This is a genomic window from Streptomyces viridochromogenes (assembly GCF_001270495.1).
Taxonomy (GTDB): domain Bacteria; phylum Actinomycetota; class Actinomycetes; order Streptomycetales; family Streptomycetaceae; genus Streptomyces; species Streptomyces viridochromogenes_A.
On record NZ_LGUR01000232.1, the window covers coordinates 1 to 56,145 of the forward strand.

Sequence of the window (56,145 nt, forward strand, 5' to 3'; positions counted from 1 at the left end):
TCCACGGACCCCAGGAGCCCGCTGCTCACCCACCGCCACCGCGGGGCGGCGGAACCGGTTCACAACGTCGGCCACGTCGACCTCGTCGACACCCCCGCCTGCCTCGGAGTGCGCCCGTGCCGACCTTCGCCAACCCCGTTCTCGCCGGCAGTCACCCGGATCCGTCGATCTGCCGGGTCGGCGAGGACTTCTACCTGGTCACGTCATCGTTCGCGTACTACCCCGGGCTCCCGGTCTTCCACAGCCGCGATCTGGTGAGCTGGAGAGCAGTGGGGCATGTGGTGCACCGGCCATCCCAGGTGTCGTTGACCGGGCTGGACGTCTCGGACGGCCTCTGGGCCGCCACCATCCGCCATCACGCGGGAACCTTCTACGTGGTCGTGACCCTGGCGCGAGGCCGTCGGGGCAGCACCACGCTCCTGTACACCGCGGCCGACCCCGCCGGCGCCTGGTCGGACCCGATCACGCTGGACGCGGAGGGCATCGACCCGTCGCTCTTCTTCGACGACGACGGCCGCTGCTGGTTCACCGCCTGCCGCGACGCCGCCCACCCGGAGGTCACCGGCCCAGGCGAGCTGTGGATGCGCGAACTCGACCTCCAAACCCTGGCGTTGACCGGGCCGACCCACAGCCTGTGGTACGGCGCGATGCGCGGCGCCTGGGTGGAGGCACCGCACCTGTACAAGCGTGACGGCGTGTACTACCTGATCGCCGCGGAAGGCGGCACCGAGCACCATCACGCCGTGACCGCGGCCCGTTCCGACACCGTCACCGGCCCCTACTCCACGGACCCCAGGAGCCCGCTGCTCACCCACCGCCACCGCGGGGCGGCGGAACCGGTTCACAACGTCGGCCACGTCGACCTCGTCGACACCCCCGCCCGACACCCCCGCCGGGGAGACCTGGGCCGTCGCCCTCGGGGTACGGCCGCTGGAAGGTACCCACACGCTGGGCCGCGAGGTGTTCCTGGTCCCCGTCGAATGGACGCCCCGGGGCCCGGTCTTCGCACCGGACACCGGACGCGTGAACCTCTCGGAACGGCGGCCCGTGGGAACGACGGCGGTGGGAGGGGGACCGGCCCAGGACGGACCGGTGCGGTACGAGTTCCGCGGCGGCGCGCTCGGCCCGGAATGGAACAGCTTGCGCGGGCCGGTCGACGACGTGGTCTCCCCCGGCGCCGGAGAGGGCGGCCTGACCATCCGCCTCTCCCCCGAGCCTCTGACCTCGACGGGCACCCCCGCGTTCATCGCGCGCCGCCAGCAGCATGTGCACCTGTGCGCGAGCACCCGTATCCGCTTCTCCGCCACCGCGCCGGCCCAGCAAGCGGGCCTGGCCGTCTTCCAGAACCACGCCCGGTACGCCACGCTGGGTCTCACCGTCGACGCCGCCGGCACCCCGCAGGTCGTGCTCACCGCCCGCGAGGCGGCCGCCGCCACCCGCCTCGCGGCGGTCGCCGTGGCGGACCGCGAGGTCGTCCTCGCCGTCGACAGCGACGAGTCCGGCTACACCTTCCGCGTCGACGACGGCACCTGGACGACCTTGGGCAGCATCGAGCGGTCCTTCTTCAGCACGGAACGAGCCGGAGGGTTCGTCGGCGTCTACCTCGGTCTGTACGGCACCCGCGACGCCGAGGCCGACCCGGCGGAGGCACACGTGGACTGGTTCGAGTACGCCCCGGGGCGCGTCGGCCCGGGACAGGATCAGCTGTAGAAGTTCTTCGCCCAGCGGTGCTCGGCCAGCTGCGCGAGTCGCCGCGGGGTGAGCGGCGGTGCGTCGGCGATCGCCGCGTTGCGTTCCACGTTCCGCAGGGAGCGCATTCCGACGATGACGGTGGAGACCGCCTGCCCGGCGAGGGCGAAGCGCAGGGCGGTGGACGGGAGTTCCTCGACGCCGATCCCCAGGTCGGCGCAGATCGCGTCGACGCGCTTCCCGACCTGGGCGGGCCGGTCGTCCCTGAAGTACCAGTTGCGCCAGTCGCCCTCCGGGAAGGTGACGCCCGTCCGGATCGAACCGGTGAGGGCACCTTCGTCGAGTGCGACCCGGACGATCACACCGACTCCGTACTCCTCGCAGGCCGGCAGCAGGGCGTCGGCCGGGGCCTGCTCGAAGACGTTGTAGATGACCTGGACCGTGTCGACGACTCCGGTACGCAGCACCGTGAGCACGTTCTCGGGCTGGTGGTCCTTGACGGAGATCCCGAAGGACCTGATCCTGCCCTCCTGCTTGAGGGCGTCCACCGTCTCCAGCCAGTCGCCGCGGCCGGTCCACTCGTCCTCCCAGGTGTGCAGCTGAAGGAGGTCGACGTGATCGCGGCCCAGTTCGCGCAGGCTGGTCTGCAGGCTCTCGCGCAGGTGCGACCCGGGGAACGCCTCCATGGGGTCGAGTCCGCTGGGCGAGAGGGAGACGGGCACCTTCGGCCCGACCTTCGTCGCCACGTGCACGCCGTCCCCGCCGCCCGGGAGCTCCCTGAGCGCACGGCCGACGACGCTCTCACTGCGGTCGTACGCCCGGGCGGTGTCGATGAAGGTGACACCCAGGTCGAGGGCGCGGTGCAGGGCGCGTACGCCGGAGTCGTCGTCGGCGCCGACCCAGGCCCCCTGGCCCAGTCCCCAGGCGCCGTAGCCGATCTCGGACACGGTCAGTCCGGTGCGGCCGAGTTCCCGATAACGCATGTGCTGTTCGTACTCCTCGGGTGATGCCACGCCCCTGGTGAGGGCCGCTGTGCCCGCTCGACGCTACTGACGGCGGATCTCCTGCGACAGCAACGGCGGAGCAGCGAAACTTTCGAAATCGGCGACGCGCTTCAGGACTTCGCCCGGGAATGCGCTCAGGACTCCCCGTGGGAATGCGGTCGGGAATCCGCGACGGGGGCGGCGGTACTGCGCCGTACGACGAGTTCCGGCGTGATCTTCAGTCGTTGCGCCTTCTCCCCGCCCAGCATCCGTACCAGCAGCTCGATGGCGCTCCTGCCCAGGTGGACGAAGTCCTGTCGGACCGTGGTCAGGGCGGGCACCAGATAGCCCGAGCCCTTCATGTCGTCGAACCCGACGAGTGACACGTCCTGCGGCACCTTCACGCCGCGCTCCGCGAACGCCGCCAGGACTCCCATCGCCATCTGGTCGTTCCCCGCGAAGACCGCGGTCGGCAGGCCGGTGTCGTCCGTGCAGAGCTGGTGGGCGAGGCGGAATCCGCTCTCCGCGCTGAAGTCCCCTTCGAGCATGGTCCCCTCCGCTCCCGCGCCGGCGAGTTCGGTCTGCCAGCCCTCGACACGGGCGCGCGCGTCGAAGGTGCGCAGGGCGCCGGTGAGATGGGCGATGCGCCGGTGCCCCAGGCCGAGAAGGTGCCGGACCGCCAGCCGGGCGCCGAGTTCCTGGTCGACCTCGACGAAGCTCAGGTCGAGGTCGGGCACGCTGCCGGACATCACCACCGCCACCGGCACCCCGAAGACGAGGCCGGACAGCGCCTCCACGGCGACGGGCCGGTCGGCGACGACCGCGATCGCCTCCACGGACTGATCGGTGAGCCGCTGCAGCGTCTCCACCAGGTCGCCGGTGGTGCTCTCGCCCTGTCGGCTCGCCAGGCTCACCCAGTACCCGGCCTGCTTGGCGGCCGTCTCCACACCCAGCAGGATGCGGGGCAGCTCGAACAGGTCCGACCCGACGATCACCACACCGATCGTCGAGGAACGGCGGCTCTTGAGGGCCCTGGCCACACTGTTGCGGCGGTAGCCGAGCTTCTGGATCGCGGCCTCGACCTTGGCCCGGGTCTCCGGCCGTACCGACGGATGGCCGTTGATCACGCGGGAGACGGTGATGTGCGAGACGCCGGCCTCCCGGGCCACGTCCATCATCCCTGGCGGCCGGTCCATGTCACCCGTCCCTCTGCCTTCAACCCCAGCAGGCGGCCCTGCGTACACCGCCGATACTGTCACAGGCCTCGGGCCGCATCCCCGCAGCGACTGGACAAGATCCGGACGGGCATTGCCGCCGTCTCGTGCATCTCGGCGCACTGTCCGTCGGGCGCATCCGACCCGGCGGAGATCGTCACGCGCACCTCCCGGCCCGCCGAGGTCAAGGCCGCCGCGTCCGCGGTGTACGGCGCTGCCCGCGTCGAGGACGACACCGAGCGCACGCTGGACGGTGAACTCAGCAAGCCGGCCGTGGTGTTGAAGGACGCCCCCGACAGCCGGGCGGCGAAGGACACGATCGACGACCTGCGCACGGCCGTCCACCGGGTCCTGGGCGTCCTGATCCTCGTGGCCCTCGGTATCGACCACAACATCTTCCTCATGCACCGGGTGCAGGAGGAAACCGGGAGGCTGGGCTGCATCGGCGTCCTCCTGGACACCTTCCTCGTCCACACGGTCCTGGTGCCCGTCTTCGCCCTGCCCGGTACCGGACGGGACACGTCGCCGGGTTCGGTCACGGGGTGTGACCCGTATGGGACCGACACCTTTCAACCGGCCCTGACACCTTGTTTGTTGACCCTGTGGAGACGCCAACGGCGGCCTCAGAACGTTTGTTTGTGAGTGATAGCATTCCGCCGTCTGCGACCTTGATCCACTTCGCTCCGGCACAACCGGCCTGAGGTGGTCTGCTCTTCGCACCAACAGTCATGCGGTCCCTGTGACGGGTTGCGGATCCTCGCGAGCTGTGTCCGTCGACGCCTGCATGCCACGCGCCGGGAAAGGTTTCCATGAGTCAAGACGCGCTTATCTGGTGTCTGGTTGCGATAGCGGTGATTGCCATTGCCGCAGTCGTGGCCCTCACACTCCGTAACTCCGCCCTGGGGGCGAAGAAGCGGGAAGCCGAGGCCGCGCTGGCACAGCGGCTCAGATACACCGAGGGCGAGCTCGGCCGTATGCAGGCAGAACTGCAGCGAGTCCGGGACGAGCAGGACGGTGTCATCGGGGAGGCCGAGCAGGCGGCGGAGGAGAGCACCAAGGCAGTCCTCAAGGGCGCCGCCCGCTTCCTCCAGAGCCTCGCGGCCGAACAGACGGCTCTGCTGGACGAGGTCCAGCGCAAGTACGGCGGGCACAGCGTCCTCTCCGACCTGATGGACGTGAACCACGCCAACGCGCAGATGGCCCGTAAGGCCCAGGGCATCGCGGTCATGTGCGGAGCCCCCCTCGGCCGGCGCAACCAGCCCGCCAGCGTCTACGACGTGGTGCGCAGCGCCCAGAGCCAGATCCGCAACTTCCACCGCGTCGAGATCATGCAGCCGAGCGGCATCGCGCTGAAGGCGTCCGCCGTGGCGCCGGTGGCTCTGGCCGTCGCCGAACTGCTCGACAACGCTGCCAGCTTCTCGCAGGCGGAAGCACCGATCGAGGTAACGTTCCAGCGCGTCCAGAAGAACCTCTGCATCATCATCGACGACGCCGGCGTCAGCATGAGCGACGAGGACCGGCAGGCGGCGACCGCGCTGCTGTCGGGCGATGAGGTGCCCCGGCTGTCCCAGCTGGGCACCCAGCCCAAGTTCGGCTTCCCCGTCGTCGGTCTGATCGCCCGTCAGTACGGCTTCAAGGTGGACGTCACCGGAGTCTCCCGCTACGGCGGCGTACGCGCTGTCGTCCTGCTGCCCGAGGAGCTGTGGACCATGGAGGAGACCCCGCCGCCGGCCAGTGAGGTGCCGGTGAGCAGCATCCGCCGCGTCGAAGGCCGTGAGCAGGCCGGCGCGCGCACGATGCACGGCCTGCCGAAGCGCGGGGCGCGCAAGTCGCCCATCGCCAGTGTCCCCTCCGACGGAAGCGCTTCCGGCGGGCAGGCGGCCGGCCCCAGAAGGGCGGGCGGGGGCCTGGGGGCGTTCCAGCGCGGCACGCTGACCGGCCGTGATCTGGACGCCCCGACACCCGAAGGGTCCGAAGGCGCATGACTACTACGGACATGTCATGGATGGTCCAGGACATCGTGGACAACGTCCCTCGCGCCCGGCACGCCGTGGTGCTGTCGGCGGACGGGCTTCCGCGCGGGGTGACGGACGGACTGGTCGACGGGGACGTGCGGACCATCTCCGCCGCCATGGCGGGGATGCAGTCACTCAGCCGCGCCACCGCCCACTTCGCCGGGCCGACCGAGGACCGGCAGTGGAGTCAGACGGTCATCGAGTTCACGCACGGCTGGGTGTTCCTGATCGGGGCCGGACAGGGCACCTATCTGGCCGCCGCCGCGGAGCCCGATGTCGACATGCAGCAGATCTCCTTCCGTATGAACCGGCTGGTCGCCCGGCTGGGCAACAACCTCACCTCGGCACCCCGGGTGAACGGCGCCGAGTCGGCCCATGCCCAGGCCGACTCCGCGACACACAGGGAAGGGACGACCGGGACGGGGTTCGTTCTCGCCGAGCTGGACCAGCTGATCGCTTCCGTGCGCGGCGCGCGGCACGCCCTCCTGCTCGGGGCGGACGGGCTGCCCCGTGGGGCGAGCTCCGGGATCGGCCGGGACCTGGCGGACACCATCTCCGCGGCCATGACGGGCATTCACGCCTACAGCCGGGCGACCGCGTCGTTCGCGGGCGGGCTGCGCGACGACGGGTGGCGGCAGACGGTCATCGAGTTCCAGCACGGCTGGATCTTCCTCGTCGCGGCCGGTGAGGGAGCCTTCCTCGCGGCGGCCGCCGCACACGACTGTGACATCGAGGAGTTCACCACGCGGCTGAGCGATGTGGCGCCCACGCTCACCGCACGGCAGGTGCCGCAGGGAGGGAAGGCCGGCGATGCATGACGAACCGGACAGCGAGCTGGAACTGACAACCGCATTAGTCCCTCTGTTCGTCATCGCGAAGGGACGTGCGCTGCCCGCGGACCACGAGTACGAGCACACCACGCTCGTCACCGCCCAGGAGGGCACCGAGGCCGCTTCCCGCACGCTGACTCCGGAAGCCCGAGCGGTCATGGACCTGATCGCCGACGGTTTCCTGTCCGTGGCCGAGATCTCCGGCTACACACGGCTGCCACTGGGCATCGTGCGCATCCTGCTGGCGCAGATGGCCGAGGACGGCCTGCTCTATGTGAGGAATCCGGCGCCACGTGCCGAACGTGTCGACCGCGAACTGCTCACCGCCGTACTCGATGGCCTGAAGACCCGATTCGGAGCGTAATTCGTGTATCTGGATCCAGCCGTCTCCCGTTCCGTGAAGATCCTCGTCGTGGGCCACTTCGGAGTCGGGAAGACCACCTGCATCGGCAGCATCTCCGAGATCGAGCCGTTGCAGACCGAGGAGGAGATCACCGAGGCGAGCGAGGGCTTCGACGACCTGTCGGGCACCCCGGACAAGACCACCACGACGGTGGCGATGGACTTCGGGCGCCTGTCCCTGAGCGACACCCTGGTCCTCTACCTCTTCGGGACCCCGGGTCAGGAACGCTTCAAGGAGATGTGGGAGGGGCTGTCCCGGGGTGCGCTGGGCGCGCTGGTCCTGGTGGACCCCGAGCGGCTGCACGAGAGCTTCCCCATTTTGGACCTGGTCGAGCAGTTCGGCCTGACCTACGCCATCGGTGTCAACCACTTCGACAGCACCCCCGACTATCCGCTCGACGAGGTACGGGAGGCGCTCAACCTCTCCGAGGACACCCCGGTCGTCCCCTGCGACGTACGCGACCAGGGCTCCTCGGCCCATGCGCTGATCACCCTCGTGAAGCACCTCATGTCCACCCTCGGCTAGGAGCCACGGCATGCAACAGCACTTCGACCCGTCCGGGATCCCGGCCGGCTGCCCCGCTCACGGCAACACACGGCTCTACGGGCCCGAGTTCGGCTCCGACCCCGAGCGGCACTACGCCCAGTTGCGCTCGATGGGGCCGAGCGCCCCGGTCGACATCGCGCCGGACGTCGAGGTCGAGCTGGTGACCAGCTACGACGCGGCCCTCTACATACTCCAGAACCCCGGCTCGTTCGTGCGGGACTCGCGCCGCTGGAACGCGCTCAACGAGGGGCGGGTGCCCGCCGACAGCCCGGCGCTGCCCATGATGGCGTACCGTCCCAACGCGCTGTTCAGCGACGGCGCGGCGCACGCCCGGCTGCGGCAGGCGGTGACGGACAGTCTCGCCACCGTCAACCAGGTGCAGCTCGTCCGCCAGACGCAGCAGTCGGCCGACTATCTGATCAGCCGGTTCAGCTCCGAGGCCCTCGGCCAGGCCGAGCTGATGGCCGCTTACGCCCAGCCGCTTCCGCTGCTGGTCTTCAGCGACCTGTTCGGGTGCCCGCCGGAGATCGGCGACCGGGTGATCGTCGGCATCAGCGGCATCTTCGAGGGCACGCCCGGCGCCGACGAGACACTGGGCGCGGCGCTCGGCGAACTCATCGCCCTCAAGCGCAGTCAGCCCGGCGAGGACCTCACCACCCGGCTGATGGTGCACTCCGCCCGGCTGACCGACGAGGAGGTGCTGCACCAGCTGGTGACCCTGCTCTCCGGTGGCACCATGCCCCTGACCGCCGCCATCGGCAGCAGCAGCGCGCTGTATCTGAGCGACCAGTGGCCGAACGGCCTGCCCGTCGAGGACGCCGTCGTGCAGACCCTGTGGAACTACGCGCCGATCGCCAACTACGCGGGCCACTACCCCGTCCACGATGTCGAGCTCGGCGGCCGGACCCTCAAGGCGGGCGACCCGATCCTGATCTCGTTCGCGGCGGCCAACACCGACCCCAAGCTGACCGCCCACCGCGAGCAGCTCAGCGCCAAGGCGCATCTGGCCTTCGGCGCCGGTCCCCACGCCTGCCCGGCCAAGGACCCCGCCTTCCTGATCGCGTCCACGGCCGTCGAGTCCCTGCTCAACCGGCTGCCGGACGTCGAACTGCGCATCCCCTTCAAGGATCTCGCCTGGGCGCCGACGCCGTGGAGCCGTGCCCTGGTGACCGTGCCCATCCGGTTCACCCCGCGCACCGTACCGTCGGCCGCCCGGGCCACGCCGGCTCGCCCCGCCCAGACGGCGCAGCCGTCCTCCGCGCCGCAGCCGTCCCCCGCGCCTCGGCCGGCTCACGCCGCTCCGCACCAGAAGGGCGGTCTCTTCAGCCGATTCCTGGCATGGACGAGGGGCGCGTGACGCAGGTAACTCTATGAGGCCGGTGCGTTACTGAATCTTTCAAAGATCTCTCGGGTACGTATGGCGGCTGACTCGCAGAAAGGAGCCGCCATCGTGGGGAGTACCACCTCTCCGATATCCGACCGTCGTGCGACCGTCGCCCTGTTCTCCCGTCTCCGGACAGCCCAGGGGCAGGCCGACCCCTTCCCCGTCTACTCCGAACTCCGGTCACGAGGAGATGTCACCCCCGCCCCCTGGGGTGGTTTCCTCGTGACCGGATTCAGCGCCTGCGACCAGGTCCTGCGCAGCGGCGCCTGGCACGAGCCGGACACGGGCTGGAGGGAACGGCAGGGGGAGCGCACCCGCTGGAGCGCCCCTTCCTCCCGGGAGATCAGCCGCACCCTGCCCGCACTCAACCCTCCCGAGCACACCCGGGTGCGCCGGGCGGCCGGCACCTTCGACCGCGGCACCATAGAGCAGATCGGCTCGAGAGTGAGCCGGGTGGTCGACGGCCTCCTCGACTCCCTGATGGAACAGCTGCACACCGGGGAGGCGGACTTCGCCGCCCTGGTCAGCGAGGAACTTCCCGTCGCCACGATCGGGGACTGGCTGGGGCTGCCCAGCGCGGACTGGCCCCGTCTGCGGGAACTGACCCACGACCAGGTCTTCACCCAGGAACTGCTGCCCTCCGCCAGCCAGTTGGCCCGGTCCGACGTGGCCATGGCCGAACTGCGCGCCTACTTCCTCAACCTGGTGAGTGAGCGGCGCACACGCCTCGGCGACGATCCCGTGTCCCGCTGGATCCGCACCTGGGACGCGCTGGAACCCGACCGGGCCAAGGCCGACGAAGCGGTCTACTTCCTCGCCCTGTTCGTCCTGCTGGCGGCCCTGGAGACGACGTCCACCCTCCTGTCGACCATGGCCTTACTGCTGGTCGAACGCCCCGACCGGTGGACTCTTCTCGCCGAACGGCCGGACCTCGTGCCCGCGTTCGTGGAGGAGTCACTGCGCTACGACCCTCCCACCCATGTGATCAGCCGGGTGGCCGCCCAGGACTGCGTACTGGAGGGCGTCGAGGTCCAGGCGGACGAGATGGTCCACCTCATGGTGGGAGCCGCACACCGGGACCCCGCCCGGTACAGCGCTCCCGACCGGTTCGAACTGAACCGGGGGCCCGGGCACCTCGCCTTCAGCGGCGGCATTCACTACTGCCTCGGCGCGCCCCTGGCCCGGCTGGAGGCCCAGACCCTCCTCAGCCGTATGGTCACACTCCTCCCCCGCCTGACCCTGGTCCGCCGCCCCTCCTGGGCCCCCAGGGTGGCGTTCCGGCGTCTGCTGAATCTGGATGTCGCCCTCGCATGAACCCGCTGCCCACCCCCGCCTCCGCCACCACGCCGGTCCCCATACCCGTGCCGGTGCCCGCACCCGCACCGGCTTTCGCACCCGTGCACGTGGACATCGCGCAGTCCGGCCCCGTCCTCCACGTCCGGCTCAACCCGTCCGTCCAGGACGACACGCTGAGCGCCGCCGTCCTGGACGAGCTCACCGCCGTACTCGACGGCCTCCATGAACGGCCCGACATCCGCATCCTCGTCCTGTCCTCCCTGGGCGACGACTTCTCCCTGGGAGCGGATCGCCAGGAGTACCAGGACGCCCTCACCACGGACCCGACCGGAGCCGCGCTGCGCCGCATCGCGGACAAGGCCCACCGGCTGTGCCAGGGCCTGGAGAACACCCACGCCATCACCATCGCCCGGCTCCACGGCAAGGTCGTCGGCGCCGGCCTCGCCCTCGCCGCCTACTGCGATCTGCGCGCCGGCGCGGACAGCTGCCGGTTCCGCATGCCGGAGGTCGGCGTCGGTCTCGCGCCCACCTGGGGCGGCGCCATGGGCCGGCTGATCTCGGAGGCCGGCGCCGCGCGGATCCGCGAACTCATGCTCACCTGCGACGTCTTCGACGCCGACACCGCCCAGCGGATCGGGCTCCTGCACAAGGTCGCCCCCCTCGACCGGTTGGACGACACCGTCGCCGCCTGGACAAGACCCCTGGCCCGCCGCTCCCCCGAGGCGCTCGTCCTGACCAAACGCATGCTCACCGGCTACGCGAAGGCCACCCGCACAGCCGACATCGCCCTGCTCGACGCCCACCTCCTGACCGCCCAACTGACGGCACCCCGAACCCCGATGTGACATCCCGCCGCCTCCGCAGCATGGTGATCCATACCGGCCGACGCCCCCGAAACCGGCCGGCCCGCACACTGCCGGCGCCCGGTGATACCTCATCACCGGGCGCCGAGAACGTCACACCCCCACTGACGTCACTCCATGACGACGGTTACCTCACGCCCGAGGGAGCGCTGGTCGGCCGGTGGGCGCACGGCGTGTGGTGAAGTAGGGATCATGACGACGAGTGACGCGATCGTGGTGCCAGAGCTGTACGCCGGCTACCCCGGGGTGGCCTTCGGCGGCTACGTGGCCGGCGTGTTGGCGCGGAGGTCCGGGGCGCGGACGGTACGGGTGGACTTCCGTGGGCCGGTGCCGGTCGAGGTGCCCGTGCGGATCGCCGAAACGGCGGACGGGGGCGTGGAATTGGGCGAGGCCGAGCGTCCCCTGGCAGCGGCGCGCCCCGCCGAGTTGTCCCTCGACGCCCCGGCCGCGCCCTCCTGGGACGAGGCGGCCGCCGCGGCTGAGCGATTCCGGGCGGCGCCACCGTCGGGCGTGGTCGACTGCTTCGGCTGCGGCCTGCGCTCCGCCGACCGCGGGCTACGGGTGTACTGCGCCCCGGTGCCGGACCTCGGCCTGGTGGCCTCCGCCTGGACCCCGTCCCAAGCTTTCGCCGACCCGGACGGCCTTCTCCCGCCCCATCTTGTCTGGGGCGCCCTGGACTGCCCGGGACACTGGGCGGGCCGTTTCCTCGGCACCCAGCGCCCGGGCGCGGTCACCGCCAGCCTCACGGGCAGCGTTCTCCGGCCGGTCGCCACGGGCGAGCCGCACATCTCCTACGCGTGGCTGCTGTCGGAGTCCGGGCGCAAGCACACGATGGGCGTGGCGCTGGCCACCGCCGAGGGCGAACTGTGCGCCGTCTCCGAGGCGTTGTGGATCGATCCCAGACCGGCCTCCTGACTCCGTGGCTGGCTCACGTGGCTGGCGTACGGGGCCGAGGCTAGCTCCAGTCGATGTCGGACTGACGCTCCAGCGGGGTCCGCTCCTCCAGGGACTCCGGGACGACCAGCGTGTCCGCCGTGGTCATCGCGGTGGGGAAGCGCAGGTGGGTTCGCGTCCGGATCTCGGACAGCTTGACCTGGAACACCCGGAACTCGTCCAGTTCGAGGGCTTCGGGCACATCCAGGTTCTGCGTCAGCAGGAACGCCTTGCACTTGAGTTTGCCGTCCTCGGAGTAGACGAGCACCTTCCAGAACTCGCGCGGGAGCTTGACCCCCCGGAAGACACGGTCGTCCTCGTGGAAGATCGGGCCGCCGAACACGCTGACCTTGAGTTCGTCGACACGGACGTCTTCGAAGACCGCGTCCTCGAGGTGGCCCCAGATGCCGTTGCGCCCACTCTGGTTGAAGTCGTCCATCTGCGGAGTGATGTTGGTGTAGAAGAACGAGTCCTTGTTGGCCTTCTTCGCCTCGGGCAGCGAACCCCACACCACGTCGGCGCGGCGCGCGATATGGCCGCGGTCGAGCCGGTTGTTGCGGCCCTTGTACAGCTCGTTGCTGACCTGGGCGGCGGCCGGCAGGCGCGGGTCCTTGGCGAAGTCGATGCCCTTTCGGTCGAGCTTCTTGAGGGTGCCCCCGTCGATGTTCCAGGCCACCCAGATGGCGAAGCGCCGTGAACTGCTGAGCGCCAGGGAGAAGTGCGTGTAGGGGACGACCTCGGACCCTTCGAGCCGGACGGCGTCCTCCTTGATCGAGGGGTTGAGCTGCGGGGTGCCGATCGGTACCGCGAGGAACCCGGGGTCGTACCCGGTCACGGTCTCCAGCGATTCGGGGTCCGGCGGAGCGAGGGTGATCTTCAGTTCGTCGAAGACCGCCTGGGGGAAGCAGGCCAGAGCGCGCTCATCGGGGTCCTCGTCGCCCTCGCCACCGAAGTGCAGACCGGCCATGACGTCCGTGGGCTTGCCGGAGCGGTTCGTGAACATCCAGACCGATCCGGAGTCGCCGGGCAGGCTGATCTCGTTGCCGTCCGCCGGATGCCTGGGGTCGGGACCTATCTCGAAGCATTCGATCTCGCGGACGCCGACCAAAGCGCCGTAGTTGATGCTGACGACGGCGAAGGGCCTGCTCACCACACCGTGCGTCACCCCGGTGGTGCGGCCGCACTTGACGACCTTGTCATCGATCTGCGGTTCGCCCAGCTTCGTCGGTGTGACATCGAGATCAAGGATGTCCATGGCGAAATCACGGTCCGTGACCGTCGACACGGCGCAGTCTCCGACCCTGCCGAGGTGGGCACGCTTGAGCGTGCCGAGGCGGTTCAGGGCGATACGGCTGTCGTCTTCCTTGCCGGGCTGCACGACCACGTCGCCGAGCTCGCCCTTGCGGCCGTTCAGCACGTGCCAGTTGCTCAGCAGACAGGGCGAGCCGTCGTTCCTGTCGAAGGCGATGCACCCGAAGGTGCCGGCGCTCACCTTGACGTTGCCGACGCTCACACCGGGGCGGACCGGATTGACACGCGTCTGCCGCTGCGGCGTCTCGCCCTCGGCCACCACGAGGAAATGCGGCTTGTAGGAGCGCTGGACCACATCGGTGGGCACCTGGACGCCGCCACCGATGTCGATGACAGCGGGGATCTCCTCGGTCCTCAGTTCATCCAGCCCCTCCGGCCGGACCTTCTTGTCGACCGTGAACTGGAGGGCCAGTTCCTTGCCCCTTTTCCCGCTCTTCTCCTTGTAGCCGATACCGATCGAGGACACATTCGGGTCGCTGAGGAAGCCCGACCCCCGGGTACGGATGAACTGCTTGAGGTCGCTGACCAGCTTGTCCTGGCCGTTTGTCGAGGACCCCTGACTGGCGGACGCACGCTTCTTGGCAGCCATGGAAGGCTCCCTTCACGCATGGAGTTCAAGCGTGGGAAGCCCTACCGAAATCATGGGGGTCCAGCGGTGGTTGAAACCGAAGCGAACGGCCTGGGCTTCCCGCTCTTTCGTGCACTTTTCAGCATACGGCCGGCGCATTGGGCCGGCGCACCCAGAAAACAGGCGAAAATTCAACGATATTTGGTTGCACCGACCACGACTTGGCCGTATCGCATACAACTCTCAATAAGTTTACCGTGGTTAGAAGGAAAAGCCTGGTTACATACGAGGGGAGTAGTAGCCATGGGCACGCAGATCAATTACGTCTTTGAAACTCACAGGGCCGTCGCCGACAGCGGCCGCGCCGCGGAGCTCGCCGCGACCACCTCTCCGTTCCAGATCGAGGTGCGGTTCCTCGGAGGGCTCACGAACAGCCAGAAGAGCGTCTTCGCCGAGGCCGCGGACCGTTGGGCGCGTGTCATCGTGGGAGACCTGGAGACCGCGATCATCAACGACCTCACCGGCAGGGTCGTGATCGACGATCTCCTGATCGACGCCGAAGGCGTGCCGATCGACGGGGTGAACAACGTCCCCAACATCCTCGGCCAGGCGGGCCCCACTCGGTTCCGGAGGGACGACGCGGTGAGCGGAGCGGGACTTCCCGTGAAGGGGCGCATGAGTTTCGACAGCGCCGACCTGGCCCAGATGGAAGAGGAGGGCACACTCCTCGACGTCATCACGCACGAGATGGGGCACGTCCTGGGAATCGGAACCCTCTGGATGACCTTCGGCTTCCTGAAGAACTTCCCCGGCCCCAACCCGACCTTCGTCGGCCCCGGCGCCATGAAGGAATTCGGCAGGCTCACCGGAGAAGGGCCCGCCCCGGCGCCGGTCGCCAATGTCGGCGGCCCCGGAAGCGCGGGCGGCCACTGGCGCGAGTCCGTCTTCGACAACGAGCTGATGTCGCCGAACATCGACGGCAGCAACAACCCCCTGAGCCGGCTGACGGTGGCGAGCCTGGAGGACCTCGGATACACGGTCGATCTCGACGCCGCACAGGACTACCAACTACCGGATCTTCTCCAGATCGCACGCTCCGGCCGCGTCCGGACCCCGGTGCCGGAGCATGTGGTGCTCCCGACCATCCCGACCCGCATCCCGGCCGAGAGGCCCTGACCGCCAACCGCCTCCCGGCCGCGGTGCGGGCGGCCCCTGTCCGTCGCGGGCTCACCGCCCGGCGATCGAACGCCGGGCAACGCCCGGGAAGGCCCGCGTCGGCAACCTCTGAAGCCCGGTCAGTCCACCGGGTGACCGGGCGAGATCGTATGGGCGTCCTCAAGACGCAGCAGCGGCCCGTCGCACACATCGCGGTCGCCCCATTCGACCGGGTCGAGGACGAAGCCGATGTGGTCACCGCCGCCCAAGCGCGTGACGATCCGGCCGACGAACCAGGCCGGCGCGTCCTGAAGAACGACGGCCCCGCCGTGCCCCTCCCGCCAGCGGACGTGCGCGAGCTTGTCCTCCTGGTCGCCGGTGCGCCCACCGAACAACTCGGCCAGCGCATGCTGCTCGCGGGCCAGCAGATGCACGGCCAGGACCTGCGCGGACCGCGCCACCCGGAAGGTGTGGTTGGCCTCCGAGAGCCACACCACGAACCGCACCGGCCGGATGGAGCACTGCGAGGCGAAGCCGACCAGACAGCCGGCCCGTTCGCCGCCCGACGCGGCCGTGACCACACACATGTCGGGGTTCAGCCGTCCGAGGAACTCGTCCATGCCCGCCATACCCAAGCCGCTCCCGCTCCCGTTACCGTCCGCCTGCCCCTCCGCCTCTCGGCACTACCTCACCACGGAGCGTGTACCCCTGCCATCCAGCGATTCAGCCGCCGCCCGCGGTCTCGTGCGTCTCCGCCCCTCCGAGTGGGCGCCACCCCGGCCACCAGGACGGCGCATCGCTTTCGGTCTCCTCGCCACCTTCACCGGTCGACGGAACTGAGCCCCGCGGCCGAGACCCACAGGTGTCGCAAATCGTCAGATGAACCGCGCTGACCTGGTCGTTCAAGGCACGAAGGGGCGGAGCACCCGTCGCTGAAGGACGAATGCAACGACGTTGCGAAAGTTGCCGCAAAGCTTTTCATGCGCCCCTCGACATCTTCTACGCTGGAGCCGCAACTGTTCACAAAATGAAGGGAATCAGCACGATGCTGCGGTACATGCGTTCAACTTTCACATCCCTTGCAATGCCCCTGCTCGCCCTGTTCGCTCCATTCGCCCTGTTCGCGGTGACGACCGGTACGCCTGCGCACGCCGCGCCCCAAGCGGCGGCATCCCGGGAATCGTCGCGATCGATGCAGGGTTCGATGAGCGCCCCCGACTGCGTGCACCTCACCGTGGACTGGCGCTACACCTTCGTCAGCAACGACTGCTCCAGCACCTACACCCTGACCGTCGCCTACCTGGACGGCACGGAGGTCCCCTGCCGAACGGCGGCTCCCGGCGATCGGATCACCTTCCCGGGGCGCGGAACTCAGGGCAACGAGGTCCTGGGCGCCGTCCTGTGCGACAGCGGCGGGAGCGCCTGACGGGCAGAACCCTTTACGCGGCTGTCATGTCCCTGTAGCTTCCACGCCGCAAGAGCTTTCAGGAATTTTCCGGCTGCTCTTGCAGGGACGCTCGAAGCCGCCCGGGATCCGCCCCGTATTGGAGTCGCCATGAGATCTGCATCTCCGCGCCGGCCACGACGCCCCCTGGTGGCGTTCGTGGCGGCGACCGGACTGCTTGGGCTGGTGTCCACAACGCCGGCCGCAGACCTGGCGGTTCCACTTCAGCCGGTGGCCGACACGGCCAACACCGCGACGGTCCTCTACTACACGAAGACCAAGAACTGGTCCTCGACGTATCTGCATTACGCGCCGGACGGTGGCTCATGGACGGCCGTCCCCGGCACGCAGATGGAGAGCGCCTGTACGGACTGGGTGAAGAACACCGTCGACCTCGGCTCGGCCGCCGGACTGCAAGCCACCTTCAACAACGGCAGCGGCACCTGGGACAACAACGGCGGCAACAACTACGCGCTGGGCACGGGCACCATCACCGTCAAGGACGGCGTGATCGCGCACAGCGACCCGTGTGCCGACACCGGCACGGGCGACGGCAACCAGGCCACGGTCTACTACTCGACCGCGACCTCCGGCTGGACCACTGCGAACATGCACTACGCACCCGCCGGCGGATCGTGGACGACGGCGCCCGGTGTCGGCATGGAGTCCGCCTGCACCGGCTGGTGGAAGAAGTCTCTCGACCTCGGCACCGCCACCTCGCTGAAGGCGGCCTTCAACAACGGCAACGGCGTGTGGGACAACAACAACAGCGCCGACTACACGATCCCGACCGGTACCACGACCGTGAAGGACAAGACGGTCGCCACCGGCGCCGCCGACCCTTGCGCCGCCGAGGAGCCCGACACCGGGGCGCCCACCACACCGACCAAGGTCACCGCGAGCGCCACCGACACGTCGATCGTGGTGAGCTGGGACGCCGCGACCGACGACACGGGGGTGACCAGGTACCAGGTCACACGGACCGGTGGAACCACGGGCACCGTCGTCACGGACGTCGGCTCAACCGTCCACTCCGACACTGGACTTGAGGAGAAGACCGCCTACACCTACACCGTGAAGGCCGTCGACGCCGCCGGGAACACCTCACCCGCCTCCGTCGAGGCGACCGCGACGACCGGCGAGAAGGCCCCCGCCCCGGCCGCCGGCACCCCGCTCGGCGCGGACCCCCGCAAAGACCCCGTCTACTTCGTTCTCACCGCCCGCTTCTACGACGGCGACAGCTCCGACAACCGCGGCGGCAGCCAGCACACCAAGTCCGGCAACGCGGCCAACAACGACCCCATGTTCCGGGGCGACTTCAAGGGCCTGGTCGAAAAGCTCGAAGTGAGACCCCGATCCGCGACCCCTCAGCTGCGGACGAGGACGCCCAAGTCCTTGTGACCCACTCCCGGTGCGCTCAGCGCCAGCCAGCCGTGGCCGCGTATCCGGGTGGCGGCGCTGATCCGGGTGGGATCCACCGACAGATGGGAGCTGGCAGTGATGGCGTCCGCCGTGCCCTCGTTGGGCTCGGCCTCGTCATACTCCGGATCGAAGTCCTCGTCGTCGACGCGCAGGTCTTCCCAAGGCAGTGGTTCACCTACCCACGCGGGATCGTCCTCGCACGCGTACAGGCGCCGGATGCGTCCCTGCTCGGCGACCACCCAGACATTCGATCCACCCGCTTCGTCCTCAAAGAACATCTGGGCTTCGCCGCACTGGACGCTCAGCCGTTCCACCGCGCTCATCCACTCGTCCCAGTCGACGCCGACCACGTCCGCCAAGTTCCCGGTGATCAGCCGCCAGCCGTCCAGTTCCGGCGTGACGAACACCGGAACCGCGCCTGGCCTGTGCGGCAGCCGCTCGACGTCCGCCCCTTCGTCGAACGTGACAGGGAACCGGTCGTGGAGGTCCAAGGCCGTGAACAGACCCTCGTAGCGCTCGCCGGGCACCGCGTACCACCAACTGTCCGAGAAAAGCGGGGAGGGCACTTCGTAACAGGCCCTGAGCAGTGCCCGGCGTGCCAGCAGCGTTCTGTCGCGCTCGCCCAGACGGTCGGTGAATCCGGCTTCCAGCAGCGCACCCAGCCTGTTCTCGATCATGAGTCAGGAGCATAGGGCGAGCCACTGACAATGACCGGGGCGCCGACATCGCAATGGCAAGGAGAGCACTCTCCTTGCCACTCTCAACTTATAGCGCGCCGGGGGGCTTGCGGCAAGGCCCGGGTCGGGGCGCAGAATCGTCGGCCGAGGCCACGGCCTGCGGAAACATGGGGGTGCCTCAGAAGGGAGGCATCCAGGGGTGGAGGTATCACGTTGATCGGGCAGTACGTGTGGGATCTGCAAGAGGTTGAGGAGAGGCAGGTCGCGGTCGTCGGCGGCAAGGGCGCGCACCTGGGCGGGCTGTCGCGGATCGAGGGCATCCGTGTACCGGCCGGCTTCTGCGTGACGACGGACGCCTTCCGGCGGATCATGGCGGAAGCGCCGTCGATCGACGATCGGCTCGATCAGCTGTCGCGTCTGAAACCGGACGACCGGGAGGCGATCCGCACGCTCAGCGCGCAGATCCGTCAGGCCATCGAAGGGATCGCGATCCCGCCCGATCTCGCGGCGGCGATCGCCCGCGCGCTAGCCCAGCTCGGCGAACAGGCCGCCTACGCCGTCCGATCCAGCGCGACGGCGGAGGACCTGCCGACGGCCTCCTTCGCCGGCCAGCAGGACACATACCTGAACGTCGTGGGGCCGACGGCGATCCTCCAGCACGTCAGCCGGTGCTGGGCCTCGCTGTTCACCGAGCGGGCCGTGACGTACCGTCAGCGGAACGGCATCGACCACCGTACGGTCGCCATGGCCGTGGTCGTGCAGCGGATGGTCTTCCCGTCTGCGGCCGGCATCCTGTTCACGGCCGACCCCGTCACGGGCAACCGGAAGACCGCCACCGTGGACGCGGGCTTCGGCCTCGGCGAGGCCCTGGTCTCCGGCCTGGTGAACCCGGACGTCTTCAAGGTGCGAGACGGCGAGGTCGTCGCCAGGGCGATCGCCGCCAAGCAGCGGGCAGTTCACGCCCTGCCGGCCGGCGGTACGCGGGAAGTGGCGATCGACTCGCAGCGGCAGGAGCAGCCGGCGCTGACGGATGCGCAGGTCGTGCGGCTCGTGCAGCTCGGGCGGCGGATCGAGGCGCACTTCGGCCGCCCCCAGGACATCGAATGGTGCCTGGTCGACGATGACTTCCAGATCGTTCAGAGCCGGCCGATCACGACGCTGTTCCCCATCCCCGAGACCGGCGACCAGGAGAATCACGTCTACGTCTCCGTCGGCCATCAGCAGATGATGACCGACCCCATGAAGCCCCTCGGGTTCTCCATGTGGCAGCTGACGGCCATGGTGCCGATGCACGAGGCCGGCGGGAGGCTGTTCGTCGACGTCACCCGGCGTCTGGCGTCGCCCGCGAGCCGCGCCGGCCTCCTGGACCTCATCGGGAGAGGCGATCCTCTGATCAGGGACGCTCTTGAGACCGTCCTGGAGCGCGACGACTTCGTGCCGTCGCTCCCGGACGCGGGTCCCGGCGGGCCACGGGCCGGCGGTGCGTCCGCCCCGATCGAGACCGATCCGGCCGTCGTCACCGAGCTGATCGAGCGCAGCCAGGCGTCCGTCGCCGCCTTGGAGCGCGACATCCGGACGAAGACCGGACCGGCTCTGTTCGATTTCCTGCTGGAGGCCTTCGAGGAGCACAAGCGGGTTCTCAGTGATCCGCTGAGCATTCAGGCGATCATGGCGGGGATGGAGGCCACGTGGTGGCTCAACGACAAGCTGAAGGAGTGGCTGGGCGAGAAGAACGCGGCCGACACCCTCACGCTGTCCGCCCCCGACAACGTCACGTCGGAGATGGGACTGGCGCTGCTCGACGTCGCGGACGTGATCCGTCGGCATCCGGAGGTGGTGGCGTTTCTGCAGGACGTGGAGGACGAGGGCTTCCTGGACGAGCTGCCGAAGCTCACGGGCGGGGCCGAGGCTCGCGACGCCATCGAGGGCTACCTCGACCGGTACGGCATGCGCTGCGTCGGCGAGATCGACATCACGAGGCCGCGCTGGCGCGAGCGTCCCACCATGCTCGTGCCCGTGATCCTCGACAACGTGAGGATCTTCGAGCCGGGCGCCGCCGAGCGGCGCTTCGAGCAAGGGCGGCAGAAGGCTCGGATGAAGGAAGAGGACGTCCTGTCCCGTTTGCGGGCTCTGCCGGACGGCGGCCGGAAGGCCGACGAGGCCAAGCGGATGATCGACCGGGTCCGCACCTTCATCGGGTACCGGGAGTACCCGAAGTACGGCATCATCAGCCGCTACTTCGTCTACAAGCAGGCCCTGCTGAGGGAGGCGGAGCGCCTCGTGCGGGCCGGCGTGCTTCCTGAGCAGGAGGACATCTTCTACCTCACGTTCCAGGAGCTCCACGACGTCGTTCGCTCGCACCGGGTGGATGACCGGCTCATCCAGCAGCGCAAGGACGCGTTCCGGTCGTACCACGCGCTCACACCGCCCCGGGTGCTCACATCGGATGGTGAGGCCGTCAGCGGGGCGTACCGGCGCGACGACGTGCCGCCCGGCGCCCTGGTCGGCGTAGCGGTTTCCGCCGGGACCGTCGAGGGTAGGGCCCGCGTCATCCTTGACATGGCGGACGCCGATCTCGAAGCGGGCGACATCCTGGTCACGCCCTTCACGGACCCCAGCTGGTCACCGCTGTTCGTCGGAATCGCGGGCCTGGTGACGGAGGTGGGCGGCCTGATGACCCACGGCGCGGTGATCGCCCGGGAGTACGGCTTGCCGGCCGTCGTGGGCGTGGAGCAGGCCACCCGGCTGATCCGGGACGGTCAGCGGGTCCGCGTGCACGGAACCGACGGCTACGTCGAGATCCTGTCTTGACCCGCCTGCAAGAGCAGTGGGCACGCCCAGCGGTATCCGCGCACGTGACCTTCGCTGCCGCAAGGTCGATACTGCCGACAGCAGGGGTTTCGCCGAGCAGCCACCGACCGTCCCTGAAGCCTCACAACCCGTCGTCGAGCCCCCCGGGACCACCAAGATCGGATACCGATTCAGCCCAGCCTGACCTGCTAGAACGAAGGTCATGAGCCCATCTGCCGGCCTCACCAGGAGGTACTCATGAAGATGCTGATCAATGTCGCGGAGACCGTGGTCGCGGACGCGCTGCGCGGGATGGCGGCCGCCCACCCCGAGCTGGTCGTCGATGTGGACAATCGGGTGATCGTACGGCGGGACGCGCCCGTGGCGGGGAAGGTCGCCCTCGTTTCCGGTGGCGGGTCGGGGCACGAGCCGCTGCACGGTGGTTTCGTGGGTCCGGGGATGTTGTCGGCGGCCTGTCCGGGGGAGGTGTTCACGTCGCCGGTGCCCGATCAGATGGTGCGGGCCGCGGCCGCAGTGGACAGCGGGGCGGGCGTGCTGTTCATCGTCAAGAACTACACGGGCGACGTCCTCAACTTCGACATGGCGGCCGAGCTCGCCGAGGACGAGGGCATCCAGGTCGCGAAGGTGCTGGTCAACGATGACGTGGCGGTGACCGACAGCCTCTACACGGCCGGGCGGCGCGGCACGGGCGCGACCTTGTTCGTCGAGAAGATCGCCGGTGCGGCGGCGGACGAGGGGCAGCCATTGGAGCGAGTGGAGGCGATCGGGCGTCAGGTCAACGAGAACGCCCGCAGCTTCGGCGTCGCCCTCAGCGCCTGCACCACGCCCGCCAAGGGCAGCCCCACCTTCGATCTGCCGCCCGGCGAGCTGGAGTTGGGCATCGGCATCCACGGCGAGCCCGGCCGGGAGCGGCGGGCGATGATGACGTCGGGCGAGATCGCCGACTTCGCCGTGGGCGCCGTCCTGGCGGACATGACCCCGCGCAACCCGGTCCTCGTCCTGGTCAACGGCATGGGCGGGACACCGTTGTTGGAGCTGTACGGCTTCAACGCCGAGGTCCAGCGGGTGCTCGCCGAGCGCGGCGTCGCCGTCGCCCACACCCTCGTCGGCAACTACGTCACCTCGCTCGACATGGCCGGGGCCTCCGTCACCCTGTGCCAGGTGGACGAGGAGTTGCTGCGACTGTGGAACGCGCCGGTGAAGACGCCGGGGCTGCGGTGGGGTATGTGATCAGGGTCTGTGATCCGGATCTGTGATCCAGGTCTGTGATCCAGGTCTGTGATCCGGAGCCGGACGCCGCAACACACCTGCCACGCAAGGAGATCCAGTGCTCGACGCCGATTTCTTCCGCCGTTGGATGACGGCGACCGCCGCCTCCGTCGACCGTGAGGCGGAACGGCTCACCGCTCTCGACTCACCCATCGGGGACGCCGACCACGGCAGCAACCTGCAGCGCGGGTTCACCGCCGTGGCCGCGGAGCTGGAGAAGGAAGCCCCGCGGACGCCCGGCGCGGTCCTGACGCTCGCGGGGCGGCAGCTCATCTCGACGGTAGGCGGCGCGTCGGGGCCGCTGTACGGGACCCTGCTGCGCCGGACCGGCAAGGCCCTCGGCGAGGCGAGCGAGGTGAGCGAGGACCAGTTCGCTCAGGCGCTGCGGGCGGGGGTGGACGCGGTCATGACCCTCGGTGGTGCGGCGCCGGGTGACAAGACCATGATCGACGCGCTGGTGCCCGCCGTGGACGCGCTCGGCGACGGCTTCGCCGCGTCCCGGGCCGCCGCGGAGGAGGGCGCCCTGGCGACGACGCCGTTGCAGGCCCGCAAGGGGCGGGCCAGTTATCTCGGCGAGCGCAGCATCGGGCACCAGGATCCCGGTGCCACGTCCTCGGCGCTGCTGATCGCGGCACTGGCGGAGGCGCACGGTGAGTGACGCGAAGGCGAGTGAGCGTCTCGTCGGCATCGTGCTCGTCTCGCACAGCGCCCAGGTCGCCGCTGCGGTGGCCGAGCTGGCCCAGGGGCTCGCGGGCGGCGCTACGGCGGTACCGATCGCCCCGGCGGGCGGCACCGAGGGCGGCGAGCTCGGCACCAGCGCCGAACTGATCGCCGCGGCGGCCGCCTCCGTGGACCGCGGCGCCGGGGTCGCGATCATCACCGACCTGGGCAGCGCGGTCCTCACCGTGAAGGCCCTGCTCGCGGAGGGCGACGAACTCCCGGACAACTCGCGCCTGGTGGACGCCCCGTTCGTCGAAGGCGCCGTCGCCGCGGTCGTCACGGCGGCAACAGGCGCCGACCTGGCGGCGGTTGAGGCTGCCGCCACGGAGGCGTACACGTATCGGAAGACGTGAGGCGCGCGCCTGCCCATGCGCGATGGTGCCGCGTACGCCCCCTCACCACACGCATCGCACCCATCACCCCAAGGACCGCTCCCCTACCCGACACCCTCCGCCGCAACGCCCAGCGCCGAGCGCAGCGTCGCCGCCAACTCGGTCTGTGCCGCTGCGCGGTCCGGGTGGGCGTCGGCGGTGCGCCAGGCGTAGTGCTCGACCGCAGCGCGCAGGGCCGCGTTGAACATCGCCGCCTGGATCGTCGGACGCAGATCGTCCGCGGCGGCCCCAGCACGTTCGGCGAGGGCGCGGGCGAACACCGGTTCGACCTCGTCGTACGTCTGGAGCCAGATCGCCCGTAGGCCGGGCTCGGTGCGGGTCAGCCGTACCAGTGCCCCCACGGTCGCCCGGTCGGGTCCGGCGAGCAGGTCGTCCTCGTCCGCAAGTGCGCGGTCGAGGAGTTCCTCGAGGGGCTGGTCGGCACCCCATTGGCGCAGGCAGTCGACGATGAGGTCGATGCCGGCCGAGAACAGCGGCCGTACGCAGCTCTCCTTGCTCGGGAAGTAGCGCCACACGGTTCGCGAGGACACACCGACCGCCGCTCCGATCTGCTCGCCCGTGGTCGCCGTCACGCCCTGGGTGACGAACAGATCCACAGCAGCCCGCGCGATGTCCAGCCGGATCTCGGCCTTGCGCTCCTCGGTCAGCGGCGGTCGTCCTGCGGGTCGGCTCGTGGTCCGGCTCGTACGTCCACGGGCTGCGGTCATGTTGTCCTCCGGCCGACGCTGATCGCTCTTCCGGAATTCTCCACGAGGTTCTCCTCGCAAGTTTATGTCACTCAGAGACATTAAGTCGTAGGGTGAGGCCCCGGGGGCGTTCGGCACGCCCCCGGGGACACATGGATGGGAGCACCACAGGGGCGGCGGATTCGACGGACGCAGCGTCATCGTCACCGGAGCGGGCTCGGGCATCGGGCGCGCTGCCGCGCTGGCCTTCGCCAAGGAGGGTGCCCGCGTCGTGGCGGCGGACCTCAACGCCGAGGGCGTGGAGGCGGTCGCCAAGGAGATCGAGCAGTCGGGCGGCGGCGCGGTCGCCGTCATCGGGGACCTGAGCGAGCAGGCGGTCGTCGACCAGCTGGTCGAGACCGCCGTCGAACGCTTCGGCGGCGTGGACGTCCTGGTCAACAACGCCGGGATCATGGACCGCATGTCGGCACTGGCGGACGTCACCGACGCCGAGTGGGAGCGGGTCGTACGAGTCAACCTCACCGCCCCGTTCCTGCTCACGCGGGCGGTGCTGCCGCACATGTTCGAGGCGGGCCGGGGTGCCATCGTGAACACGGCGTCCGAGGCCGGTCTGCGCGGCAGCGCGGCGGGCGCCGCCTACACGGCGTCGAAGCACGGCGTGGTGGGGCTGACGAAGTCCCTGGCGGTGATGTACCGCAAGCAGGGGATCCGCGCGAACGCCATCGCCCCGGGCGGCACTCAGACCGGCATAGTCGTGGACGCCGCACAGGACGCCCACGGGCCGGCCGCCCTCGGCCCGCACTTCGTCAACCTCGGCAGGCTCGCTCAGCCCGAAGAGCAGGCCGCCGCCATCGTGTTCCTCGCCTCGGACGCGGCCAGCAGCATCAACGGCGTGATCCTGCCGGTCGACGACGGCTGGTCGGCGGTCTGACGCCCCTGCCTACCGGCCGCCGTACGACTCGTCGCGCGGCTCACCGTCCACGAACTGCCGCGCCAGCCGTTCCCCGGCCCGCGTGGCGGCCGCCGCGTCCTCGATGGGCGTCACCCGCGTGTCCTTGAAGACGATGTAGGTGACGCCGGAGGCCGTGCCGCCGCTGCGCGGATCGGGCGGAATGCCAAGGGCTTTGGCGGTGGCGTACGACGCCTCACCGATGATGTCCTGCGGGCCGACGTCACCGACCACCGCGTACCGCACCCGGCCCCGGTAGACGACGGCCGCGACCGCACCGCCGTGTATGCCGTCGGCTTCGTGGTCCCAGATGCCGCTCGGGGTGGGTACGACGATGTACGGGAGGCGTTCGGCGTTCAAGTGGCGGCCGTCGGACTGCTGATAGGCCGTAGCGGCGGAGAAGTAGGGATCCGCACGGCGGTTGCAGTGGCCGGTGGCCTGCCCGTCGCAGTCGATGTCCATGTCCGCCTTCCAGAACACCGCCCCCTTTGCCCCGCAGATCGGGATCTTCGCGGGCGCTCGGCCGTCGCTCCGGTAGCGGCCCTGGGAAACGGGGGCGCAGTTGCGCACCTTGGACAGCAGGTCGGCGGCGCTGACGTCGATGTCGGCCTCGCGCCGCACCTCGGGCCCTTCGTCCGCTGCGGGTGGTGTGGGTGGTGCGTTGGGCGTCGTCGGGGCGAGCAGAGCGGCGCCTGCCGCGACCAGCGTCAGCGACTGGAAACGCACGATATGGAACCCTCCCGGCGGGGACACTGACGGACACCGATCGGGACATTGTCGAAAATCAGCCCAAACTGGTGTCATTCCGATCATGTTGCCACCAGTAGGTCCCTACGGTGTGCACCCCGGCGACACGGCGACGTCCCCGAACTTCCGCCAGGGGCCGGGGGTCTGGGGCCGCGACGGTCCCGACTCCCCGGCCACCCGCGTCCGGCGCGGGTTCAGCGACGACAGCGGTCCCGCGCACGCGGCATGAACTCCCCTGCACTCATGGAGAGTTCAGCCGTGAGGAGCTTCAGCATACGTAACGCCCCGGACATCCCGACAACGACGCCCTCTTGATGTGATCGCGCCAGCCGCGTCATATTGGTCCGGACCATTGCTCTGGACGAATGCTCCGGCCCCTTGCCGCGAGGCCGCCCCGGGAGGCAGAGTCGTGCGACGCGTTCTCGTACTCGTTTCCGCCCTTTGCGCGACGCTCGCCCTGCTGTCGTCCTGTGCCTGGGGCGGCCCGGACGGGGACGGCGGCCGCCCGCCCGGGGCACCCACCGGTGTCACGGCGACCGCGGGCAGTGCGACCAGCGTGCACGTCATGTGGAACGCGGTCTCCACGGACCAAGGCATCCGCGTCTACGAGGTATATCGAGGCCCTACGAAGGTCAAGGAAGTACCGGGCTCCGAGCACATGGTGGATGTCACCATGCTCAGGCCCTCCACCATGTATGCCTTCACCGTGCGGGCCCGTGACGGGGACGGGCGCCTCGGGCCGCCGAGCAAGCAGGTCCGGGCCACGACTCCCGCGGCGGTGGCCGCCGACCGCTCGGCTCCGACACGTCCGGGGAAGGCCACCGGCCGGGCGGTCGGCAGCAGAGCGGTTCAGCTGTCGTGGTCGAAGGCCACGGACGACCGGGATGTGGTGTCGTACGACATCCAGCAGGGCGACACGAAGATCCACAGTGTGGGCGGCAACCAGACGGGCACCGTGATCACCGGGCTCAGGCCGGGAACCCGCTACTCGTTCACCGTCCGGGCCCGCGACGCGGCCGACAACGTCTCACCGGCCACGGCGGCCGTTCGTATCACCACGCCGGGCACCGACGACGGGCGCGGCACCGCGCCGACCGGCTTCCGGGCGACGACCCATAGGGCGGACGGGGCGTACTACGTCGATCTGAGCTGGGTGCCGCCGCACACGGACGGCGTCGTCACCGAGTACCAGGTCCACCTCGACGGCCGTACGGCCACCTCGCTGGTGTACGGCGGAACCGCGCCGCGTGAGCGGGCCACGTACAGCTTCTACCTGGGCCCGGACCCGGGGGTCAGCCACCGGGTGCGGGTCCGGGGCAGGCTACCGGACGGCACCTGGGGCGGCTTCTCGGCGGAGCGGACGATCAGGACCGGCACGCCGGACTGACATCCGGCCCGGCGTCCCCCGCATGCAGCAGCGTGTCACCTGTCCGGGTGCGGTCCGCATGCGGGCCGCACCCGGGGCGCATTGGCTGCCCCTGAGGCAGCACGGACGTTCCCGACCCTCGGCGGCGCTACGGATGTACCGCCGGCCGTGCCGCCGGAGGGCATTCCATGCGCAATTCATCGCTATTCCTCCGCTCGGGCCTGACCGTGGCAGCCGCCTCCGCACTTCCCTTCGTCGTGGCCGCCGGTTCGGCCGCCGCGGTCTCGGGGATCTCCGTGAGCACCACCGGGTCCACGGTCTCCGTCACGACCAGCGCGTGCAGCAACGTCAACGGCAGTTGGGGCACCGCCTCCCTGCTCAACAGCCGGCAGGCGAACTTCGCCCAGGGGCGCCAGGTGTCCCTGTCCGGGACGGCCGCCTTGCAGTCGGCGGCCTGGTCGGGTGTGGGCCCGGGCACGTACACGGTCATCGTCGTGTGCTCCAACGGCACGACGGCGGGAACCCAGTCGGTCATCGTCTCGGGCCCCTCCCCCACCCGCACGATCTCCACCACGGCCTCGCCGTCGCGCGGCGTCATGGGCGGCATGGGCGGCGGCTCGAAGGACTACGGCACGCTCACACTGGTGGGCGGCGGTGCCCTGGTGGGTGCGGGGGTCCTGGCCACGGCCTGGTTCCTGCGCCGCAAGTCGAAGCCGTACCGGCTCTGACGGCCGCGTCGGAGCCGTACCGGCTCTCAGGGCCCCCTCGGCTTCACCCCGTCTCGGGCCCCGGCAGCTCCGCGAACTCCTCCAGTGCGCGCGTCAGCCACTGCGTCCAGAAGGTTTCCAGGTCGATGCCGGCGCGCAGCACGAGGTGCCGCAGCCGGTCCTGGGGACTGTCCTTGCCGGGCGGGAAGTCGCGCTTCTCGATCTCCTCGTACTCGGCCAACTGCCGCTCGTGAAGGTCGAGATGGCGGCGGAGATCGGCTTCGATGCCGTCCGTCCCCACGACGGCCGCGGCACGCATCCGCAGCAGCAGGGTGTCGCGGTGCGGCCGCGGGTCCTGGGACGCGGCGGTCCAGCGGGCCAGTTCGGCACGGCCCGCGGGCAGGACCTCGTAGCTCTTCTTCTGCCCACGGGCCGGCTGCTGGCTCGGCAGGGTGCGGATGAAGCCCTCGGCCTCCAGTTTTCCCAGCTCGCGATAGATCTGCTGGTGCGTCGCCGACCAGAAGTACCCGATCGACCTGTCGAAGCGACGGGTCAGCTCCAGCCCCGAGGACGGCTTTTCGACCAGGGCGGTGAGAATCGCGTGCGGGAGTGACATGAACTCATCCTAGGTACGGCCCGCAGGGGCTCCGCGGTGCCTGAACGGTCGCTAGAGGCTCGCCGCCAGCTCCGTGCCCTGCTTGATGGCCCGCTTGGCGTCCAGTTCGGCGGCCACGTCGGCACCGCCGATGAGGTGTGCGCTGCGGCCCGCGGCGAGCAGCGCCTCGTACAGGTCGCGGCGCGGCTCCTGTCCGGTACAGAGCACGATGGTGTCGACCGGGAGGACCGTGCTCTCCTCGCCGACGGTGACGTGCAGTCCGGCGTCGTCGATACGGTCGTAGCGCACGCCCGGGACCATGGTGACGCCGCGGTGCTTGAGTTCGGTGCGGTGGATCCAGCCGGTGGTCTTGCCGAGGCCCGCGCCGACCTTGGTGGTCTTGCGCTGGAGCAGGTGGACGGTGCGCGGCGGGGCGGGCCGCTCGGGGGCGGCGAGGCCGCCGGGGCCCGTGTAGTCCATGTCGACGCCCCACTGGCGGAAGTACGTCGCCGGATCCTCGCTCGCCTTGTCGCCGCCGTCGGTGAGGAACTCGGCGACGTCGAAGCCGATGCCGCCCGCGCCGAGGACGGCGACGCGGTCACCGACGGGGGCGCCGTCGCGCAGGACGTCGAGGTAGCCCACGACGCTCGGGTGGTCGACGCCGGGGATGTCCGGGGTGCGCGGGGAGACGCCGGTGGCGACCACGACCTCGTCGTAGGCGGCGAGGTCCTCGGCCGACACCCAGGTGTTGAGCCGTACGTCCACGCCCTGCCAGTCGAGCTGGTGGCGGAAGTAGCGCAGCGTCTCGTCGAACTCCTGCTTGCCGGGGACCTTGCGGGCGACGTTGAGCTGGCCGCCGATCTCGCTCGCGGCGTCGAACAGGGTGACGTCGTGGCCGCGTTCGGCCGCGCTGACGGCACAGGCCATCCCGGCCGGTCCCGCGCCCACGACGGCGACCCGCTTGCGCAGCCGGGTCGGGGACAGGGTCAGCTCGGTCTCGTGGCAGGCGCGCGGGTTGACCAGGCAGGAGGTGATCTTGCCGCTGAAGGTGTGGTCGAGGCAGGCCTGGTTGCAGCCGATGCAGGTGTTGATGGCCTCCGGCTTACCGGCGGCGGCCTTGGCCACGAAGTCGGGGTCGGCGAGCATCGGACGGGCCATCGACACCATGTCGGCGCAGCCGTCGGCCAGCAACTCCTCTGCCAGCTCGGGGGTGTTGATGCGGTTGGTGGTCACCAGCGGGACCGACACCTCGCCCATCAGGCGCTTGGTGACCCACGTGTACGCGCCGCGCGGCACGGAGGTGGCGATGGTCGGGATGCGCGCCTCGTGCCAGCCGATGCCGGTGTTGATGATCGTCGCCCCGGCCGCCTCGACGGCCTTGGCGAGCGTGATCACCTCGTCCAGCGTGGAGCCGCCCGGGACCAGGTCCAGCATGGACAGCCGGTAGACGATGATGAAGTCCTCGCCGACGGCCTCGCGCACCCGGCGGACGATCTCCACCGGGAAGCGCATACGGTTCTCGTACGAGCCGCCCCAGCGGTCGGTGCGGTGGTTGGTCTGCCGGGCTATGAACTCGTTGATGAGGTAGCCCTCGGAGCCCATGATCTCCACACCGTCGTAGCCGGCCTGCCGGGCGAGGCAGGCGGCACGCGCGTAGTCGTCGATGGTCCGCTCGACGTCGGCGTCGGTGAGCTCGCGCGGCGGGAAGGGGCTGATCGGCGCCTGGAGCGGGCTCGGGGCGACGAGGTCCTGGTGGTAGGCGTACCGGCCGAAGTGCAGGATCTGCATCGCGATCCGGCCGCCTTCGCGGTGCACGGCGTCGGTGATGACCCGGTGCTGCTCGGCCTCCGCCTCGGTGGTGAGCTTGGCACCGCCCTCGTACGGCCGGCCCTCGTCGTTGGGTGCGATGCCGCCGGTGACGATCAGGCCCACTCCGCCGCGCGCCCGCTCGGCGTAGAAGGCGGCCATGCGTTCGAAGCCGCGCTCCGCCTCCTCGAGCCCCACGTGCATGGAGCCCATGAGGACGCGGTTGGGCAGCGTGGTGAAGCCCAGGTCGAGCGGGCTCAGCAGGTGCGGGTAACGGCTCATCGGGCCCCTCCGTGCGCGGTGTCTTGCCTGAGTAGTTGTAGAGGACCGCGAGGCGTTTATGCAACTAGTTGCACAACCGGGGCGGGGTGACACCGGCCACTCGCGCCCCGGGCGGCCGCAGATGCGTGGGGGCTGATCGCGCGGTTCCCCGCGCCCCTGAAACCGCGTCCGCTGCACGCCCTCAAGGGGCGCGGGCCTGTGTTCGATTTGCGGCTACCGCCGCGTGGGCGCGCGCAACCACCCACGACCCGCAGCCGCCGCCCAGCCACAGCTCCCCCCACCTCCGGCTTCGGGCACAGTGACCCCATGACCACACACGCCGACATCGTCGACCTCGCCCAGCGGCTCATCCGCTGCCCCAGCCGCGCCGGGATCGACGACTACGGCCCCGTACTCGGCGTCCTGGAGGACTGGCTAGCGGCACGTGAGGTGCCGTATCGGCGCCTGTACGGCGATCAGCGCGACACCGTCGGCCTGCTGATCGAGATCGCGGGCGGACGGGCGGGCCCCTGGTGGGCGCTGGACGCCTGCGTCGACACCGCCCCCTACGGCGACGAGGCCGCCTGGTCGTTCGCGCCGGACTCCGGTGAGGTCGTCGACGGCTGGCTGCGCGGCAGGGGCGCCGCGGACTCCAAGCTCGCCGCGGCGATGTTCTGCGGCATCGCGGCCGAGCTGCACGAACGCGCCGACGGCCTGCGCGGCGGGCTCGCGGTGCTCCTCGACGTCGACGAGCACACGGGCGGCTTCGGCGGCGCCCGTGCCTATCTGGCGGACCCGGGGGCGGTCCGCCCGGCCGGGGTGATGATCGGCTACCCGGGTCTCGACGAGGTCGTGGTCGGCGGGCGGGGCCTGTGGCGGGCCACGATCGCGGTGTACGCGGCCTCGGGCCACTCGGGGTCACGGCGTGCGGCACCGGGTGCCGTATCCCGCGCGGCGCGTCTCGTACGGCTCCTGGAAGACACCGAACTCCCGGATGCCGTAGGCGAGTTCCCGCTGCCGCCGAAGCTCACGGTGACCTCCTGCCACGGCGGCGAAGGCTTCTCCGTGGTCCCCGACCTGTGCGAGCTGGGCGTCGACATCCGCACGACCCCGGCCTTCGACGAGCGCTCCGCCGAGCAACTGGTCAGGGAGGCGGTGAGCGAGCTGGACGTACGGGTGCCCGCTCCGCGGCCGACCATGATCACCCCGGTGGCCTCCTGGCCGCCGTATCGACTGGCCGAGGGCCGGCAGCCCGCCGCCGCGCTGCTGGATGCCGCCTCACGGGAGGGCCTGACCGTCCGGCCGAAGACCGCCGGTCCGTCGAACATCGGCAATCTGCTGGCGGGCGAGGGTATCCCGGCCACGGCGGGCTTCGGCGTCCGCTACGAGGGGCTGCACGGCGTGGACGAGCGGGCCTGCCTCAAGGACCTGCCCGCCGTCCACGCCGTCTACCGGCGCGCCGTACTCAACCTGTCGGGGTCTGCATGAGGAGCCGGTCACGACGAGCCGGGGCGGCTCTCCAGCACCACATGCAGCTCCCGCTCCTGGTCGCCCGAGGCCGAGGTGAGGTCGTGCACCGTGAACAGGGAGTCCAGCGTCGTACGGAGCCGTTCGATGGCCCAGTAGCCGCCCTGTGCGTCGGCCTCGACGGATGACGAGAGCCGGGCGGGCGGCGGGCACTCCTGCGCATCCGTGACCTCGAACGTGCCGAGCCACACCATGGGGCGCGTCTCATGAAGTTGCTCCGGCACGTCCTCGGGGCCCCGGTCGGACTCGAAGCACGCGCACAGCGCGTCGAACACGATCCGGGCGTCTTCCTTGTCGCATCCGCTGATCTCGACGGAGACGGGTTCCTCGTGCATTCGTTCACGGTCCATCGTGATCGCTCCTCTCGTGGCCGCACCGCGGTACCACGGGTAGCCCGCGGAACCGGACCCCAACCCAAGAAAAGCACCACCCGCGGCCGAGCACTACCGGCGGAGCCGTACCGTCCGCGCCTCGGCGCCCCGTGCTCAGCTCCTCGTGAACCGGTACGTCTTGCTGTCGGTCAGCACGCAGAAGCCCGGCGAGACGACGATCACGCGCAGGGTGCCGGTACGGCGGTCGTAGTCGATGCCCTCCGTCTCGAAGTCGCCCGAGCAGGAGCTGCGCAGCGGGAGCTGCCGCAGGGCCGTGACATGGCCGGTGACGTCGGAGGTGCCCGGCTCGGCGGAGAGGTCGATCTGGAGCAGCGGCTTGGTCATGCCGAAGAGGGTCCCGGCGGGGTCGTCGGAGGAGCACAGCAGGGTCGTGGCGCTGAGGAAGTCGCAGCCCTGGACGTCGCGTACGGCGTGGTCGAGCCGGATGCTGGAGGTCCAGGGGAGGTTCGCCGACGGTGACGTACTGGGGTTGACGCCCGGTGTGGGGTGGACGAGCAGGCGGGTCATGGTGCCCCACTCGCCCGACACCATCCACTGGCCGCCGGGCGTGACGGCGGCGAAGGAGTTGTTCAGCGCCTCCCCGGAGCCCAGCGTGTGGACGTACTCCGACCACGTCCCGTCCGGCGCCTGCACCCGGAACATCTTCGCGTTGCCCGAGTCCGCCTGGTACGGCTCGACGTAGTAGCCGTTGTAGGAGGCGTCGGGGTCACCCACGTGGTTCCAGCCGCGGCTGCTGACCGAGGCGGGGATGGTGCCGATGCCGGTGTAGCGGTTGGGGCTGTTCGCGGGGACCTCGACCGAGGTCAGGCCCTGGCTCTCGGTCAGCGGGTCGGCGCGGTCGGAGCCCACCTCCGTCCAGGTGTCGGCGGCCTGCGCGGGCGTGGCGGTGGACAGCACGGCGGCGGAGGCGAGGGCGACGATGCCGGTGAGGACGGCGTGACAACGTTGCCGGGCGCGCGGGGCCATGGGGTGACTCCTTGGGGGGGTGGGTGCGTGTCGGCGGACAGTTTGGCGGGCCGTCCTGGGCATGTACAGACCAAGCGTGAGAACGTGCGCTGTCGGTTCGGCCACAGTCATCTGCCCTCGTGATGACTTCGGCGTACGCCCGCCCTCGTGTTGAGGGATGGTGGAGGAGGACGACCAAGGGGGCCCGGAGACGGTTGAACGCGGTAGAACAAGGGGAGTCGGCACGGGGGAACGGCGTGCCGCGAAACTGGGCGAAGGCGGTGCGTGGGATGTCTGCAGCCGAACCTCCCGTGGCTGAGGGCGCCGAGCCCGTGCGCGGGCCGGTAGGGCCGAGCGGGCTGCTCGACGTGCTGGGCGTGGCTTCGGTGGTGCTGAACACCGAGGGGCGCATCGTGCTGTGGAGCCCTCAGGCGGAGGAGCTGTTCGGCTACTCGGCGCAGGAGGCGCTGGGCGAGTACGCGGCCCGGATCATGGTGCACGAGCAGTACCTGGATCTGGTCGTCAAGCTGTTCGTCGACGTCATGGAGACCGGTGAGGGCTGGGCCGGGGCGTTCCCGATCCGGCGCAAGGACGGCAGCACGCGACTGGTGGAGTTTCGCAACATGCGGCTGCTGGACGACGAGGGGGAGGTCTACGCGCTGGGGCTGTGCGCCGACCAGACGACGGTCCGCCAGGTGGAGCGGGACGTCGCGCTGTCCACGCGGACGATCGCGCAGGCGCCGATCGGCCTGGCCGTCCTCGACACCGAGCTGCGGTATGTCTCGGTGAACGAGGCGCTGGCGCAGCTCAACGGCATCTCCGCCGAGGACCATCTCGGCCATACGCCGCGTGAGCTGCTGCCGGACGTCGACGCCGACGCCATCGAGGGGGCTCTGCGCGAGGTGCTGCGGACCGGTGATCCGCTCATCAACCAGCGCATCGTGGGCCGGACCCCGGCCGACCCGGACCGGGAGCACTTCTGGTCCATCTCCCTCTACCGGCTGGAGGACACGGCCGGGACGGTGCTCGGCGTCGCCGGGATGGCCATGGACATCACCGAGCAGCATCAGGCCGCCGTGGAGGCCGAGACGGCGCGGCGGCGCCTGGCGCTCATCGCCGACGCCTCCGCCCGGATCGGCACCACCCTGGAACTGGACCGCACGGCACGCGAGCTGGCCGAGGTGGCCGTGCCGGAGCTCGCCGACGTGGCGGCCGTGGATCTGCTGGAAGCCGTAGTGGAAGGCAGACGCAGCAGCCTCGGGCCCGCGGAGTCAGCGGTGATCCGCGCCCTGGCGGTCCGGGCGCAGCACGACACGGAGGCCCTCGACGCCGCCGACCAGCCCGGCCAGGTCGCCCGCTACGGCCCGGACCGCCTGGTCACCGAGTGCGTGCGCACCGCCAGTCCGGTCCTGGTGGCGCACGTCGAGGAGAAGGACCTGCCGCGTATCGCCCGCTCCCCCGAGGCCGCCCTCCAGCTGGGCCGCGCCGGCGTGCACTCCTATCTGGCGGTACCGCTGATCGCACGCGGCGAGGTGCTCGGCGCCCTGGACCTCAAGCGCACCCGCAATCCGCTGCCGTTCAGCGAGGACGACCTGCTGCTAGCCCGTGAGCTGGCAGCCCGCGCGGCCGTGCAGATCGACAACGCCCGCTGGTACCAGAACGCCCGCGACACCGCCCTCACCCTCCAGCGCAGCCTGCTGCCCAGCCATCCGCCGGTCACCGGCGGCCTGGAGGTCGCCTCCCGCTACCAGCCCGCGGGCGCCAGCGCCGAGGTCGGCGGCGACTGGTTCGACGTGATCCCACTGGAGGGCGGCAAGACCGCGCTCGTCGTCGGCGATGTCATGGGCAGCGGCATCGACGCCGCGACGACGATGGGCCGGCTGCGCACCGCGACGCACACGCTGGCCTCCCTCGACCTCGAACCGGCCCGGCTCCTGGAGCACCTCGACAAGATCACCGAGGGCCTGGACCACTCCATCGCCACCTGCGTCTACGCCATTCACGATCCGCGACTGCGGCAGTGCCGGATCGCCAACGCCGGGCATCTGCCGCCCGCCCGCCTCCGCTCCGGCCACGCCCCGGAGCTCCTCGAACTGCCCACCGGGGTGCCGCTGGGCGTGGGCGGCGTCCCGTTCTCCACGACGACCATCGACCTCGCCCCCGGTGACCGTCTCGTCTTCTACACCGACGGACTCGTCGAGACCCGCCAGCACCCGCTCGACGAACGCCTGGCCGCGCTGCTTGAGCTCCTCGACGGCCCCGACCGTCCGTTGGAGGAGGTCTGCGATCTCCTGCTGCGCACCCTGCACCGGCCCGAGAACTCCGACGACGTGGCGCTGCTCATCGCCCGTGTTCTACCGCCCAGTTGACCGGTGGGGGCCGTGGGGTGGCGGCTTCGGCCGCGACGGTCGCCCGCACCGAGACCTCGTCGGGGTCGGGCGACGAGGCATCGCCCTTGACCTTGGCCTCGGCCTCGGACGAGTGGCTCGGCGGCCTCCTGGTCCGCTCGGCTCCCTGCCTGGCAAGCCACGCTTCGGCTTCCTGCCTGGCAGTCCGGCCTGACCTCCCGCTCAGCCTCCGGCCGGGTCGAGGCCGATCACGACATTCGCGTAGAGCTCCTCGGAGACGAGCAGACGCGCCGCCAGCCCGCTGCGGGTGAAGGCATCCAGGGCCGTCGCCGCCTGGCGTTCGCTCGTCTCGACCAGCAGACAGCCACCGGGGGCCAGCCACCGGGGAGCCTCGGCGGCGACCCTACGCAGGACGTCGAGCCCGTCGGGCCCACCGTCGAGGGCGACGCGCGGCTCGTGGTCGCGCGCCTCTGCGGGCAGGAGCCCGACTTCGTCACTGGGCACGTACGGCACGTTCGCCGCGAGGATGCCGACGCGGCCGCGCAGCCTGTCGGGCAGCGCCCCGAACAGGTCGCCCTCGTGCACGTGACCGCCATAGGGGGCCACATTACGGCGGGCGCAGCGCACGGCTGCCGGATCGATGTCGGCGGAGTGCAGCTCGACGCGGCCGAGGGATGCGGCCAGTGCCGCACCGACCGCGCCCGAGCCGCAGCACAGGTCCACGACCACGGACGCGTCCGGGGCGTGGGCGAGGGCCTGCTCGACCAGGAACTCGGTACGGCGGCGGGGCACGAAGACGCCGGGTTCCACGACTATGCGCAGGCCGCTGAACTCGGCCCAGCCGAGGACGAGTTCGAGCGGCAGGCCGGTGACGCGCCGGTCCACCATGGCGGCCAGCTCGTCCGGGGTGTCGGCGGCGTCCAGGATCAACCGGGCCTCGTCCTCGGCGAAGACACAGCCGGCGGCACGAAGCGCGGACACGACGGCGTCGCGCGAGAGTGGCGAGGGGGAGGAAGACGAGGAAGAGGAGGAAGAGAAAGGGGAGAGAGAGGGCATGGAAGCCGAGAGCCTTTCGGAAGCCGAAGGGTGCTCTCGCGGTCGCCTACTGGCGGTGACCCGCGCCGACTCGAGGTGAGAGCACCCGACCTGACACAGCAGTAATGGGTCTCACCTCCTGGACTCCGCACGGTCGGGACTGCCCCGACCGGACGGCAACCCTACCCCAATCGACCCGGGGCAGGGCGGGACACCGGAGCGCGTACGGTTGAATGAACAAGCACTGATCACGCTCGACCCGCGGGCCGTCGCCGACGGCGGCCTGGAGGCACCACTCGTATGAACGTCACCCGAGGCTTCACCGGGCGCCCACGCGTCCAGAACGCCGCGCTGCCGCCCGGCCAGTACGACGCCGGCGACGACTGGCCCGTCCTGTCCGCCGAGGTCACACCCGAGCTGACGCCTGCCGAGTGGACTTTCCGTGTCGACGGCCTGGTCGAGGAGCCGCGCAGCTGGAGCTGGGAGCAGGCGCACGAGCTGCCGGCGTCGGTGTACGAAGGCGACATCCACTGTGTGACGAGCTGGTCGAAGTTCGGAGTGCGGTTCGGGGGCGTGTCGCTGGACGCCTTCCTGGATGTGGTCCGGCCCCATGTGTCCGCCACACATGCCGTCGCCTATTCGCACACCGGGTACACCACCAACCTGCCGCTCGCCGACCTGACCGGCGGACGGGCCTGGATCGCCTGGGAGTACGACGGCAAGCCGCTCGCCCCGGAGCACGGTGGCCCGGCACGGCTGCTGGTGCCGCACCTGTACTTCTGGAAGAGCGCCAAGTGGATCGCCGGCCTGCGGATCCTCGACCGCGACGAGCCGGGGTTCTGGGAACAGAACGGCTACCACGCCCGCGGCAACCCCTGGGAGGAGCAGCGGTACTCCGGTGACTGACGTGACTGTGACCGAGACTGGGACGTTCACTCCCGCGACCCGGTTCGCCGTGCCCGGGCGGATCGCCGTCAGCAACCGGGCCGCGGCGGTGTGGCAGACCGCCACGATCACCGAGATCCGCCAGGAGACGCCGCACGCCGCCACCTTCCGCCTCGCGGTGCCCGCCTGGGCGGGACATCTGCCCGGCCAGCACCTGATGCTGCGGCTGACGGCAGGGGACGGTTATGTGGCCCAGCGCCACTACTCGATCGCGTCCGCGCCGGACGACTCCGGGCACATCGAGCTGACCCTGGACCATGTCGAGGGCGGTGAGGTCTCCGGCTGGTTCCACTCGGTGGCCGAGCCCGGTGACACCGTTGAGGTGCGCGGCCCGCTCAGCGGTTTCTTCGCCTGGCCCGGCGACCGGCCCGCGCTGCTGGTCGGCGCCGGCTCCGGCGTCGTACCGCTGATGTCGATGGTGCGCCACCACAAGGCTCGGGGCCTCGACGTGCCGCTGCGGCTTCTCGTGTCGGCGCGCAGCCCCGAGGAACTGATCTACGCGCGGGAGTACGGCACCGAGACGACGCCCGTGTTCACACGAAGTGCGCCGGAGGGTGTGCCCGTGGGACGTATGGCCGCCGCACATGTGGCGCCGCTCCTGGCCGAGCAGCCGACTGGTGGGTGGGAGGCCTATGTGTGCGGCTCCAACGGGTTCGCCGAACACGCCTCCCGGCTGCTCGTGGCGGCGGGTCAGCCCGTGGACCGCATCAGGATCGAACGCTTCGGCTGACCGGCGCTCCGGCGCGGGGGCCGCGTTTCGTCCGGGATCGTCAGGAACGTTGTCCGGTGTACGGGGTACCTGGACGCCATGCGATACCTGGTGCGTGGCCGGCGTCTGCGGCGCAGTCCGCTGCGGCGCCGGTCTGATGTCGTCGAGGCACGGACGTTATGGGCCGTGATCGTCCTGCTCCTCGTGATGGCACCCCTGGTCGGAGGGCTCACGGCCTGGTGGGCCGACGGCAGCGCCCGGGCCACGGCACGGGAACAGCGCGCCGATCGCCGGCACATCCGGGCCGAGGTCATCGGCCGAACCTCCGAAGCGCTTCCGGTGGCTCACGGCGGACGGCAGCCGTCCGCCAGGACGACCGTCCGCTGGACGGAGCCGGATGGCGATCCGCGTACGGCCACGGCGCGTGTCCCGGCCGGCACGCGCAACGGCGACATGGTCGACGTGTGGCTGGACTCCCGGGGCCGAAGTGTGGCCCCGCCTCCGGACAGCATGGCGATCCGGCTGCACACCGTCACCCTCGGCGTCTGTGCCACGGCCGGCGCCGTCGCCGTGATCCTCCTCGGCCACGCGGTCGTACGCCGTACCGCGATGCGTCGTCGCCTTGCCGAATGGGAACAGGAGTGGGCCGCGACGGAGCCGGAGTGGACGGGTCGTCGGGCGTGACCCCGTGGCGGCTGGTCGCAGCCGTGAACGGGTGGCTGTGACCAGCACCGTCACAACGGCCCTCAGACGACGTCGAATTCGTTGCCCTCGGGGTCCTGCATGGCGGCGGCGTAGAGCCCCATGTCCGGCTCGTCCTTGATCCGCAGCACGGTGGCACCAGCCTTGACCAGCCGCTCCACCGTGGCCTTGACCCGCTGTGTGCGGACGTCCAGTGGGACGTCACGGCCCCCACCGACCTTCAGGTCGAAGTGCCACCGGTTCTTGGCGACCTTCGCCTCCGGAACCTGCTGGAACCACACCCTCGGTCCACGTCCCACGGGATCGATGATCGACTCCGGAATATCCCCCGCACCGGCCGGCAACTCCGCTTCGGGCACCCCCACCGCCGCCCAGTAAGCACGCCACGTGGCATGCCCGCCCGGCGGAGGCTCAGGCACGTAGCCCAGGGCCTTGGCCCAGAAAGTCACCATTCTCTGCGGATCGGAGCAGTCGACCGTCAGCTGCACTGTCATCTCCATGCTCGGAGCATCCCAGGCGGGTCTGACAGACGATCCACTCTCGCAACAGGCCCCTAAGCCCCTAACCTCGCCGTTTCGGTTGGGTGTGGCGGCTGTCGAGGCGGAAACGCGAAAGTTTCTTTCCTGACCTGGCGCGATGAACCTTGTTGAGGGGTTCTGTCCGTGCAGGCGGAGGGCACTTTCTTCGTGCAGGGTATCGGGTTACGTCCCAAGGTCTATGTCAGTGCCGATGATTCGAGGGTGTCGGTCATGCCGGCGCACGGTTGCCGGCGGATCTCGCCGCGATGCCACTTGGCTGACCGCCGCCTACTCCACCGCTCTCATGATCCGGGACGGATCGCCACCGACCTGGCCGTGTGGCCTGACCGGCAAGATTCATCTGGCCTGCGACGCCTTCGGTCGCCCGCTCGCGCTGCTACGCCGTTGGAGCGAATCCTCGAGCCGACGGGATTCCGGGCCCGGCCCGGAGGGGGAGACCCAGCACTGTGACAGGCCAGGTAGCAGGACACGTAATTCCGTATGAGGTACAGGGCAACGGTCCGGAGCGGGTCCTCGCACTCCACCACTGGCTCAGCGACAGGTCGAGTTTCGGCCATCTGCGGCGGTACCTGGACGGGAGCGCGTTCAGTTACGCGTTCGTGGACTGCCGCGGGTACGGCGAGGCGATGGGCACCCCCGGCACGTACACGATGGAGGAGATCGCGGCGGACGCCCTCGCCGTGGCCGACGACCTCGGCTGGAACACCTTCTCGGTCATCGGTCACTCCATGGGCGGCAAGGCGGCCCAGCTGATGTTGCTGGACGCCCCCTCGCGAGTCCACTCGATCGTCGGCATCTCGCCGGTACCCGCGTCCGGGTTCCCGCTCGAAGGGGAGATGTGGGAGCTGTTCGTCGGGGCCGTGGAGGATTCCGGCAACCGCAGGACGATCTTTGACGTCACCACCGGCAGTCGGCACGACGATGCATGGCTGGATGCCAGGGTGAGCGGCTCGGAACGCTGCTCGTCGGCTGCCCTGCGCTCGTACCTCGAATCCTGGACTCGCGGCTCCGACATCCACGGGCGGCTGGAGGGTAATCCGACCCCGGTGCTTGTCGTGGCTGGTGCAAACGACCCGGCGATGGGCCCTGACACCATGCGGTCCACCTGGCTGAAGTGGTATCCGAACGCCGAGCTCGAGGTCTTCAACGACGCCGGCCACTTCGCCCCGGATGAGAGCCCACAGGCCCTGGCGACAGTGGTCGAAAGATTCCTCGGCCGCTAGTCACCGCCTTTCGCTTGCGGCGGCGGCCGGATGCCGAACCACATCGCCGTCCTGGATGCGGCCTTGGCCCAGATCCCCGACGCCGACCGCCACGGCACCGACATCCTCATCCGCGCGGACAGCGCCGGAGGCGCGAAAGTCTTCCTCGCCCACGTCCGGGCAGTGCGCGAGCGGGGTATCGACACCTCCTTCTCCGTCGGACACGCCGTCACCGATCCGATCCGCCGCGCAATCCAGGCCGTGCCCGACCACCTGTGGCACCCTGCGCTGGAGCAGGACGGCACCCTGCGGACCGGCGCTGAAGTGGCAGAACTGACCGGCATGCCGGACCTAGCGGAGCACCCGGACGGCACCCGGATCATCGTCCGGCGCGAGCGCCCTCACCCCGGCGCCCAGTTGTCCTCGCACGACGAAGGCTCCAGGCTCCCTGCAGCATCTGGAGGTCCGCCACAGGGCGCACGCCCGCGTCGAGGACCGCATCCGCTGCGGCAAGACCACTGGCTTCGGACGCTTCCCCTCCCGCCACTTCCAGATCAACGCCGCCTGGCTGGAGCTGTCCCTGACCGCCGTCGATCTGCTCGCCTGGGCCCAGGCCCTACTGCTGGACGGCGAGTTGGCCTCCGCCGAGCCGAAGAAGCTCCGCTGCCGGCTGCTGCACGCAGCCGCCCGCATGCCCCGCGGAGGCCCCGCCTCCACCTGCAGATCGCCGCCAGCTGGCCCTGGCGACATGAGCTGGCGAACGCTTTCACCTGCCTCGCGGCCCTGCCGAGGCCGGCCACCTGACCAACGGCGCTGCCTCTGCCCACCCACGACCCGAGGAACCCGGAGCACCCGACCCGAGCGCCGGGCCTCCAGCCATGACCACCCGCCGACAGCCATGACCCTCCACAGTCAGCCCAGCTCGCCGACCCAACCGAAACGGGGAGGCTAAGCCCTTCAGCCCCTAAGCCCCTAAGCCCCTAAACCCCTAAGCAGCCCGCTGCATACGGCGTGCGATCCGGTCGTGCGTCCGCAGGGCGTCCACCAGCCCGGCCAGGCGAGGCTCGCCGCGGTCCACCAGGATGCGACCGCCGACCACGGTGGTCCAGGCCCGGGCGGGCCCGCAGCGCAGCCAGGCCTCCACGGGGTCGCTGACCGCGCCGGCGAGGGCGACCTCGTGCAGGTCCCAGACGACCAGGTCGGCGCAGGCGCCGGGCCGCAGATGGCCCAGCTCGTCGGACCGGCCCAGACAGCGCGCCGAGCCACGGGTAGCGATGTCGAGGGCGTCGCGGGCGGTCATCGCGCCGGGGCCGCCGCGGTAGCGGCCCAGCAGCAGTGCCGCCCGGGTCTCCATCCAGAGGGAGGCGTGGTCCGTGGAGGCCGAGCCGTCGCAGCCGATGCCGACGGGCAGACCCAGTTCGCGCATCTCCTTCACGCGCGCGGTACCGCCGCCGATGAGCATGTTGGAGCTGGGGCAGTGCGCCACGCCGACGCCCGCGTCCGCGAGGCGGCGCAGCTCGGCGTCGTTCGGGTAGATGCAGTGGGCGACCCAGCTTCGGTCGCTCATCCACCCGGTCTCCTCGAAGTACTCGACGGGACGGCAGCCGTAGGTCTCCAGGCAGTAGGCGTCCTCGTCGTGGTCCTCGGCGAGGTGCGTGTGCAGCCGTACGTCGTGGCGCTCGGCGAGTTCGGCGGTGGCGGTCATCAGTGACTTGGTGACCGAGAACGGCGAGCAGGGCGCGAGCGCGACGCGCACCAGGGCGCCCGGTTCGGGGTCGTGGTACGTCCTGATCAGGCGCTCGCTGTCGGCCAGCACCTCGTCCTCGGTCTGGGTGACGCTCCTCGGCGGCAGCCCTCCGTCGTCGACGGAGCGGGTCATCGAGCCGCGGGTGGCGTGGAAGCGGAAACCGATGTCACGGGCGGCGCGGATCTCGGCGTCGACGAGGCGGGGGCGGGGGTGGACGTAGAGGTGGTCGGACGAGGTGGTGCAGCCGCCCATGAGCAGTTCGGCCATGCCGACGTACGCCGACACGTACGCGGCCTCTTCGTCGAGGCCGGCCCAGAGCGGGTAGAGGGTGGTCAGCCAGTCGAACAGGGAGCCGTTCACGGCGGGCGCGTAGGAGCGGGTGAGGTTCTGGTAGATGTGATGGTGCGTGTTGACCAGGCCCGGGGTGACGAGACGTCCGGCCGCCGAGACGGTCTGGCGGGCCTCCGGCTCGCTCTCGGCGGCACCGACTCCGGTGACCCGACCACCGGTGACGGCCAGCCAGCCGCCGGGGATCTCGCGCCCTCCGTCCACGACAAGCAGTGCGGCGTCCCTGACCAGCAGATCCGCAGTCCTCACCGGCGCATCGACGACAGACGTCATGGCGTCATCGTAGGTGCTCGACCCACGAAAGATCTGGCGAGTCCTCCGACCTCTCACGTACGGTGTGATCATCCGCAGTCACTCTTCGCAAAGGCGGTCCTTGATGGCCCTGTTCGACCTTCCGCTCGACGAACTGCGCGAGTACCGCAGCGAGTCCGTCGAGCCCGAGGACTTCGACTCGTTCTGGTCCAAGACCCTTGAGGAGGCACGCGGACACGACCTGGACGCCCGGTTCGAACCGGTCGACACGGGGCTGTCCACGGTGCAGGTCTACGACGTGACGTTCGCCGGTTTCGGCGGTCACCCGGTGAAGGGCTGGCTGCGGCTGCCGACCGGGGCCACGGAGCCGTTGCCGCTGGTCGTGGAGTTCATCGGGTACGGCGGCGGGCGCGGTCTGCCGCACGAGAACCTGTTGTGGGCCTCCTCGGGCCGGGCGCACTTCATGATGGACACGCGCGGCCAGGGCAGCGCCTGGGGTGCCGGTGGCGGGACGCCGGACCCGGTGGGTTCCGCGCCGGCGTTCCCCGGTTTCATGACGCGGGGCATCGACGCGCCCGAGAACTACTACTACCGCCGGGTGTTCACGGACGCGGTGCGTGCCGTCGAGGCCGCGCGCTCGCACCCGCTGACCGACGCCACCCGCACGGTCGCGCTGGGCGCGAGCCAGGGCGGCGGCATCACGATCGCGGTCGGCGGCCTGGTGCCGGACCTGACGGCGATCGCGCCGGACGTGCCGTTCCTGTGCGACTATCCGCGCGCGGCGACCATCACGGACCGCCACCCGTACCGCGAGATCGGCCTGTACCTCAAGACGCACCGCGGCCGCACCGAGGACGCCCTGCGCACCCTGTCGTACTTCGACGGCGTCCACTTCGCGTCCCGCGGCCGGGCGCCCGCCCTGTTCTCGGCGGCCCTGGAGGACCAGACCTGCCCGCCCTCTACCGTCTACGCGGCCTTCAACGCCTGGGCCCATGACGAGAAGGCCATCGAGGTGTACGACTTCAACGACCACGAGGGCGGCGGCCCCTTCCACGAGGCGGCCAAGCTGGACTGGCTGCGCGCGCACTCCTGACCGTCACAGGAAGCCGGAAGGCGCGCTGTTCTCCGGGTGAGGTCGGCGCGTTCGATACCTTCCACCCAGTCCGACCAGTCGGTACGTTCAGGGAGCCCGGGTCGCGCAGTCGCGGCCCGGGTCTGCGGCGGACGACAAGTGGGCAACAAGGGGTGGGGCCATGACGGAGCGTGCGGCACAGGTGCACGGGCACTGCGATCCGCGGTTCGCGGCGGTGCGGACGGCGTTCGAGGTCAACTTCCGGGAGCGCGGGGAGCTGGGCGCCGCGGTCGCGGTCACGGTCGGCGGCGAGACCGTGGTGGACCTGTGGGGCGGCTGGGCGGACGCGGCGCAAAGCCGCCCGTGGGAGCGCGACACGCTGGTCAACGTGTGGTCGACGACCAAGGGACCGACCGCACTGTGCGCGCACCTCCTCGCCGACCAGGGCCTGCTCGACCTGGACTCGCCGGTGGCCGCGTACTGGCCGGAGTTCGCCGCCGCGGGCAAGGAACAGATCCTCGTACGGCATCTGCTGTCGCACCGCGCCGGCCTGTCCGGCCTGCGGGAGCCGCACTCGCTTCAGCAGCTCTGCGACTGGGAGTTGACGACCCAGCGGCTCGCGGCGATGGAGCCGTGGTGGGCGCCGGGGACGGTGTCCGGGTATCACGCGTTCACGTACGGCTTCCTGGTCGGGGAGGTCGTACGGCGGGTGTCGGGGCTGCTGCCCGGGGCGTTCCTGGAGCGGGAGGTGACCGGGCCGCTCGGGATCGACTTCGCGATCGGGTTGCCGCAGAAGGAGGCCGGGCGGGTGGCCGAGCTGGTGCAGCCGCCGGTCGCGTCGAGCACTGAACAGGCGGCGGTCTTCAGCCGGTTGGCGCCCGCCGCCCTTGCCGCGCTGGCCAACCCCGCCGTGGGTGCGGCGGAGGCCAACTCGCCCGAGTGGCGGGCCGCCGAGATCCCCGCCGCGAACGGACACGGCACGGCACGGGCCGTCGCGGCGCTGTACGGGATCTTCGCGGGCCGCGGGTCGTACGACGCCCACCGCTTCCTTTCGGCCGAGGCGGCCGAGCGGGTGCGTGAGGGGCAGGGCAGTTGCCGCGATCTGGTGCTCGGGGCCGGGCTCGACAACGACACCGAAGCCGCGCTCGGCCTGTGGCTGAGCGGGTCGAACGGTTCCTACGGCCCCAACCCGCGGGCTTTCGGACACGACGGCTTCGGCGGCTCGTGCGGTCTGGCCGATCCGGAGGCCGGGGTGTCGCTGGGCTATGTGATGAACCGGATGGGGCCTCATATCGCGGACGACCCGAGGAAGATGGCGCTGATCGACGCCCTGTACGGCGCTCTGTGACGGCCGGTCCACGCGGGCCGTTTCGGCCGAAGTGACAGACCGGTCTTCCCTTCTGGTTTAGACCAATGCTTGGATCTGGTGGCGCAACGAACCCGCACGGCTACGACACGTCACCAACAGGAGGCGCGGCATGGTCCGCACCACCCCGCACGACCGCCCGCTCACCGAAGCGCAGCCGCTGTACTGGAGGATCGCCACCCAGTTGCTCGGCGAGCTGCGCGACGGAACGATCCCGCCCGGTGAACGGCTTCCGGCGGAAAGGCAGTTGGCAGGGCACTTCGGCGTCAGCCGGGAGACCGTACGGCAGGCGCTGGAGGTGCTGCGCCACAGCGGCCTGGTCACCACCGACCGGCGTGGCAGTCACGCCACCCTGTCCGGTCCGCCGGTCGAGACCCCGTCGGCCCTCACCTTCCCGGTCGGCTCCCGCTGCACGGCCCCGGGCGCGGTGGACCGGGCGACGGTCACCTGGGAGACTCCCCCGCCGGACCACGCCGAGGCCCTGGGGCTCGCCCCGCACCGGCCGACCCTGGTGCACCGCTACGAGTCCGCGGGCGCCGACGGACAGGGCCGGCGTACGGCCGTGACGTCGTTCTCCGCGGTGGCGCTCACCGAGGTGGCGGAGCTCGCCCGCTGCCGCGACCGCGCCGACGGCACCGGCTCCGGCTCCCCCCAACTGCGCCGCGCCTACGACTGGATGCGCCGGGCGGGCCTCGCCCTGCACCACCGGGACACCATCACCCGGCTCCCGGCCACGCCCTCGGTACGGGTCACCCGGCGCGTGCACGACCAGTACGCCCGCCCGCTGGAGATCACGGACCTCGTCATGGACGCCCAGCAGGACGCCTTGGTCTACGAGTTCACGCTGCCGGCGGCCGTCTGAGCGCGCCCGACCGGCGCCCGCCGGGCCACCACCATCCGCACGCGTGGGCTCCCATCCGCGCGCAGCCCGAACTCGGGCAGGGTCCGCAGTTCCACGTCGAAGCCGGCGCGCGCCAGCTCGCCGCGCACCTCTCCCAGCCGGAAGGCCCGGTAGTACATGACGAAGGGCGGCCGCCACAGGGTGTTGCGCACCCGCATCACCGCGTCGAAGCCGAGCAGCGCCCAGTAGGCCGGGGACGTGGGACGGGGCGGGGCCACGACAGGGAAGGCGAAGGTACCGCCGGGCCGCAGGACGGAGCGGACCTGGGCGAACAGGCCCGGCAGCTCGCGGGGAAGGAAGTGGCCGAACGCTCCGAAGCTCACCACCAGGTCGAAGGCGGGGGCGAACGGCAGGGCACGGGCGTCCGCGCGCACCCACGTGACGCGTGTGTCCCCTGCCTCCACCTGCCGCCGGGCGACGTCGAGCATGCCGGCGCTGAAGTCGACGCCGGTGACGCTGCGCCGGCACACCCGGGCCAGCACATCGACACCCGCGCCGGTTCCGCAGCACAGGTCGAGGCCGTCGTCGTACGGGCCCGTCCGGGCGAGCGCCGACGTGACGGCGGTGAGTACCGACTCCGGCGTACGGAACGGCGTGTGGTCGAACTTCGGGGCGAGCAGGTCGTATCCGCGCTCGACGGACGACAGTGCCTGGACGGCGAGTTCGCGCAGGGAGGGGCCTTCGGGGCTGACCATCCGCGTCACCCCGCCGCGACGCGCTGTTCCAGGACGGCGAGAACACGCTCGCACCAGCGCAGGTTCTCCTCCTCGAAGGAAATACCGCGCAACAGCGTCAAGTACGGTCCGACGCGGTCGGACTCGCACAGGAACTCGTCCTCGGTGCGCCCGTCGAGGAGGCGGTCGCGGACGTGTTCGTAGCGGTCGAGTTTGCCGCGTGCCCACGCCGTGCGCTCCTCGATCAGGGCCCGGGTGCTCTCGGGGTCCTCCATGGCCTGGAGCTTGATCAGGAGTTCGTCGCGGACGGCGGTGGGGCGCCGGGGCGGCTCGGCGGCGAAGGCGCGCAGGTCCTCCCGGCCGGCCTCGGTGAGGGTGAACATCCGCTTGTTCGGCCGGCGTTCCTGCTGCACGAGCCGGGCCTCGACGAGGCCGTCCTGCGCCAGGCGCTCCAGCTCCCGGTAGAGCTGCTGCGGGGTCGCGGGCCAGAAGTTGGCGAACGACACGTCGAAGGCCTTGGACAGCTCGTAGCCCGAGGCCTCGCCCTCCAGAAGGGCGGCGAGGACGGCGTACTTGAGGGACATGTGGATACGGTAACAGCAGGTGATTATTCTCATCGGCAGCTACTCAATTAATTGAATACGAGGTGATCCGATGCGCGCGTTCCGTGAGGCGGTCGAGGCGGGCGACCTCGCTGCCGTGGAGGCCCTGCTGGCGGAGGACGTGGTCTTCACCAGCCCGGTCGTGTTCAAGCCGTACCCCGGCAAGGCGATCACGGCGGCGATCCTGCGCGGTGTGGTGCGGGTCTTCGAGGACTTCAGCTATGTGCGGGAGATCAACGACCCGGGCGGCCGCGATCACGCGCTGGTCTTCACCGCGCGCGTGGGCGACCGGGAGATCACCGGCTGCGACTTCCTCCGGGTCAACGAGGACGGGCTGATCGACGACTTCATGGTCATGGTCCGTCCGCTGTCCGGCGCGCAGGCTCTGGCCGAGGCGATGGGGGCACGGTTCGATCAGATCGCGAAGGAGGCGGAGGCGCGCTCGGCGTGACAGCCGCGTCCGGCCGCTCGGGGCGTCGGCGCCGGGGCCGGGAGCACGGGGGGAAAGATCGGGGGCTCCAGGGCCGTAGGGGTGCTTTCACCCCACCGCCGAACCGGGATCGGAATTCCTGCCGCCGCGCGCGGCCCGTTCGCGGTTGGATGTCCTCATGAGCACCGACGAGCACGCGCGGATGATGGAGGCCAACCAGGCGAACTGGGACGCCCGCACGCCCGTCCACCTCGCCAGCCGCTTCTACGGGCTCGACCAGGATCTCGATCCCGCCCGCTGGTTCGCCTCCTTCGAGTGGGACGACCTCGGTGAGCTGGCCGGGCGCGACGTACTCCATCTGCAGTGCCATCTCGGCACCGAGACGATCGCCTTCGCGCGGCGCGGGGCACGGGCCGTCGGGCTGGACTTCTCCGCGGCGTCCGTGGCCGCCGCGAACGGGATCGCCGAGAAGGCCGGGCTCGACGTCACCTATGTACAGGCCAATGTGTACGACGCCGTGGAGGCCCTGGGCGGGCGGCAGTTCGACGTGGTGTACACCGGCAAGGGCGCGCTGTGCTATCTGCCCGACCTCGACCAATGGGCCGGTGTCCTGACCCAACTCCTGCGTCCCGGTGGGCGGTTGTACATCGTCGAGTTCCATCCGCTGCTCAACTCCCTCGGTCCGAAGCCCGGTCCGGGCGAGGGGCCCGAGCTGCTCCTGCGCCACGACTACCTGGGCGGCGACGGCGCCGTGCACCGGGACGCGACGCGTACCTACACCGACGGACCCGCCGTCGAGGGCGCCACGGACAGCTACGAGTGGATGCACGGAATAGGCGAGGTCGTCAACGCGTTGGCGGGAGCAGGGCTGACCATCCGGCGCCTCACGGAGAGCGACGAGCTTCCCTGGCCGCGCTGGCCGCAGATGGTGCGGACGGCGTCCGGCTGGTGGCGACTCCCCGAGCCGCGCATCCCCCTGCTGTACGGAATGCTCGCCACGCGCTGAGAGAGCGTGGTACCGTCCCGTTAGCACTTGTGTACGCCCGGTCGTAGGCGCCGGTGCTGTTTCTCCCTCAGTTCGCCGGTCGGCGTACCGGCTTCTCCTCATCACCTCGTGAGCACTGGTTCTGCCGTATCCGAGGTGCTGTTTCCGCCGCGCGAAGGCGCTCTGTCCGCCTTTCCGAAGTTCTTCCGATGTTCGCGGCACATCCTCCCTCCCCTCCGTATGTCTCATGCCTTCCGTCCGTGAAAGGACCGACCCTCATGACCACCACACTCGAACACCCTCCAATCCAGCAGCAGGCCCCGGCCCGGGCCGTCACCGGTGTCCTCGACATCGACGCGAGCGGGAAGGGCCACCTGCGCGCCGAGAACCTGCTGCCCTCGTCCTCCGACCTGTCCGTCTCCCCCGCTGTGATCCGCCGATACGGCCTGCGCAAGGGCGACCTCGTCGACGGCGTACGCGGCGCCCAGCGCGCTCTCACCGAAGTAGCCCGCGTCAACGGCCGCGCCCTGGGCAACAACCGGCGCGCGTTCGGCGAGCTGACGCCGCTTCACCCGCGTGAGCGCATCCGTCTCGAACACCCGGCGTCCGGCCTGACCGGGCGGGTCGCCGATCTGATCGCGCCCGTCGGCAAGGGCCAGCGCGGCCTGATCGTGGCCCCGCCCAAGACCGGCAAGACCGTGCTGCTCCAGCAGATCGCGGCGGCCGTCGCCGGCAACCACCCGGAGTGCCGGCTGATGGTGGTGCTCCTCGACGAGCGCCCCGAGGAAGTCACCGACATGGTGCGCTCGGTGCGGGGCGAGGTGTACGCCTCGACCTTCGACCGGGCGCCCAAGCAGCACATCGCGCTCGCCGAGCTCGTCATCGAACGGGCCAAGCGGCTCGTCGAGGCGGGCGAGGACGTCGTCATCCTGCTCGACTCCCTGACCCGGCTGTGCCGGGCACACAACAACGCGGCCGCGTCCGGTGGCCGCACCCTGAGCGGCGGCGTCGACGCGGCCGCACTGCAAGGGCCGAAGCGGTTTTTCGGCGCCGCTCGTCTGGCCGAGGAGGGCGGTTCGCTCACCATCCTCGCCACGGCCCTGGTGGAGACCGGCTCACGAGCCGACGACTTCTACTTCGAGGAGCTCAAGAGCACCGGGAACATGGAGCTGCGGCTCAGCCGGGACCTCGCCTCCCGTCGCGTCTTCCCCGCGGTCGACATCAACCCGTCCGGCACCCGTCGCGAGGAACTCCTGCTGCCCCCGCCCGAGTTGACCGCGGTCCGCGGCCTGCGCCGGGTGCTGCAGACCCGGGACGGCCAGTCCAACCTGGAGACGCTCCTGGAGCGGATGCGCGAGACGCCCGACAACGCCACGTTCCTTCGCCGGATCCAGCCGACACTACCGGGCGAGTGACACGTCACGGAAGGATCGCCCGTCCGGGTGCAGGCGCACCCCGACCGGCCCGGGCAGCGCGCTGTACGGCGACTCCGTTCCTACGTTGACGATATGAAGATCGGATTTACCTCCCGGGCTCTCGCGTCCACCTGCGCGCTCTGCGCGGCCGGCCTGCTGGCGCTCGCACCGGCCACCGCGGTCGCCCGCACCGGGCACGACTCCGACCCGCCCGGCGGGCACCGGGCCACGACACCGCAGCCCGCGCTGCTGTACCGGTCCGGCCCGCATGTGCGCCCCACGGCCGAGATGCCCCGGGTTCCACGAGTCTCCGCGCTCTCGTGGCTGGTGGCCGACGCCGACACCGGAGAGGTGCTCGCCGCGTACAACGCGCACCGGAGGCTGCCGCCCGCCAGCACGCTGAAGTCGCTGTTCGCCCTCACCGTGCTGCCCACCCTGCCCGGCGGCATCCGGCACACGGTGCGGGAGGAGGAGCTCGCCGGGATCGGGCCCGGCAGCAGTCTGGTCGGGGTCGCCGAGGGACGTACGTACCAGGTCGCCGATCTGTGGCGCGGCGTGTTCCTCAGTTCCGGCAACGACGCCGTGCGGGTACTGGCCGCGCTCAACGGCGGCTGGCGCTCCACGGCCGCCCGCATGCAGGCCAAGGCGCGTTCACTGGGCGCCCTCGACACGCGCGTGGTGTCGCCGGACGGCTACGACACACCCGGCCAGGTGTCGTCGGCGTACGACCTGGCGGTGTTCGGCCGGGCGGGGCTGCGCAACACGGAGTTCGCGCGGTACTGCGGCACGGCGGTGGCGAGGTTCCCGGGCCGGGGCGGCTGGTCGTACGAGATCCGGAACACCAATCGGCTGCTGACCGGCGCGGACGGCGTGGACCGGTACCCGGGCCTGATCGGCGTCAAGAACGGCTACACAAGCCATGCCGGCAACACACTCATCGCCGCCGCCCGCCGGGGTGAGCGCACTCTGGTCGTCACGGTGATGAATCCCCGGGCGGGCGGGTTCGCCGTCTACGAAGAGGCCGGCGAACTGCTCGACTGGGGGTTCGGGGCGGCAGGACGGGTCGAACCGGTCGGGTCGCTGGACGCCTTGCGGGCCAAGCCGAGACCCGGGCCCGTGAAGGTGCCAGTGGTCGCGGCGGTGGAACCCGAGGGCGCGGCCGGCTGGCCGGAGGCCTTCGCGATCGCGGGCGCCGCCGGGATGGGGGCCGGTGCCGTGTCGCTGGTGACGCGCGGCAGGGTCGAGCCGTAGACGCCGGGGTGACCGACCGGCAGCCACAGCAGCAGGCCGAGCGTGATCCAGGCGTAGGCGTTGCTGCCGAGGAAGCCGTCGACGCCGGACGCGTCGTCGAACCACAGCCACACCACGCTGGTGCACAGCACGGCGTACAGGGCGCCCGCGATCCGCAGTCGCCCGGCGCGCACGAGGACGGCGAAGGACGGCAGCAGCCACACCAGGTGGTGGACCCAGGTGATCGGGCTGACCAGACAGGCGGTCAGTCCGGTGAGGGCGAACGCCGCCGTCCAGTCGCCCGCGACGACCGCCCGCCGGGTACGTGCCGCCCAGACGCCCAGGACCAGCAGCACCACGACGGCCCACACCGCCCGGCTCGACACGTCCAGCCGGGCCAGGATGCCCTGCAACGACTGGTTGGAGACGTAGTCGAGGCGGCCCACCCGGGTGGTGTCCCACATCGCGTGCGTCCAGTAGAAGCGGGACGCGTCGGGGGCCGCCCAGGCCGCCAGCGCCGTCGCTCCGGCGGCGACGGCCGTCGCCACGGCGGCGGCTCGCCAGCGCCGGGCCACCAGCAGCAGGCCGATGAACGCGGCCGGCGTCAGCTTGATCGCCGCGGCGAGGCCGATGCCCACACCCGCCCAGCGGCTCCGGCCCGACGCCAGCAACCGGCAGTCGAGGAGCACCAGAGCCAGCAGCAGAATGTTGACCTGGCCGAAGCTGAAGGTGTCCCGCAGCGGTTCGAAGAGGGCCAGCCCGCATGCGACGAGGGCGCAGCCGTACCAGCCGTGGCGGTGCCAGGCCCGTCCCGCCAGCACGCGCAGCGCGACGGCGAGTGCCGCCAGGTTGAGCAGCAGCGTCACCGCGATCGCGACATGCAGATCCACCAGTGCCATGGGCAGCATCACGACGGCGGCGAACGGTGGGTACGTGAAGCCGTATGTCGTGCCGGGCACCCGGTAGTCGTAGATACGGCCGCCGTGGTGCGTCCAGCTGTCGACGGTGCCGTAGTAGACGCGCAGGTCGAACCAGTCGCGCAGCAGCGGCACGGTCGCGGTGAAGACGGTCACGGCGGCGGCGAGGGCCAGGACCAGGGCCAGCCGGCCGCGGTCGGTGCGGGGAAGTCTCATGCGGTGCGCTCCAATGCCGGGGCCTGCGCCGCGAGATGCGCCTGCCACAGGACGACCACGGCGAGCGCGCCCCCGGAGACCGCCAGCACCAGCTGGCCGGCGTCCGCGGCGGCGCCGCTGGGCAGGACGGCGAGCGCGAGCACGCCCGTCAGGGCCGCCACCCGGTGCCGTACCGAGGTGCTGGGCGCGGCGGCGGCGATGAGGAACAGGCCCCACAGGGCGTACCAGGGGCGGATCGCCGGCCCGAAGGCGGCCACGGCCGCCAGGCTCAGACCGAGCGCGTACACGGGGCGCGGACGCCAGCGCCACCATATGAGGAGTACGAGCACCGCCGTGAGCACGAGGCCGAAGACGTGCCACACCGGGACGGCCAGCGGCGCCAGATCGCTTCCGGCCTGGTCCAGCAGCGAGGCGGTGGCCCGGCCGAGCAGGCTGGTGAGCGCCCAGTTCTGCGGGGAGACCGGGGTGTCCAGGGCGCCGATCCAGCCGTATCCCGTGCCCGCGACGGCCGTTGCGGCGACCGTGGTGGCTGCGGACGCGGCCGTGGTGGTCAGCACCGCCTTCGCCGGCCGGTGCCCGGACCGCATCTGGAGCAGCACGACCGCGGCGAGGCCGAGTGCGGCGGGCGCCTTGACGAGGGCGGCGAGTGTGACGAGCACGGCGCCCAGGACCGGCCACCGGCCGAGCGCCGCGACCAGTCCGGCGCCGAGCAGGCCGAGCATGATGGCGTCGTTGTGGGCGCCCGCGACCAGGTGCAGCAGCACGAGCGGGTTCAGGGCGCCCAGCCACAGCGCGGCGGCCGGATCGGCGCCGCTGTGCCGGGCGAGGCGCGGCAGCGCGGCCGCCATCAGCGCCACCCCGAGGAGCGCTATCAGGCGCATGCCGAGGAGCCCCGCGGGCAGTTCGCCGCGTGTCACGGTGGACAGGGCGGAGGCGACACCGAGGAACACCGGGCCGTACGGAGCCCCGGTGTGTCGCCACAGCGGGGCGACCTCGTCCGCGAGCGGGCCCCCCAGATGGGCCGGCCCGTACGCGTACACGTCGATGTGCGCGTCGACCATGGCGCCCTGGGCCAGGTAGCTGTACACGTCCCGGCTGAACAGCGGCGGCGCGATCAGCAGCGGGGTGGCCCAGACGGCCAGCACCAGCAGCAGGGCGCGTGGGGTCGGCGGGTCGGCGCTGCGCACGAGGCGCCCCAGCAGCAGCCACGCCACTATCAGCAGGACGACACCGAAGTACACGCCGACCAGGCCCAGGGCGGCGTGCACCGAGCTGGGGGCCAGGAGTTCCCGGACCGGCAGGGCGCCGGCCGTCTCACCGCCCAGGGCGAGGAAGGCGGTGCCGGCCAGACCTAGGATCTGGCAGCGGCGGAGATCGAGGGGGAAAGCCATGGCCAACACTCGGTCAGCGTGTCAACGCCGGGTGGCTTTGAGTTGACGCGGGACCCTCCGGAGGTAAGCCGGAGTGTGACTGGCCGGTGATCTAATGCGAGGCGGTTGCAGGCCGCTACTCCTCTGCCGCATCCAGTAGGTCGCAGGCTGCGGGCCGGTGAGGCTTGTCGCACCCACGCGGCGGAGCCGCACATCGATACAGCCCCGCGCCCCGTGGGGTCATGAGCGCGTCCCCCGTCAAGCAGTTCTGTCAGAACACCGACAGGCCCGTCAGCGTCGTGAAGCGGTCCAGTGCTGCCACTCCTGCTACCGAGTTGCCGCGCTCGTCCAGCCCGGGGCTCCACACGCAGAGCGTGCACCGGCCCGGTACCACCGCGATGATTCCGCCGCCCACGCCGCTCTTGCCGGGGAGGCCCACCCGGTACGCGAAGTCGCCTGCCGCGTCGTACGTGCCGCAGGTCAGCATGACCGCGTTGACTTGTTTGGCCTGGCTGCGGGTGAGGAGGCGGCTGCCGTCGGAGCGGACGCCGTGGCGGGCCAGGAAGGTGGTGGCGAGGGCCAGATCGGCGCAGGACGCCTTGATCGAGCACTGCCGGAAGTACTGGTCGAGCAGGACGGGCACGGGGTTGTCGATGTTGCCGTAGGACGCCATGAAATGGGCGAGGGCGGCGTTGCGGTCACCGTGGGCGGACTCGGAGGCGGCGACGTCCTCGTCGAAGTTCAGGGTCGGGCTGCCGCTCTCGGCGCGGAGGAAGGCCAGCAACTCCCCCGCCGCGTCTCCGGTACGGGTCTGGAGGCGGTCGGTGACGACGAGGGCGCCCGCGTTGATGAACGGGTTGCGGGGGATGCCGTTCTCGTACTCCAGCTGGATCAGGGAGTTGAAGGGGTTGCCGGAGGGCTCGCGGCCCACGTGCTCCCAGAGTTCGTCGCCCTCGCGGGCCAGGTCGAGCGCGAGGGTGAAGACCTTGGTGATGGACTGCGTGGAGAACGGCTCGCGCCAGTCCCCCACGCCGTACACCGTGCCGTCGAGGTCCGCGACGGCCATGCCGAAGCTGCGCGGGTCGCAGGCCGCGAGCGCCGGGATGTAGTCGGCGGGCCGGCCGCGGCCGGGGGTCCGCTCGATCTCCTCCGCGATGCGCTCCAGGATCGGCTGGAAGGTCAGTGACGACGTTGACGCTGCCATGATCACCATTGTGCCTCCCTGCCGGTCCCG

Annotated in this window: 50 protein-coding genes and 5 pseudogenes; 36 read left to right on the forward strand and 19 right to left on the reverse strand. The window is 70.6% G+C overall.

Going from position 1 to position 56,145, the window contains the following annotated elements:
• Positions 1-116: 116 nt before the first annotated feature.
• Positions 117-821 (forward strand): annotated as a pseudogene (locus tag ADK36_RS50670) (glycoside hydrolase family 43 protein); the annotation flags it as partial.
• Positions 822-1,092: 271 nt separating this feature from the next.
• On the forward strand, positions 1,093-1,710 hold the full coding sequence (locus ADK36_RS50675) for a hypothetical protein (RefSeq protein WP_234330001.1): 618 nt from the start codon (positions 1,093-1,095) through the stop codon (positions 1,708-1,710).
• Here the strand turns inward: ADK36_RS50675 and ADK36_RS35290 are convergent.
• Both ADK36_RS35290 and ADK36_RS35295 read right to left on the reverse strand, forming a co-directional pair.
• Positions 1,701-2,672 (reverse strand): aldo/keto reductase, encoded by a 972-nt coding sequence (locus ADK36_RS35290; protein ID WP_048585487.1) that lies wholly within the window; start codon positions 2,670-2,672, stop codon positions 1,701-1,703. The two genes, ADK36_RS50675 and ADK36_RS35290, sit on opposite strands and share 10 nt — an antisense overlap.
• A gap of 155 nt (positions 2,673-2,827) precedes the next feature.
• The gene (locus tag ADK36_RS35295; protein WP_053200466.1) at positions 2,828-3,868 is read right to left on the reverse strand and encodes a LacI family DNA-binding transcriptional regulator; all 1,041 of its coding nucleotides are present in this window, start codon (positions 3,866-3,868) and stop codon (positions 2,828-2,830) included.
• A 222-nt stretch (positions 3,869-4,090) separates the two neighbouring features.
• On the opposite strand from ADK36_RS35295, the gene ADK36_RS49170 reads away from it, so the two are divergent.
• From ADK36_RS49170 to ADK36_RS35340, 9 genes are all read left to right on the forward strand, one after another.
• Positions 4,091-4,528, forward strand: a complete 438-nt coding sequence (locus tag ADK36_RS49170) for a hypothetical protein (RefSeq protein WP_159391240.1) — start codon at positions 4,091-4,093, stop codon at positions 4,526-4,528.
• A 167-nt stretch (positions 4,529-4,695) separates the two neighbouring features.
• A complete protein-coding gene (locus ADK36_RS35305) occupies positions 4,696-5,871 on the forward strand; it encodes an ATP-binding protein (RefSeq protein WP_048585490.1) in 1,176 nt (391 codons plus the stop codon).
• 20 nt (positions 5,872-5,891) lie between these two features.
• Positions 5,892-6,719: a roadblock/LC7 domain-containing protein gene (locus ADK36_RS35310; protein ID WP_048585491.1), complete on the forward strand. Its 828-nt coding sequence runs from the start codon at positions 5,892-5,894 to the stop codon at positions 6,717-6,719.
• Positions 6,712-7,095 (forward strand): DUF742 domain-containing protein, encoded by a 384-nt coding sequence (locus tag ADK36_RS35315; protein WP_048585492.1) that lies wholly within the window; start codon positions 6,712-6,714, stop codon positions 7,093-7,095. The genes ADK36_RS35310 and ADK36_RS35315 overlap by 8 nt, the downstream gene beginning before the upstream one ends.
• 3 nt (positions 7,096-7,098) lie before the next feature.
• Entirely contained in the window at positions 7,099-7,659 is a 561-nt protein-coding gene (locus tag ADK36_RS35320) for a GTP-binding protein (RefSeq protein ID WP_048585493.1), read from the forward strand.
• Between the two features lie 10 nt (positions 7,660-7,669).
• Complete coding sequence (locus ADK36_RS35325; RefSeq protein WP_048585494.1) at positions 7,670-9,037, forward strand: cytochrome P450; 1,368 nt, start codon at positions 7,670-7,672, stop codon at positions 9,035-9,037.
• 93 nt (positions 9,038-9,130) lie between these two features.
• Complete coding sequence (locus ADK36_RS35330) at positions 9,131-10,378, forward strand: cytochrome P450 (RefSeq protein ID WP_199830317.1); 1,248 nt, start codon at positions 9,131-9,133, stop codon at positions 10,376-10,378.
• A complete protein-coding gene (locus tag ADK36_RS35335) occupies positions 10,375-11,205 on the forward strand; it encodes an enoyl-CoA hydratase/isomerase family protein (RefSeq protein ID WP_078916594.1) in 831 nt (276 codons plus the stop codon). The genes ADK36_RS35330 and ADK36_RS35335 overlap by 4 nt, the downstream gene beginning before the upstream one ends.
• A 210-nt stretch (positions 11,206-11,415) precedes the next feature.
• Positions 11,416-12,138 carry a hotdog fold domain-containing protein gene (locus ADK36_RS35340; RefSeq protein WP_048585496.1) on the forward strand — a complete coding sequence of 241 codons (723 nt, stop codon included), beginning with the start codon at positions 11,416-11,418 and terminating at the stop codon, positions 12,136-12,138.
• Positions 12,139-12,178: 40 nt separating this feature from the next.
• Here the strand turns inward: ADK36_RS35340 and ADK36_RS35345 are convergent, their stop codons facing one another.
• Positions 12,179-14,056 carry a DNA/RNA non-specific endonuclease gene (locus tag ADK36_RS35345; protein ID WP_053200470.1) on the reverse strand — a complete coding sequence of 626 codons (1,878 nt, stop codon included), beginning with the start codon at positions 14,054-14,056 and terminating at the stop codon, positions 12,179-12,181.
• A gap of 282 nt (positions 14,057-14,338) precedes the next feature.
• Here ADK36_RS35345 and ADK36_RS35350 point away from each other — a divergent pair, with 282 nt between their 5' ends.
• Positions 14,339-15,211 (forward strand): leishmanolysin-related zinc metalloendopeptidase, encoded by an 873-nt coding sequence (locus ADK36_RS35350; RefSeq protein ID WP_048585498.1) that lies wholly within the window; start codon positions 14,339-14,341, stop codon positions 15,209-15,211.
• A 119-nt stretch (positions 15,212-15,330) separates the two neighbouring features.
• Here ADK36_RS35350 and ADK36_RS35355 read toward each other — a convergent pair whose 3' ends face one another.
• Complete coding sequence (locus ADK36_RS35355; RefSeq protein ID WP_053200472.1) at positions 15,331-15,819, reverse strand: flavin reductase family protein; 489 nt, start codon at positions 15,817-15,819, stop codon at positions 15,331-15,333.
• Positions 15,820-16,394: 575 nt separating this feature from the next.
• On the opposite strand from ADK36_RS35355, the gene ADK36_RS50680 reads away from it, so the two are divergent.
• Together ADK36_RS50680 and ADK36_RS35365 are read left to right on the forward strand one after the other, a co-directional pair.
• Positions 16,395-16,616 (forward strand): alpha-amylase, encoded by a 222-nt coding sequence (locus tag ADK36_RS50680; RefSeq protein WP_234330002.1) that lies wholly within the window; start codon positions 16,395-16,397, stop codon positions 16,614-16,616.
• Positions 16,617-16,745: 129 nt separating this feature from the next.
• Positions 16,746-17,978: pseudogene (locus ADK36_RS35365) on the forward strand (carbohydrate binding domain-containing protein); the annotation flags it as partial.
• Between the two features lie 23 nt (positions 17,979-18,001).
• Here ADK36_RS35365 and ADK36_RS35370 read toward each other — a convergent pair.
• A complete protein-coding gene (locus tag ADK36_RS35370) occupies positions 18,002-18,733 on the reverse strand; it encodes a hypothetical protein (RefSeq protein WP_048585501.1) in 732 nt (243 codons plus the stop codon).
• Between the two features lie 213 nt (positions 18,734-18,946).
• Between ADK36_RS35370 and rph the strand changes: the two genes are divergently transcribed.
• The 4 genes from rph to ADK36_RS35390 all read left to right on the forward strand — a co-directional run bounded on the left by rph (position 18,947) and on the right by ADK36_RS35390 (position 23,886).
• Positions 18,947-21,544 (forward strand): rifamycin-inactivating phosphotransferase, encoded by a 2,598-nt coding sequence (gene rph, locus ADK36_RS35375; RefSeq protein ID WP_048585502.1) that lies wholly within the window; start codon positions 18,947-18,949, stop codon positions 21,542-21,544.
• Between the two features lie 237 nt (positions 21,545-21,781).
• Positions 21,782-22,774: a dihydroxyacetone kinase subunit DhaK gene (dhaK, locus tag ADK36_RS35380; RefSeq protein ID WP_048585503.1), complete on the forward strand. Its 993-nt coding sequence runs from the start codon at positions 21,782-21,784 to the stop codon at positions 22,772-22,774.
• Between the two features lie 97 nt (positions 22,775-22,871).
• Entirely contained in the window at positions 22,872-23,471 is a 600-nt protein-coding gene (gene dhaL / locus ADK36_RS35385; protein WP_048585504.1) for a dihydroxyacetone kinase subunit DhaL, read from the forward strand.
• Complete coding sequence (locus ADK36_RS35390; RefSeq protein ID WP_053200474.1) at positions 23,464-23,886, forward strand: PTS-dependent dihydroxyacetone kinase phosphotransferase subunit DhaM; 423 nt, start codon at positions 23,464-23,466, stop codon at positions 23,884-23,886. Before dhaL ends, ADK36_RS35390 begins: the two co-directional genes overlap by 8 nt.
• A gap of 83 nt (positions 23,887-23,969) precedes the next feature.
• Here ADK36_RS35390 and ADK36_RS35395 read toward each other — a convergent pair whose 3' ends face one another.
• Entirely contained in the window at positions 23,970-24,632 is a 663-nt protein-coding gene (locus ADK36_RS35395) for a TetR/AcrR family transcriptional regulator (RefSeq protein ID WP_048585506.1), read from the reverse strand.
• A 157-nt stretch (positions 24,633-24,789) separates the two neighbouring features.
• On the opposite strand from ADK36_RS35395, the pseudogene ADK36_RS35400 reads away from it, so the two are divergent.
• Positions 24,790-25,542: pseudogene (locus tag ADK36_RS35400) on the forward strand (SDR family NAD(P)-dependent oxidoreductase); the annotation flags it as partial.
• 9 nt (positions 25,543-25,551) lie between these two features.
• On the opposite strand, the gene ADK36_RS35405 reads toward ADK36_RS35400, so the two are convergent.
• On the reverse strand, positions 25,552-26,286 hold the full coding sequence (locus tag ADK36_RS35405) for a glycoside hydrolase family 75 protein (RefSeq protein WP_048585508.1): 735 nt from the start codon (positions 26,284-26,286) through the stop codon (positions 25,552-25,554).
• A gap of 85 nt (positions 26,287-26,371) precedes the next feature.
• Between ADK36_RS35405 and ADK36_RS50685 the strand changes: the two genes are divergently transcribed.
• From ADK36_RS50685 to ADK36_RS35415, 3 genes are all read left to right on the forward strand, one after another.
• Positions 26,372-26,536, forward strand: a complete 165-nt coding sequence (locus ADK36_RS50685) for a hypothetical protein (RefSeq protein ID WP_159029296.1) — start codon at positions 26,372-26,374, stop codon at positions 26,534-26,536.
• A 180-nt stretch (positions 26,537-26,716) separates the two neighbouring features.
• Positions 26,717-27,694, forward strand: a complete 978-nt coding sequence (locus tag ADK36_RS35410) for a fibronectin type III domain-containing protein (RefSeq protein WP_053200476.1) — start codon at positions 26,717-26,719, stop codon at positions 27,692-27,694.
• A gap of 167 nt (positions 27,695-27,861) precedes the next feature.
• Positions 27,862-28,401, forward strand: a complete 540-nt coding sequence (locus ADK36_RS35415) for a hypothetical protein (RefSeq protein WP_048585510.1) — start codon at positions 27,862-27,864, stop codon at positions 28,399-28,401.
• A gap of 43 nt (positions 28,402-28,444) precedes the next feature.
• Here the strand turns inward: ADK36_RS35415 and ADK36_RS35420 are convergent, their stop codons facing one another.
• Both ADK36_RS35420 and ADK36_RS35425 read right to left on the reverse strand, forming a co-directional pair.
• Positions 28,445-28,996, reverse strand: coding sequence for a PadR family transcriptional regulator (locus ADK36_RS35420; RefSeq protein ID WP_048585511.1), 552 nt, complete (start codon positions 28,994-28,996; stop codon positions 28,445-28,447).
• Positions 28,997-29,047: 51 nt separating this feature from the next.
• Positions 29,048-31,063, reverse strand: a complete 2,016-nt coding sequence (locus ADK36_RS35425; RefSeq protein ID WP_048585512.1) for an NADPH-dependent 2,4-dienoyl-CoA reductase — start codon at positions 31,061-31,063, stop codon at positions 29,048-29,050.
• Between the two features lie 306 nt (positions 31,064-31,369).
• Between ADK36_RS35425 and ADK36_RS35430 the strand changes: the two genes are divergently transcribed.
• Positions 31,370-32,530: a M20 family metallopeptidase gene (locus ADK36_RS35430; protein WP_048585513.1), complete on the forward strand. Its 1,161-nt coding sequence runs from the start codon at positions 31,370-31,372 to the stop codon at positions 32,528-32,530.
• Positions 32,531-32,538: 8 nt separating this feature from the next.
• Here the strand turns inward: ADK36_RS35430 and ADK36_RS35435 are convergent, their stop codons facing one another.
• Both ADK36_RS35435 and ADK36_RS35440 read right to left on the reverse strand, forming a co-directional pair.
• Positions 32,539-32,919 carry a hypothetical protein gene (locus ADK36_RS35435; protein ID WP_048585514.1) on the reverse strand — a complete coding sequence of 127 codons (381 nt, stop codon included), beginning with the start codon at positions 32,917-32,919 and terminating at the stop codon, positions 32,539-32,541.
• Between the two features lie 135 nt (positions 32,920-33,054).
• Positions 33,055-33,927: a hypothetical protein gene (locus ADK36_RS35440; RefSeq protein ID WP_048585515.1), complete on the reverse strand. Its 873-nt coding sequence runs from the start codon at positions 33,925-33,927 to the stop codon at positions 33,055-33,057.
• 269 nt (positions 33,928-34,196) lie between these two features.
• On the opposite strand from ADK36_RS35440, the gene ADK36_RS35445 reads away from it, so the two are divergent.
• Positions 34,197-36,275 (forward strand): SpoIIE family protein phosphatase, encoded by a 2,079-nt coding sequence (locus ADK36_RS35445; RefSeq protein ID WP_048585516.1) that lies wholly within the window; start codon positions 34,197-34,199, stop codon positions 36,273-36,275.
• A gap of 201 nt (positions 36,276-36,476) precedes the next feature.
• Here the strand turns inward: ADK36_RS35445 and ADK36_RS35450 are convergent, their stop codons facing one another.
• Positions 36,477-37,310 (reverse strand): putative protein N(5)-glutamine methyltransferase, encoded by an 834-nt coding sequence (locus ADK36_RS35450; RefSeq protein ID WP_053200478.1) that lies wholly within the window; start codon positions 37,308-37,310, stop codon positions 36,477-36,479.
• Between the two features lie 279 nt (positions 37,311-37,589).
• Here ADK36_RS35450 and ADK36_RS35455 point away from each other — a divergent pair, with 279 nt between their 5' ends.
• The 3 genes from ADK36_RS35455 (at position 37,590) to ADK36_RS35465 (ending at position 39,627) form a co-directional block, all read left to right on the forward strand.
• Entirely contained in the window at positions 37,590-38,195 is a 606-nt protein-coding gene (locus tag ADK36_RS35455; protein WP_053200480.1) for a sulfite oxidase-like oxidoreductase, read from the forward strand.
• 1 nt (position 38,196) lies between these two features.
• The gene (locus ADK36_RS35460) at positions 38,197-38,964 is read left to right on the forward strand and encodes a ferredoxin reductase (RefSeq protein WP_234330003.1); all 768 of its coding nucleotides are present in this window, start codon (positions 38,197-38,199) and stop codon (positions 38,962-38,964) included.
• Positions 38,965-39,042: 78 nt separating this feature from the next.
• Entirely contained in the window at positions 39,043-39,627 is a 585-nt protein-coding gene (locus ADK36_RS35465; RefSeq protein ID WP_048585519.1) for an Rv1733c family protein, read from the forward strand.
• Positions 39,628-39,689: 62 nt separating this feature from the next.
• On the opposite strand, the gene ADK36_RS35470 is transcribed toward ADK36_RS35465, so the two are convergent.
• Positions 39,690-40,145 carry a VOC family protein gene (locus tag ADK36_RS35470; RefSeq protein ID WP_053200482.1) on the reverse strand — a complete coding sequence of 152 codons (456 nt, stop codon included), beginning with the start codon at positions 40,143-40,145 and terminating at the stop codon, positions 39,690-39,692.
• A 485-nt stretch (positions 40,146-40,630) separates the two neighbouring features.
• Here ADK36_RS35470 and ADK36_RS35475 point away from each other — a divergent pair, with 485 nt between their 5' ends.
• Entirely contained in the window at positions 40,631-41,407 is a 777-nt protein-coding gene (locus tag ADK36_RS35475) for an alpha/beta fold hydrolase (protein ID WP_053200484.1), read from the forward strand.
• Positions 41,408-41,425: 18 nt separating this feature from the next.
• A pseudogene (locus ADK36_RS47080) lies at positions 41,426-42,190 on the forward strand (transposase); the annotation flags it as partial.
• Positions 42,191-42,374: 184 nt separating this feature from the next.
• On the opposite strand, the gene ADK36_RS35485 reads toward ADK36_RS47080, so the two are convergent.
• Positions 42,375-43,754 (reverse strand): 8-oxoguanine deaminase, encoded by a 1,380-nt coding sequence (locus ADK36_RS35485; RefSeq protein WP_053200488.1) that lies wholly within the window; start codon positions 43,752-43,754, stop codon positions 42,375-42,377.
• A gap of 103 nt (positions 43,755-43,857) precedes the next feature.
• On the opposite strand from ADK36_RS35485, the gene ADK36_RS35490 reads away from it, so the two are divergent.
• The 3 genes from ADK36_RS35490 (at position 43,858) to ADK36_RS35500 (ending at position 47,033) form a co-directional block, all read left to right on the forward strand.
• Entirely contained in the window at positions 43,858-44,826 is a 969-nt protein-coding gene (locus tag ADK36_RS35490; RefSeq protein ID WP_048585523.1) for an acetylxylan esterase, read from the forward strand.
• Between the two features lie 160 nt (positions 44,827-44,986).
• Entirely contained in the window at positions 44,987-46,153 is a 1,167-nt protein-coding gene (locus ADK36_RS35495) for a serine hydrolase domain-containing protein (protein ID WP_053200490.1), read from the forward strand.
• A gap of 130 nt (positions 46,154-46,283) precedes the next feature.
• Positions 46,284-47,033, forward strand: coding sequence for a GntR family transcriptional regulator (locus tag ADK36_RS35500; protein WP_053200492.1), 750 nt, complete (start codon positions 46,284-46,286; stop codon positions 47,031-47,033).
• Here ADK36_RS35500 and ADK36_RS35505 read toward each other — a convergent pair.
• Positions 47,003-47,767: a class I SAM-dependent methyltransferase gene (locus ADK36_RS35505; protein WP_053200493.1), complete on the reverse strand. Its 765-nt coding sequence runs from the start codon at positions 47,765-47,767 to the stop codon at positions 47,003-47,005. The genes ADK36_RS35500 and ADK36_RS35505 overlap by 31 nt on opposite strands.
• 5 nt (positions 47,768-47,772) lie before the next feature.
• Positions 47,773-48,330: a PadR family transcriptional regulator gene (locus tag ADK36_RS35510; protein ID WP_048585527.1), complete on the reverse strand. Its 558-nt coding sequence runs from the start codon at positions 48,328-48,330 to the stop codon at positions 47,773-47,775.
• Positions 48,331-48,400: 70 nt separating this feature from the next.
• On the opposite strand from ADK36_RS35510, the gene ADK36_RS35515 reads away from it, so the two are divergent.
• From ADK36_RS35515 to ADK36_RS51325, 4 genes and pseudogenes are all read left to right on the forward strand, one after another.
• Entirely contained in the window at positions 48,401-48,799 is a 399-nt protein-coding gene (locus ADK36_RS35515; RefSeq protein ID WP_053200496.1) for a nuclear transport factor 2 family protein, read from the forward strand.
• Positions 48,800-48,956: 157 nt separating this feature from the next.
• Positions 48,957-49,784 (forward strand): class I SAM-dependent methyltransferase, encoded by an 828-nt coding sequence (locus tag ADK36_RS35520; RefSeq protein WP_053200498.1) that lies wholly within the window; start codon positions 48,957-48,959, stop codon positions 49,782-49,784.
• A gap of 257 nt (positions 49,785-50,041) precedes the next feature.
• Positions 50,042-51,178, forward strand: a complete 1,137-nt coding sequence (rho, locus tag ADK36_RS35525; protein ID WP_053200500.1) for a transcription termination factor Rho — start codon at positions 50,042-50,044, stop codon at positions 51,176-51,178.
• Positions 51,179-51,466: 288 nt separating this feature from the next.
• A pseudogene (locus tag ADK36_RS51325) lies at positions 51,467-52,108 on the forward strand (D-alanyl-D-alanine carboxypeptidase family protein); the annotation flags it as partial.
• A gap of 80 nt (positions 52,109-52,188) precedes the next feature.
• Here ADK36_RS51325 and ADK36_RS51330 read toward each other — a convergent pair.
• The 3 genes from ADK36_RS51330 to ADK36_RS35550 form a co-directional block, all read right to left on the reverse strand.
• Complete coding sequence (locus ADK36_RS51330) at positions 52,189-53,541, reverse strand: glycosyltransferase 87 family protein (RefSeq protein ID WP_053200503.1); 1,353 nt, start codon at positions 53,539-53,541, stop codon at positions 52,189-52,191.
• Positions 53,538-54,932: a polyprenol phosphomannose-dependent alpha 1,6 mannosyltransferase MptB gene (gene mptB / locus ADK36_RS35545; RefSeq protein WP_053200505.1), complete on the reverse strand. Its 1,395-nt coding sequence runs from the start codon at positions 54,930-54,932 to the stop codon at positions 53,538-53,540. The genes ADK36_RS51330 and mptB overlap by 4 nt, the downstream gene beginning before the upstream one ends.
• Before the next feature lie 250 nt (positions 54,933-55,182).
• Positions 55,183-56,124 carry a glutaminase gene (locus ADK36_RS35550; RefSeq protein ID WP_048585535.1) on the reverse strand — a complete coding sequence of 314 codons (942 nt, stop codon included), beginning with the start codon at positions 56,122-56,124 and terminating at the stop codon, positions 55,183-55,185.
• Between the last annotated feature and the right edge of the window lie 21 nt (positions 56,125-56,145).

What these genes read in the sequence shown, in the direction of transcription:
- ADK36_RS35290 (WP_048585487.1), bottom strand. Translation starts at nt 2,672, where the DNA reads ATGCGTTATCGGGAACTCGGCCGCACCGGACTGACCGTGTCCGAGATC.
- ADK36_RS35295 (WP_053200466.1), bottom strand. Translation starts at nt 3,868, where the DNA reads ATGGACCGGCCGCCAGGGATGATGGACGTGGCCCGGGAGGCCGGCGTC.
- ADK36_RS35305 (WP_048585490.1), top strand. Translation starts at nt 4,696, where the DNA reads ATGAGTCAAGACGCGCTTATCTGGTGTCTGGTTGCGATAGCGGTGATT.
- ADK36_RS35310 (WP_048585491.1), top strand. Translation starts at nt 5,892, where the DNA reads ATGGTCCAGGACATCGTGGACAACGTCCCTCGCGCCCGGCACGCCGTG.
- ADK36_RS35315 (WP_048585492.1), top strand. Translation starts at nt 6,712, where the DNA reads ATGCATGACGAACCGGACAGCGAGCTGGAACTGACAACCGCATTAGTC.
- ADK36_RS35325 (WP_048585494.1), top strand. Translation starts at nt 7,670, where the DNA reads ATGCAACAGCACTTCGACCCGTCCGGGATCCCGGCCGGCTGCCCCGCT.
- ADK36_RS35335 (WP_078916594.1), top strand. Translation starts at nt 10,375, where the DNA reads ATGAACCCGCTGCCCACCCCCGCCTCCGCCACCACGCCGGTCCCCATA.
- ADK36_RS35340 (WP_048585496.1), top strand. Translation starts at nt 11,416, where the DNA reads ATGACGACGAGTGACGCGATCGTGGTGCCAGAGCTGTACGCCGGCTAC.
- ADK36_RS35345 (WP_053200470.1), bottom strand. Translation starts at nt 14,056, where the DNA reads ATGGCTGCCAAGAAGCGTGCGTCCGCCAGTCAGGGGTCCTCGACAAAC.
- ADK36_RS35350 (WP_048585498.1), top strand. Translation starts at nt 14,339, where the DNA reads ATGGGCACGCAGATCAATTACGTCTTTGAAACTCACAGGGCCGTCGCC.
- ADK36_RS35355 (WP_053200472.1), bottom strand. Translation starts at nt 15,819, where the DNA reads ATGGCGGGCATGGACGAGTTCCTCGGACGGCTGAACCCCGACATGTGT.
- ADK36_RS50680 (WP_234330002.1), top strand. Translation starts at nt 16,395, where the DNA reads ATGAGCGCCCCCGACTGCGTGCACCTCACCGTGGACTGGCGCTACACC.
- ADK36_RS35370 (WP_048585501.1), bottom strand. Translation starts at nt 18,733, where the DNA reads ATGATCGAGAACAGGCTGGGTGCGCTGCTGGAAGCCGGATTCACCGAC.
- dhaK (WP_048585503.1), top strand. Translation starts at nt 21,782, where the DNA reads ATGAAGATGCTGATCAATGTCGCGGAGACCGTGGTCGCGGACGCGCTG.
- ADK36_RS35395 (WP_048585506.1), bottom strand. Translation starts at nt 24,632, where the DNA reads ATGACCGCAGCCCGTGGACGTACGAGCCGGACCACGAGCCGACCCGCA.
- ADK36_RS50685 (WP_159029296.1), top strand. Translation starts at nt 26,372, where the DNA reads ATGTTGCCACCAGTAGGTCCCTACGGTGTGCACCCCGGCGACACGGCG.
- ADK36_RS35415 (WP_048585510.1), top strand. Translation starts at nt 27,862, where the DNA reads ATGCGCAATTCATCGCTATTCCTCCGCTCGGGCCTGACCGTGGCAGCC.
- ADK36_RS35420 (WP_048585511.1), bottom strand. Translation starts at nt 28,996, where the DNA reads ATGTCACTCCCGCACGCGATTCTCACCGCCCTGGTCGAAAAGCCGTCC.
- ADK36_RS35425 (WP_048585512.1), bottom strand. Translation starts at nt 31,063, where the DNA reads ATGAGCCGTTACCCGCACCTGCTGAGCCCGCTCGACCTGGGCTTCACC.
- ADK36_RS35430 (WP_048585513.1), top strand. Translation starts at nt 31,370, where the DNA reads ATGACCACACACGCCGACATCGTCGACCTCGCCCAGCGGCTCATCCGC.
- ADK36_RS35435 (WP_048585514.1), bottom strand. Translation starts at nt 32,919, where the DNA reads ATGGACCGTGAACGAATGCACGAGGAACCCGTCTCCGTCGAGATCAGC.
- ADK36_RS35440 (WP_048585515.1), bottom strand. Translation starts at nt 33,927, where the DNA reads ATGGCCCCGCGCGCCCGGCAACGTTGTCACGCCGTCCTCACCGGCATC.
- ADK36_RS35445 (WP_048585516.1), top strand. Translation starts at nt 34,197, where the DNA reads ATGTCTGCAGCCGAACCTCCCGTGGCTGAGGGCGCCGAGCCCGTGCGC.
- ADK36_RS35450 (WP_053200478.1), bottom strand. Translation starts at nt 37,310, where the DNA reads ATGCCCTCTCTCTCCCCTTTCTCTTCCTCCTCTTCCTCGTCTTCCTCC.
- ADK36_RS35455 (WP_053200480.1), top strand. Translation starts at nt 37,590, where the DNA reads ATGAACGTCACCCGAGGCTTCACCGGGCGCCCACGCGTCCAGAACGCC.
- ADK36_RS35465 (WP_048585519.1), top strand. Translation starts at nt 39,043, where the DNA reads ATGCGATACCTGGTGCGTGGCCGGCGTCTGCGGCGCAGTCCGCTGCGG.
- ADK36_RS35470 (WP_053200482.1), bottom strand. Translation starts at nt 40,145, where the DNA reads ATGGAGATGACAGTGCAGCTGACGGTCGACTGCTCCGATCCGCAGAGA.
- ADK36_RS35485 (WP_053200488.1), bottom strand. Translation starts at nt 43,754, where the DNA reads ATGACGTCTGTCGTCGATGCGCCGGTGAGGACTGCGGATCTGCTGGTC.
- ADK36_RS35490 (WP_048585523.1), top strand. Translation starts at nt 43,858, where the DNA reads ATGGCCCTGTTCGACCTTCCGCTCGACGAACTGCGCGAGTACCGCAGC.
- ADK36_RS35495 (WP_053200490.1), top strand. Translation starts at nt 44,987, where the DNA reads ATGACGGAGCGTGCGGCACAGGTGCACGGGCACTGCGATCCGCGGTTC.
- ADK36_RS35500 (WP_053200492.1), top strand. Translation starts at nt 46,284, where the DNA reads ATGGTCCGCACCACCCCGCACGACCGCCCGCTCACCGAAGCGCAGCCG.
- ADK36_RS35505 (WP_053200493.1), bottom strand. Translation starts at nt 47,767, where the DNA reads ATGGTCAGCCCCGAAGGCCCCTCCCTGCGCGAACTCGCCGTCCAGGCA.
- ADK36_RS35510 (WP_048585527.1), bottom strand. Translation starts at nt 48,330, where the DNA reads ATGTCCCTCAAGTACGCCGTCCTCGCCGCCCTTCTGGAGGGCGAGGCC.
- ADK36_RS35515 (WP_053200496.1), top strand. Translation starts at nt 48,401, where the DNA reads ATGCGCGCGTTCCGTGAGGCGGTCGAGGCGGGCGACCTCGCTGCCGTG.
- ADK36_RS35520 (WP_053200498.1), top strand. Translation starts at nt 48,957, where the DNA reads ATGAGCACCGACGAGCACGCGCGGATGATGGAGGCCAACCAGGCGAAC.
- rho (WP_053200500.1), top strand. Translation starts at nt 50,042, where the DNA reads ATGACCACCACACTCGAACACCCTCCAATCCAGCAGCAGGCCCCGGCC.
- ADK36_RS51330 (WP_053200503.1), bottom strand. Translation starts at nt 53,541, where the DNA reads ATGAGACTTCCCCGCACCGACCGCGGCCGGCTGGCCCTGGTCCTGGCC.
- mptB (WP_053200505.1), bottom strand. Translation starts at nt 54,932, where the DNA reads ATGGCTTTCCCCCTCGATCTCCGCCGCTGCCAGATCCTAGGTCTGGCC.
- ADK36_RS35550 (WP_048585535.1), bottom strand. Translation starts at nt 56,124, where the DNA reads ATGGTGATCATGGCAGCGTCAACGTCGTCACTGACCTTCCAGCCGATC.